This is a genomic window from Rhizobium sp. FY34, assembly GCF_005222845.1.
In the GTDB taxonomy this organism is placed as follows: domain Bacteria; phylum Pseudomonadota; class Alphaproteobacteria; order Rhizobiales; family Rhizobiaceae; genus Neorhizobium.
The window spans coordinates 57672-114125 of sequence record NZ_STFZ01000016.1; the positions used below are offsets into that span (position 1 = coordinate 57672).

55 protein-coding genes (1 of these 55 cut by a window edge) are annotated in these 56454 nt (G+C 60.9%); 29 read left to right on the plus strand and 26 right to left on the minus strand.

Going from position 1 to position 56454, the window contains the following annotated elements; all coding sequences use genetic code 11:
• Nucleotides 1–104: 104 nt before the first annotated feature.
• The gene (locus E8M77_RS13755) at nt 105–1271 is read right to left on the minus strand and encodes a cysteine desulfurase family protein (RefSeq protein ID WP_137131216.1); all 1167 of its coding nucleotides are present in this window, start codon (nt 1269–1271) and stop codon (nt 105–107) included.
• 213 nt (nt 1272–1484) lie between these two features.
• Here E8M77_RS13755 and E8M77_RS13760 point away from each other — a divergent pair, with 213 nt between their 5' ends.
• Complete coding sequence (locus E8M77_RS13760) at nt 1485–2162, plus strand: alpha/beta hydrolase (RefSeq protein ID WP_137131217.1); 678 nt, start codon at nt 1485–1487, stop codon at nt 2160–2162.
• A 57-nt stretch (nt 2163–2219) separates the two neighbouring features.
• On the opposite strand, the gene E8M77_RS13765 is transcribed toward E8M77_RS13760, so the two are convergent.
• From E8M77_RS13765 to E8M77_RS13775, 3 genes are all read right to left on the minus strand, one after another.
• Nucleotides 2220–3395: a GGDEF domain-containing protein gene (locus tag E8M77_RS13765; RefSeq protein WP_137131218.1), complete on the minus strand. Its 1176-nt coding sequence runs from the start codon at nt 3393–3395 to the stop codon at nt 2220–2222.
• Nucleotides 3396–3503: 108 nt separating this feature from the next.
• Nucleotides 3504–3917, minus strand: a complete 414-nt coding sequence (locus E8M77_RS13770) for an XRE family transcriptional regulator (RefSeq protein WP_137131219.1) — start codon at nt 3915–3917, stop codon at nt 3504–3506.
• On the minus strand, nt 3910–4218 hold the full coding sequence (locus tag E8M77_RS13775; protein WP_137131220.1) for a type II toxin-antitoxin system HigB family toxin: 309 nt from the start codon (nt 4216–4218) through the stop codon (nt 3910–3912). The genes E8M77_RS13770 and E8M77_RS13775 overlap by 8 nt, the downstream gene beginning before the upstream one ends.
• A gap of 218 nt (nt 4219–4436) precedes the next feature.
• Between E8M77_RS13775 and tyrS the strand changes: the two genes are divergently transcribed.
• Complete coding sequence (gene tyrS / locus E8M77_RS13780; RefSeq protein ID WP_137131221.1) at nt 4437–5693, plus strand: tyrosine--tRNA ligase; 1257 nt, start codon at nt 4437–4439, stop codon at nt 5691–5693.
• A gap of 60 nt (nt 5694–5753) precedes the next feature.
• Here tyrS and E8M77_RS13785 read toward each other — a convergent pair whose 3' ends face one another.
• Nucleotides 5754–9170, minus strand: a complete 3417-nt coding sequence (locus tag E8M77_RS13785; protein WP_137131222.1) for a DUF3971 domain-containing protein — start codon at nt 9168–9170, stop codon at nt 5754–5756.
• 112 nt (nt 9171–9282) lie between these two features.
• Here E8M77_RS13785 and bcp point away from each other — a divergent pair, with 112 nt between their 5' ends.
• From bcp to E8M77_RS13810, 5 genes are all read left to right on the plus strand, one after another.
• Nucleotides 9283–9750, plus strand: coding sequence for a thioredoxin-dependent thiol peroxidase (bcp, locus tag E8M77_RS13790; protein ID WP_137131223.1), 468 nt, complete (start codon nt 9283–9285; stop codon nt 9748–9750).
• Between the two features lie 13 nt (nt 9751–9763).
• Entirely contained in the window at nt 9764–10606 is an 843-nt protein-coding gene (locus tag E8M77_RS13795) for a ferritin-like domain-containing protein (protein WP_137131224.1), read from the plus strand.
• A 91-nt stretch (nt 10607–10697) separates the two neighbouring features.
• Nucleotides 10698–11987: a M23 family metallopeptidase gene (locus E8M77_RS13800; protein ID WP_246659260.1), complete on the plus strand. Its 1290-nt coding sequence runs from the start codon at nt 10698–10700 to the stop codon at nt 11985–11987.
• Nucleotides 11988–12163: 176 nt separating this feature from the next.
• Nucleotides 12164–13687: a DEAD/DEAH box helicase gene (locus tag E8M77_RS13805; RefSeq protein WP_137131226.1), complete on the plus strand. Its 1524-nt coding sequence runs from the start codon at nt 12164–12166 to the stop codon at nt 13685–13687.
• Between the two features lie 7 nt (nt 13688–13694).
• Nucleotides 13695–14111 (plus strand): NUDIX domain-containing protein, encoded by a 417-nt coding sequence (locus tag E8M77_RS13810; protein WP_137131227.1) that lies wholly within the window; start codon nt 13695–13697, stop codon nt 14109–14111.
• Nucleotides 14112–14124: 13 nt separating this feature from the next.
• Here E8M77_RS13810 and E8M77_RS13815 read toward each other — a convergent pair whose 3' ends face one another.
• Genes E8M77_RS13815 through E8M77_RS13845 form a run of 7 tightly spaced genes read right to left on the minus strand, consistent with a single transcriptional unit; the run spans nt 14125 to nt 19803 of the window.
• The gene (locus tag E8M77_RS13815) at nt 14125–14448 is read right to left on the minus strand and encodes a TfoX/Sxy family protein (RefSeq protein ID WP_137131228.1); all 324 of its coding nucleotides are present in this window, start codon (nt 14446–14448) and stop codon (nt 14125–14127) included.
• Nucleotides 14449–14450: 2 nt separating this feature from the next.
• Nucleotides 14451–16091 (minus strand): molybdopterin-binding/glycosyltransferase family 2 protein, encoded by a 1641-nt coding sequence (locus tag E8M77_RS13820; RefSeq protein WP_137131229.1) that lies wholly within the window; start codon nt 16089–16091, stop codon nt 14451–14453.
• Nucleotides 16088–16801 carry an XdhC family protein gene (locus E8M77_RS13825; protein ID WP_137131230.1) on the minus strand — a complete coding sequence of 238 codons (714 nt, stop codon included), beginning with the start codon at nt 16799–16801 and terminating at the stop codon, nt 16088–16090. Before E8M77_RS13825 ends, E8M77_RS13820 begins: the two co-directional genes overlap by 4 nt.
• Entirely contained in the window at nt 16801–17121 is a 321-nt protein-coding gene (locus E8M77_RS13830; RefSeq protein ID WP_137131231.1) for an XdhC family protein, read from the minus strand. Before E8M77_RS13830 ends, E8M77_RS13825 begins: the two co-directional genes overlap by 1 nt.
• The gene (locus E8M77_RS13835) at nt 17118–18395 is read right to left on the minus strand and encodes a VWA domain-containing protein (protein ID WP_137131232.1); all 1278 of its coding nucleotides are present in this window, start codon (nt 18393–18395) and stop codon (nt 17118–17120) included. The genes E8M77_RS13830 and E8M77_RS13835 overlap by 4 nt, the downstream gene beginning before the upstream one ends.
• Before the next feature lie 4 nt (nt 18396–18399).
• Nucleotides 18400–19329 carry a MoxR family ATPase gene (locus E8M77_RS13840; protein WP_137131233.1) on the minus strand — a complete coding sequence of 310 codons (930 nt, stop codon included), beginning with the start codon at nt 19327–19329 and terminating at the stop codon, nt 18400–18402.
• 24 nt (nt 19330–19353) lie between these two features.
• On the minus strand, nt 19354–19803 hold the full coding sequence (locus E8M77_RS13845) for a flavin reductase (protein WP_137131300.1): 450 nt from the start codon (nt 19801–19803) through the stop codon (nt 19354–19356).
• 224 nt (nt 19804–20027) lie between these two features.
• Here E8M77_RS13845 and E8M77_RS13850 point away from each other — a divergent pair, with 224 nt between their 5' ends.
• The 4 genes from E8M77_RS13850 (at nt 20028) to purB (ending at nt 23789) form a co-directional block, all read left to right on the plus strand.
• Entirely contained in the window at nt 20028–21128 is a 1101-nt protein-coding gene (locus E8M77_RS13850; RefSeq protein ID WP_137131234.1) for a branched-chain amino acid ABC transporter substrate-binding protein, read from the plus strand.
• Between the two features lie 84 nt (nt 21129–21212).
• A complete protein-coding gene (gene rpe, locus E8M77_RS13855; protein ID WP_137131235.1) occupies nt 21213–21890 on the plus strand; it encodes a ribulose-phosphate 3-epimerase in 678 nt (225 codons plus the stop codon).
• Entirely contained in the window at nt 21890–22426 is a 537-nt protein-coding gene (locus E8M77_RS13860; RefSeq protein WP_137131236.1) for a hypothetical protein, read from the plus strand. The genes rpe and E8M77_RS13860 overlap by 1 nt, the downstream gene beginning before the upstream one ends.
• 61 nt (nt 22427–22487) lie before the next feature.
• A complete protein-coding gene (gene purB / locus E8M77_RS13865) occupies nt 22488–23789 on the plus strand; it encodes an adenylosuccinate lyase (RefSeq protein ID WP_137131237.1) in 1302 nt (433 codons plus the stop codon).
• Between the two features lie 107 nt (nt 23790–23896).
• Here purB and E8M77_RS13870 read toward each other — a convergent pair whose 3' ends face one another.
• On the minus strand, nt 23897–25546 hold the full coding sequence (locus E8M77_RS13870) for a tannase/feruloyl esterase family alpha/beta hydrolase (RefSeq protein ID WP_205910491.1): 1650 nt from the start codon (nt 25544–25546) through the stop codon (nt 23897–23899).
• 169 nt (nt 25547–25715) lie between these two features.
• Between E8M77_RS13870 and E8M77_RS13875 the strand changes: the two genes are divergently transcribed.
• Together E8M77_RS13875 and E8M77_RS13880 are read left to right on the plus strand one after the other, a co-directional pair.
• Nucleotides 25716–26273 (plus strand): alpha/beta hydrolase, encoded by a 558-nt coding sequence (locus E8M77_RS13875; RefSeq protein WP_137131238.1) that lies wholly within the window; start codon nt 25716–25718, stop codon nt 26271–26273.
• Between the two features lie 152 nt (nt 26274–26425).
• Complete coding sequence (locus E8M77_RS13880; protein ID WP_137131239.1) at nt 26426–28945, plus strand: EAL domain-containing protein; 2520 nt, start codon at nt 26426–26428, stop codon at nt 28943–28945.
• Nucleotides 28946–29007: 62 nt separating this feature from the next.
• On the opposite strand, the gene E8M77_RS13885 is transcribed toward E8M77_RS13880, so the two are convergent.
• Nucleotides 29008–29322, minus strand: coding sequence for a DUF1476 domain-containing protein (locus E8M77_RS13885; RefSeq protein WP_137131240.1), 315 nt, complete (start codon nt 29320–29322; stop codon nt 29008–29010).
• A 103-nt stretch (nt 29323–29425) separates the two neighbouring features.
• A complete protein-coding gene (locus E8M77_RS13890; RefSeq protein WP_137131241.1) occupies nt 29426–29740 on the minus strand; it encodes an ATPase inhibitor subunit zeta in 315 nt (104 codons plus the stop codon).
• Nucleotides 29741–29973: 233 nt separating this feature from the next.
• Between E8M77_RS13890 and purC the strand changes: the two genes are divergently transcribed.
• The 5 genes from purC to E8M77_RS13915 all read left to right on the plus strand — a co-directional run bounded on the left by purC (nt 29974) and on the right by E8M77_RS13915 (nt 32398).
• On the plus strand, nt 29974–30738 hold the full coding sequence (purC, locus tag E8M77_RS13895; protein ID WP_137131242.1) for a phosphoribosylaminoimidazolesuccinocarboxamide synthase: 765 nt from the start codon (nt 29974–29976) through the stop codon (nt 30736–30738).
• Between the two features lie 18 nt (nt 30739–30756).
• Nucleotides 30757–30999: a phosphoribosylformylglycinamidine synthase subunit PurS gene (purS, locus tag E8M77_RS13900; RefSeq protein ID WP_137131243.1), complete on the plus strand. Its 243-nt coding sequence runs from the start codon at nt 30757–30759 to the stop codon at nt 30997–30999.
• Between the two features lie 19 nt (nt 31000–31018).
• A complete protein-coding gene (locus E8M77_RS13905) occupies nt 31019–31276 on the plus strand; it encodes a hypothetical protein (protein WP_137131244.1) in 258 nt (85 codons plus the stop codon).
• Nucleotides 31273–31944, plus strand: a complete 672-nt coding sequence (gene purQ / locus E8M77_RS13910; protein ID WP_137131245.1) for a phosphoribosylformylglycinamidine synthase subunit PurQ — start codon at nt 31273–31275, stop codon at nt 31942–31944. The genes E8M77_RS13905 and purQ overlap by 4 nt, the downstream gene beginning before the upstream one ends.
• A gap of 64 nt (nt 31945–32008) precedes the next feature.
• Nucleotides 32009–32398 carry a hypothetical protein gene (locus E8M77_RS13915; protein ID WP_137131246.1) on the plus strand — a complete coding sequence of 130 codons (390 nt, stop codon included), beginning with the start codon at nt 32009–32011 and terminating at the stop codon, nt 32396–32398.
• Here the strand turns inward: E8M77_RS13915 and E8M77_RS13920 are convergent, their stop codons facing one another.
• Nucleotides 32399–32659: a DUF1127 domain-containing protein gene (locus E8M77_RS13920; RefSeq protein ID WP_246659261.1), complete on the minus strand. Its 261-nt coding sequence runs from the start codon at nt 32657–32659 to the stop codon at nt 32399–32401.
• A gap of 85 nt (nt 32660–32744) precedes the next feature.
• Between E8M77_RS13920 and E8M77_RS13925 the strand changes: the two genes are divergently transcribed.
• The 5 genes from E8M77_RS13925 to E8M77_RS13945 all read left to right on the plus strand — a co-directional run bounded on the left by E8M77_RS13925 (nt 32745) and on the right by E8M77_RS13945 (nt 38645).
• Entirely contained in the window at nt 32745–34163 is a 1419-nt protein-coding gene (locus tag E8M77_RS13925; protein WP_137131247.1) for a PLP-dependent aminotransferase family protein, read from the plus strand.
• A gap of 136 nt (nt 34164–34299) precedes the next feature.
• Nucleotides 34300–36507, plus strand: a complete 2208-nt coding sequence (gene purL, locus E8M77_RS13930) for a phosphoribosylformylglycinamidine synthase subunit PurL (protein ID WP_137131248.1) — start codon at nt 34300–34302, stop codon at nt 36505–36507.
• Between the two features lie 86 nt (nt 36508–36593).
• On the plus strand, nt 36594–36827 hold the full coding sequence (locus E8M77_RS13935; protein WP_137131249.1) for a BolA family transcriptional regulator: 234 nt from the start codon (nt 36594–36596) through the stop codon (nt 36825–36827).
• Between the two features lie 141 nt (nt 36828–36968).
• Entirely contained in the window at nt 36969–37304 is a 336-nt protein-coding gene (grxD, locus tag E8M77_RS13940) for a Grx4 family monothiol glutaredoxin (protein ID WP_137131250.1), read from the plus strand.
• A 135-nt stretch (nt 37305–37439) separates the two neighbouring features.
• Nucleotides 37440–38645, plus strand: a complete 1206-nt coding sequence (locus E8M77_RS13945) for a multidrug effflux MFS transporter (protein ID WP_137131303.1) — start codon at nt 37440–37442, stop codon at nt 38643–38645.
• 81 nt (nt 38646–38726) lie between these two features.
• Here the strand turns inward: E8M77_RS13945 and E8M77_RS13950 are convergent, their stop codons facing one another.
• From E8M77_RS13950 to E8M77_RS13970, 5 genes are all read right to left on the minus strand, one after another.
• Nucleotides 38727–39542 (minus strand): inositol monophosphatase, encoded by an 816-nt coding sequence (locus E8M77_RS13950; RefSeq protein WP_137131251.1) that lies wholly within the window; start codon nt 39540–39542, stop codon nt 38727–38729.
• A 9-nt stretch (nt 39543–39551) separates the two neighbouring features.
• On the minus strand, nt 39552–40424 hold the full coding sequence (gene ttcA, locus E8M77_RS13955; protein WP_170975877.1) for a tRNA 2-thiocytidine(32) synthetase TtcA: 873 nt from the start codon (nt 40422–40424) through the stop codon (nt 39552–39554).
• Between the two features lie 61 nt (nt 40425–40485).
• Nucleotides 40486–43146, minus strand: a complete 2661-nt coding sequence (gene alaS, locus E8M77_RS13960; protein ID WP_137131252.1) for an alanine--tRNA ligase — start codon at nt 43144–43146, stop codon at nt 40486–40488.
• 158 nt (nt 43147–43304) lie between these two features.
• Complete coding sequence (recA, locus tag E8M77_RS13965) at nt 43305–44393, minus strand: recombinase RecA (RefSeq protein WP_137131253.1); 1089 nt, start codon at nt 44391–44393, stop codon at nt 43305–43307.
• 205 nt (nt 44394–44598) lie between these two features.
• Entirely contained in the window at nt 44599–47208 is a 2610-nt protein-coding gene (locus E8M77_RS13970) for a PAS domain-containing sensor histidine kinase (protein ID WP_137131254.1), read from the minus strand.
• 301 nt (nt 47209–47509) lie between these two features.
• Between E8M77_RS13970 and E8M77_RS13975 the strand changes: the two genes are divergently transcribed.
• A complete protein-coding gene (locus E8M77_RS13975; protein WP_137131255.1) occupies nt 47510–48598 on the plus strand; it encodes a flagellar biosynthetic protein FliO in 1089 nt (362 codons plus the stop codon).
• A 147-nt stretch (nt 48599–48745) separates the two neighbouring features.
• Here E8M77_RS13975 and dksA read toward each other — a convergent pair whose 3' ends face one another.
• Nucleotides 48746–49165, minus strand: coding sequence for an RNA polymerase-binding protein DksA (gene dksA / locus E8M77_RS13980; protein ID WP_137131256.1), 420 nt, complete (start codon nt 49163–49165; stop codon nt 48746–48748).
• A gap of 273 nt (nt 49166–49438) precedes the next feature.
• Here dksA and E8M77_RS13985 point away from each other — a divergent pair, with 273 nt between their 5' ends.
• From E8M77_RS13985 to E8M77_RS14000, 4 genes are all read left to right on the plus strand, one after another.
• A complete protein-coding gene (locus tag E8M77_RS13985) occupies nt 49439–49948 on the plus strand; it encodes a histidine phosphatase family protein (RefSeq protein ID WP_137131257.1) in 510 nt (169 codons plus the stop codon).
• Between the two features lie 162 nt (nt 49949–50110).
• The gene (locus E8M77_RS13990; RefSeq protein ID WP_137131258.1) at nt 50111–51586 is read left to right on the plus strand and encodes a YcjX family protein; all 1476 of its coding nucleotides are present in this window, start codon (nt 50111–50113) and stop codon (nt 51584–51586) included.
• Complete coding sequence (locus tag E8M77_RS13995; RefSeq protein WP_137131259.1) at nt 51583–52635, plus strand: TIGR01620 family protein; 1053 nt, start codon at nt 51583–51585, stop codon at nt 52633–52635. Before E8M77_RS13990 ends, E8M77_RS13995 begins: the two co-directional genes overlap by 4 nt.
• Before the next feature lie 99 nt (nt 52636–52734).
• Nucleotides 52735–53289: a hypothetical protein gene (locus tag E8M77_RS14000; protein WP_137131260.1), complete on the plus strand. Its 555-nt coding sequence runs from the start codon at nt 52735–52737 to the stop codon at nt 53287–53289.
• On the opposite strand, the gene folK is transcribed toward E8M77_RS14000, so the two are convergent.
• The 3 genes from folK to folP are packed head-to-tail and all read right to left on the minus strand — an operon-like array spanning nt 53290 to nt 54975.
• Nucleotides 53290–53805, minus strand: coding sequence for a 2-amino-4-hydroxy-6-hydroxymethyldihydropteridine diphosphokinase (gene folK, locus E8M77_RS14005; protein ID WP_137131305.1), 516 nt, complete (start codon nt 53803–53805; stop codon nt 53290–53292).
• A gap of 10 nt (nt 53806–53815) precedes the next feature.
• Nucleotides 53816–54181 carry a dihydroneopterin aldolase gene (gene folB, locus E8M77_RS14010; RefSeq protein WP_137131261.1) on the minus strand — a complete coding sequence of 122 codons (366 nt, stop codon included), beginning with the start codon at nt 54179–54181 and terminating at the stop codon, nt 53816–53818.
• Nucleotides 54178–54975 (minus strand): dihydropteroate synthase, encoded by a 798-nt coding sequence (gene folP, locus E8M77_RS14015; protein ID WP_137131262.1) that lies wholly within the window; start codon nt 54973–54975, stop codon nt 54178–54180. Before folP ends, folB begins: the two co-directional genes overlap by 4 nt.
• Nucleotides 54976–55156: 181 nt before the next feature.
• Here folP and E8M77_RS14020 point away from each other — a divergent pair, with 181 nt between their 5' ends.
• On the plus strand, nt 55157–55774 hold the full coding sequence (locus tag E8M77_RS14020; protein WP_170975878.1) for a DUF922 domain-containing protein: 618 nt from the start codon (nt 55157–55159) through the stop codon (nt 55772–55774).
• A gap of 490 nt (nt 55775–56264) precedes the next feature.
• Here the strand turns inward: E8M77_RS14020 and E8M77_RS14025 are convergent, their stop codons facing one another.
• Nucleotides 56265–56454 carry the 3' portion of a 2Fe-2S iron-sulfur cluster-binding protein gene (locus E8M77_RS14025; RefSeq protein ID WP_137131264.1) on the minus strand. Its footprint extends 131 nt past the window's final position, so only the last 190 of its 321 coding nucleotides appear in the window; its start codon lies beyond the right edge, outside the window — the gene reads right to left on this strand; it ends in the stop codon at nt 56265–56267.

The following is a 56454-nucleotide window of genomic DNA, read 5'->3' on the forward strand; positions in this document are numbered from 1 at the left end:
GCAGCTTGTCAGTATTGGGCGGGTTAGCCCACATGTGGTGGCCAAAAGGCGATTTTCCCACCTCTTGGCAAGTAGATTCTTGTCTTTTCGCAGATCCGGACCGCTTATGCGGCCTGGCCTGCCGGTCTTCGCCGTCCGGCAACCTTGCCAAAGGCGACAAGTGCCGCATCGATGTCGGTGTCTGTCGTGTCTGGCCCCAGCGATATACGCAGAGCCCCGAGGCCCGGATCGCAGCCCATCGCCGCCAGAACATGGCTTTCGCCCACCTTGCCGGAGGCGCAGGCAGCACCGGCCGATAGCGCCACGCCTTCCAGATCAAAGGCGATCTGCCCGGTTTCCGATTTCAATCCCGGCAGGGTGAAAAACGTCGTATTGGCCACGCGTTCGACATCCGCACCATGCACGATCAGGTCAGCAGCCAGGGCGCGCATGCCAGCCTCGAGCCTGAAGCGCAGACCGCCGATCCGCACCGAGCGCTCGCCAAGAAGCGCCAACGCCTCTTCAGCGGCCGCACCAAAGCCGATAATGCCCGGAAAATTCTCGGTGCCCGAACGATGGCCTTTTTCCTGGCCACCGCCGCGAATGAGCGGCAGCGGCATCATCACCTCGCCGCGCGCCACCAAGGCGCCAACGCCCTTCGGGCCGCCGATCTTGTGCGAGGATATGATCAGGAAATCCGCACCCAGTTCTGCCATATCGACAGGGATACGTCCGACGGCCTGTACCGCATCCACCACCAGCAGACCGCCCTTGGCATGGAGAAGTCGTGCGGCGTCCGCAACCGGCTGGATGACACCCGTCTCATTGTTGACGAGCATCAGGGCCAGCATCGGCAGGCCAAGGTTCGAATCATGGGCTTCAAGCGCATTGGTCAGCGCATCCAGATCCAGAAGCCCAGTGCGGGTCACAGGGATTTCACTCACTGAATCGGGAGCAAACCGCCCGCCTTCGCGCAATGCTGGATGCTCGATGGCCGAAACATAGAGATGCCCGACGGCAAGCGGCGCACGACCCATGCGAAACTGCGGTGTCAGCACCATATTGGCCGCTTCGGTTGCGCCGCTGGTAAAAGTCACCGCCTGGGAATCGGCACCGACAAGCGCTGAAACCTGCGCCCTTGCGCGCGCCAAAGCGGCGCGCGCTGCACGGCCTTCGCCATGCACGGAAGAGGCATTGCCGGGCAGGTCATAGGCATCCATCATGGCCTGACGGGCAGCACGCGACAGCGGCGCCGTGGCATTCCAATCCAGATATGTGCGCGCAATTGCCATTGCCTGCTTCGGTTCCCGGTCTAGATCTTTGAGGCGCGACGCATTTTCCTTGAAATTTTCGCCGCGCATGCCGTATGAGACGACCAACTGGGCCGCCAGAGGCGGACCCAACTTTCGAATGGTTCTAAAGTGTTTTTAGAAAAGCTGAGCGTGTTCGTCAAGTCAACGCGCTTATCAAACACTTGGAAACATCAAAAATTGACCGGAGTACAGATGCCCGAAGTGATTTTCAACGGCCCCGCCGGCCGTCTCGAAGGACGCTACCAGCCTTCCAAGGAAAAGAGCGCCCCGATCGCCATCATTCTGCACCCGCATCCGCAGTTCGGTGGCACGATGAACAATCAGATCGTCTACCAGCTGTTCTACATGTTCCAGAAGCGCGGCTTCACCACGCTGCGGTTCAATTTCCGTGGCATTGGCCGCAGCCAGGGCGAATTCGACCATGGTGCCGGCGAATTGTCGGATGCCGCATCGGCGCTCGACTGGGTGCAGAGCCTGCATCCCGATTCAAAGAGCTGCTGGGTTGCCGGCTACTCCTTCGGCTCCTGGATCGGCATGCAGCTTCTGATGCGCCGCCCGGAAATCGAAGGTTTCATGTCGATCGCACCGCAGCCGAACACCTATGATTTCTCCTTCCTCGCCCCCTGCCCGTCTTCCGGCCTGATCATCAACGGCGATTCAGACAAGGTTGCGCCGGAAAAGGATGTCAACGGCCTCGTCGAGAAGCTGAAGACCCAGAAAGGCATTCTCATCACCCACCGTACGGTGGAAGGTGCAAACCATTTCTTCAATGGCAAGGTCGAGCACCTGATGGGCGAATGCGAGGACTATCTCGATCGTCGCCTGAATGGCGAACTGGTGCCGGAACCGGCCGCCAAGCGCATCCGCTAAAGACCACCAAGAGCAAGACATCAGAAACGGTCCTTCGGGGCCGTTTTTTTATGGGTATCAGTTGGACGCAAGCGCGATGGCCAGCGGCTCGCGATAGACCCGCACGCAATTGCGACCGGCAGCCTTGGCATCATAGAGCGCCGCATCGGCGCGACGCATGGCAGACGAAAGGTCGCCGCTGGAGGTAAGGGCCGCAAGGCCAAAGCTTGCGGTAACCCGGAAATTCTGCGGCAGGCCGGAGATCGTCTGCATGGCAATAGCGCCTCTCAGCGCCTGAGCAAGCATCAGCGCCGATTCCATCGTCACATCGGGCAGCATGACGCAAAACTCTTCGCCACCCAGACGCCCCACCACCGCCTCCGGCGGCGCACTGGATTGTAGGAGATCGGCAAAGCTGCGGATCACCAGATCGCCGCTGTAATGGCCATAGGTGTCATTGACCCTCTTGAAATGGTCGAGATCGCACAGGATCACCACATGGGAGGATATCTTTGCGCGCCTCAGCGCCATCTCGCAATGCGCATCGAAGCCGCGCCGGTTGAACACCTGGGACAGCGCATCGACCTGCGAATTGGTCCGCTCGTCTGCCATGATTTCCAGAACAAAGACCGACAGCAGCATCAGGCCGATGATGACGACGAAGACACCCGTCGAGCTCTGCGAAATCAGCGCATAGTTGGAATGAATATAGTCCTTTGGCCCCTTGCCGGCGCCGACCATAACGGACATCGCCGCCTTGGCCAAAAACTGTATGCCGGCCAGAATCAGCAGAACCATCATGACCCGGTCGATGGCGCTGCGGCGTGCCGAGATCAGCACCGCCAGCCCGCTGAGGAAAAGTGCGATGGCAAAGGGAGTCTGGTAGCTTATCGAATGCGTCCAGGTGCCGCGCGGCAGATCATAGATCAGAAAATCGACGACGATCGAAAAACAGAAGAACAGGCACAGCGCCTGCGGATGTGCCGGAACTCCGTAGAGCTTACCGATACCGACACGCATGAGCAGAAGCCCGCCAAGAACGGACGCAAAGGCGGCGATAGCAAAGATTTTCACCCAGTCGGTATAGGCAACCAGCAGTTCTGCGATCGTGGACAGGGATGCGACGGCATAGGCACAGGCAATCCAGCGGGCCGCCACACGCGACCGGCTCCTTGTCGAAACGATCATGAAGACCGTGGAGAATGAAAGGCTGACCAGCAGGTTCACAACCAGAAAGAAGTTAGCTCCGTTCATTCGCGTTCCGCATGCCATTACCCCCATTCTTCAGGAGTATGCTTTAGCATCCTCGTCAAAACGAAGGGTTAAGCACTTCACGTTGCGGAAGGCAAAGCACAGGACCCGTTACGCCGCGTCCCCGACCGGTACATCTGGCACGTCCTGTCTGTCGATGTGATAGGGCCGTATGAGTAAATCGGCAGGGATAATCCAGCTTGCTGCAATTTTCTGGATCATCGAAAGTGACAATGGCCTGATGCGTTCAAGCACTTCTGTCGCGCGGGCCTTGCTGCCAATGATGTCTGCCAGATCCCGGCGTTTGAGACCATGCTCCTGCATATAGGCGGCAATCACATCGATAGGATCCGCCTCTGGCAGCGGATGATGCTTGTTGTCATAGGCATCGATCAGATCGCAAAGAATATCGAAACGGTCCTGTTCCTGCGTATCAGGACCGGGCGGGCTGACAAAGTATTTTTCAACTTCGCAAACCGCCCAATCGTAATCCTCAAGCGTCCTCAGAGGTCTGATATCATTCATTCGGGTTCACCGTTCTGGCATCGATCTTGTCATAGTGTGCGTGCGTTCCCACAAATTTGATTAGCACGCGGTAATGGGGTGCGAAGCTGACGCGCGCGACAATCCGATACTTGTTGCCACCAATATCAAACACGACGCGACCATCACCGACAAAATCCGCGGCATTGAAATCCTGACGCAGTTGAGCAAAGTTCTCCCAACGCGCAGCCTCCACTGTTTTCCACCACAGGAGCATCGCACCGTTTGCGGCGGGATGCCGGGCGCAGAACTCGGTGATCGGTCGCTTCGCAATAATCCTCATCGCGCCTCGAAAGTTCCCTCCACGGGAACTTTAGTAGAAATGACATGCGGCCCCGCTACTGTCAACAATCCGTCGTCTGGTCGCGGCAGGCTCTGCATCCACCACGACCGTCCATATTCCGGACGACCTGTTCATCTCTTTTTTAAAGTGATTCCGCCGGAAAACAGTGTTAGACGCCCGACTGCACCTTCCAGCCAACACCTGCCAGAGAATAGATCATGTCCAGGTTCAAGTCCGACTTCCTCCGCACGCTCGATGAACGCGGTTTCATCCACCAGGTTTCCGATGAAACGGGCCTTGATGAACTGCTGACCAAGGAGACGGTGACGGCCTATATCGGCTATGATCCGACGGCACCCTCGTTGCACGCCGGCAGCCTGATCCAGATCATGATGCTGCACTGGTTCCAGGAAACCGGCCACCAGCCGATCTCGCTGATGGGCGGCGGCACCGGCATGGTCGGCGACCCTTCCTTCAAGGAGGAAGCCCGCAAGCTTATGACGGTGGACATGATCGAGGACAATATCGCCTCCATCAAGCGCGTTTTTGCCAGCTACCTCGATTACGACAAGGGGCCTAAGGGCGGCGCCCTGATGATCAACAATGCCGAATGGCTGCGCGACCTGAATTACCTCGAATTCCTGCGCGATGTCGGGCGGCATTTCTCGGTCAACCGCATGTTATCCTTCGATAGCGTCAAGACCCGGCTTGATCGCGAACAGTCGCTGTCCTTCCTCGAATTCAACTACATGATCCTGCAGGCCTATGATTTCGTCGAACTGAACCAGCGCTACGGCTGCCGGTTGCAGATGGGCGGCTCCGACCAATGGGGCAATATCATCAATGGTATCGATCTCGGCCACCGCATGGGCACGCCGCAGCTTTACGCGCTCACCTCGCCGCTTCTGACCACCTCGTCGGGTGCCAAAATGGGCAAGTCGGCGAACGGCGCCGTGTGGCTGAATGCCGACATGCTGTCGGTCTATGATTTCTGGCAGTATTGGCGCAACACCGAAGACGCGGATGTTGCCCGCTTCCTGAAGCTCTACACGAAGATGCCGATGGACGAGATCGCAAGGCTTGCGGCGCTTGGCGGCTCGGAGATCAACGAGGCCAAGAAGATCCTTGCCACCGAAGTCACCGCCATCCTGCATGGGAGCAAAGCCGCCGAAGAGGCCGCCGAAACGGCACGCAAGACCTTCGAAGAGGGCGCGCTTGCCGACAACCTGCCGTCGATCGAGGTCGCGAAAGCGGAACTGGAAGCCGGCATCGGCCTGCTGGCGCTGATCGTCAAGGCCGGCCTTGCCGCTTCCAATGGCGAAGCCCGCCGCCATGTCCAGGGCGGTGCCGTGCGCATCAACGATCAGCCGATTGCCGACGAGCGCACGCAGATCGGAACGGGTGAAATCACCGCAGACGGCGTGATCAAGCTGTCGCTCGGCAAGAAAAAACATATTCTGGTACGCCCTGTCTGACGGGCATACACAGAGCGGAACGATCACGAAGGCCCGGTTCACGCCGGGCCTATTTCGTCACTACTGGAATTCGAAGATCTGGCGAAACACGCCGGGCGCGATGATCGACAGCGGATTGATGGTCATCTTCGGCTGATCGAAGGATCCCGCCACCTTGAAGGTGATGCCCAGGAGGCCGCGGTCGCGCCCATTGCCCAGCAGCGTGCCGATGATCGGCAGTTCGGCAAACAGCCGGTTGAGACCATAGGCCGGCATGAATGTGCCCGTCATGTCCATATTGCCGGATGCATCGCGCAGCACGCCCTGAAAGGTCGCGCCGATCTGCTCGCCTCGCACCACACCATTTTCCACCGAAAACGCCCCTTGGCGATAAACAATGCGGGCAAATCCGCGCTGGAATCGGGCCGAACTGACGTCGATATCCTTCTTCACCGCTGAATTCAGGCTTTGCCCATCATCGCCGACGGGCGTGGAGACGATCGATTGCAAACGGCTTTCGTTCATCAGCGCAAATTTGCGTATGTCGATGGAGCCGCTCCAGTTATTGTCCTTTTCGTTGTCGAGCCGCAGGTTCAAAAGCCCACCCTGCAGGTGATCGTAGAGATTGGCAAACCGCGCCACGGAGCCGGCATCGCCACTGGTCAGCGTGATGGTTTCACCGCGCGCGCCGCTGGTGGTCTGTGCCACTACCGCCTGCCCGCTCTTGGTCACGCCCGAAAATTCCAGCCCGCGCATCTCGCCACTCCGAAGGGCGACTGAAAGATTGGTGTTGGACATGTTCTCGTCGTTGAAGCCAAACACCCGGTCGATCTTGGCACGCACCTGCGCATTGGTGTTGTCGGTCTGCGCATCGTTGCCGCTGCCGCCATTGCCGCCTGACCGCAGTTTGGCAAGGATCGGGCGAACATCGGCGGAACTGCCGGTCGCCGAAATATCGTAGCCGGCCTTGGAGCGCCGAACCGAGACGGCGAAATTGTCGGAAGCCGAGAGTTTCACTTGCGACAGATCGGCAGAGACCAGCCCGTCGCGCGTCAGGTTGAGATCGCCCTTGATGCCGAAACCATCGCCGGAAATATCGAGCTTGCGGATCGCCGTCGTTCCGTCGATATCCGAGACTTCCAGTGTCGCCTTGGCGGGAATGCCCGAACCTTTTGCCCAGCCCACCCAGGGCGCAGACAGCGTCGCGCGGCCAAGATCAAGTTTGATGGCCTGGCGCTTATCATCGATGCGGGACACTTCGGCCACCACATGACCCTGGACAATATCGGACAGACCCGGCGCAAGGATCTCGCGCTGCGCATCGTTGAGTGTTGCCGTGAGCGTCAGTTCACGCGCCACCGTCGATCCGGTTCCGATGGGCTCGACGAGCTTGATCTGCGCCGGGACCTTATCCACCGCCACGGATGCTGCCAATCGGGCCGAATTGGCGTCAACCTGCAGTGTGCCATCGACATTGCTGATCATGTGCCTGGAGATCGGCTTGGCGAGAGCCACGTCCTCAAGCGTGATATCGGCGTTGAAAACCGGCGCCGGCGGATGCTGATCGGCAATCAGGCCGAAGCTTGCCTTGACATTGCCTTTGGCCACGCCACTGAGATCCGCCGCGCCGAAATCAAGCCCGCGCAGGCCATTGACAGGTTTGAAGCTGACCAGTTCGGCAATGCTGTCTGCGCTGCCGGCAAGCGTCAGCGCCAGATCCGCCATCAGCGGCTTGGAATAGGTTGAGGCAATGGTAAAGCTGCCGCCTTCCGCCGTCACATTGCGCCCGGATGGAAAATAGGAATAGGCGCGCTTGATCTGCACATCCACCCGCTCGCCGATGAGCGACAGATGGCCTTCCAGATCACGCACCGGCGGCATCTCGCCAGGCAGGTTCAACCGCGTATTGGCCACATCAAAGCCGATGCGCAATTCGTCAGCGCCCAATTCCATCGGTATGCCCGGCCCTTTCATCCGCCCCGGAGGGATGAAGACGGAGATCGAGCCATTGGTCACCGTTCCGCCGAACATATTGGCCGACACCCAGTCACGCGGCTTGTGGGCCATCCAGAAGGGCCAAAGCTGCTTGACGGCGCCGACTTCCATCCGTGGCAGCGTCGCGCCAAAGCTGATTTCCGGCGAAACATTGCCGAGAAAGCGCACCTTCAGAGAACCTGCCATCTGGCCCATCGGGCTCGATACCAGCATATTGCTGAATTCGAGACTGCGATCGGCCGCCAGATATCGACCGCCGGCTTTCAGATCAAACAGCACGGGCTCCTCGCCGCCCGCCTTGCCTTGCGCCCGCCCGCCACTGATCAACAGATCAAGGCCGAAGCCAGGACGCTTGTCGGTGGGATCCAGACGGTCAAGGTCGACAATGGCGCCGGTCAGCGGCAGCACCGTCGGTCCAAAACGGAACTCCGAGGGCAGGATCTCTATGGCATTGCGGGCAAAATCGAAGGAGGCCCGCACCGTGGCGCCCGACAATTCCTGCTCCACTGCATCGAAGTAAACGAGGCCCGGCGAATGATGGATCTGGGCACTGATCTTCGGCAGCGTCTCCACGGTGTCGCGTGTTGCAGCAAGATCCAGATCGATCTTGCCCTGCAGGCCTTCGCGCGGCATGCCGTCCTGCGCCCTCTGCAGCAGGAAGGGTGTCAGATCGATGCCGGCAACGCGTGCCGTCAGCGCATGGGTGACGCCATTGACGGCAGTGGCATCCACCCGCAGATTGGCCTCGCGGCCATCCAGCCGCAGCAGGCCGGCAAGCGAGACCTGACCGCTTTCATTGAGCATCAGGTTGAGATTGTCGACGACAAGCGTGGAGACCTTGCCATCGCGGTCGGGCGGAAACTGAATGGTAATGCCGGAAATCTTGACCGAGGCGGTGCCAGTGCGCTCGATCAGGCCACGCGCCTCATCAAGACGCTGAAAAGCCTGCTCCATCACGGCCGGCAAGCGGTCGATACGCGTCTTGGACAGGTCCATCGGGTCGCCGGCCGGCAGAAGCGCCGTATCAAGGCTGATATCTGCGGCCTCCATCTTGCGGATCGATACCCGTCCGCTGACCAGCGCCAAGGGATCGATGGCCAGACGAACGGCACCGGTGCGCGTCAGATGAGCGCCGCTGGCCACTTCAACAATATCCACGTCGCGCGCTTCCAGCGCCAGCCGCAGATCGGAATCGAAGCGGATGACCGTCGAACCAACGGTTGCCTGGTAACGCGGCCCGATGGCGGAATTCAGAGCGCCCTGTGCGCGCGAATTCAGCGTGCCATCGACATACCCTCCTTCGATGGCCAGCATGGCGCTGCTGGTGGCCAGCGCCACGAGCACAATGAACAGCACGCAATATTTGAGGAAGCCATGGGTACGGCCTCTGGTCGGCGGGCAATGCACGATCATCGGATCATGCGCCTTCGCCGAGGGCAACTCATGCAGCGGCACCAGATCCTTCTGACGGAATCTGACCTTTTCCCCTCGAATCTCCGCCATGATCTCCCAATTCCAACCGTACCCGGTATTCGGGTGATCTGGACCCGCCGCGGCCCCGTCTATATCGGTTGGATAATAATTTCAGAAGATGCAGGCGAAAGAAAGGAAAACCATGTCGGATCTTGCAATCGGTTCCCCGGCCCCCGGCTTCACCCTCCCGCGCGATGGCGGCGCAACCATCTCGCTCTCGGATTATGCGGGAAGGCCGGTAGTCGTCTATTTCTACCCCAAGGATGATACCAGCGGCTGCACGACGGAAGCCATCGCCTTCACGGCCCTTGCCGAACAGTTTGCGGCAGCCGGGGCAACGGTCATCGGCATTTCACCCGATTCAGTCGCCAAGCACGATAAATTCGTGAAAAAACATGGGCTTTCCGTCGCACTCGGTGCCGATGAAGAGCAGGTGGTCGCCAATGCCTACGGCGTCTGGAAGCAGAAAAGCATGTATGGCAAGACCTATATGGGCATTGAACGCTCCACCTTTCTCGTGGCCGCTGATGGCACGATTGCCCGCATCTGGCCGAAAGTGAAGGTGCCAGGCCATGCGGAGGAAGTGCTTGAAGCGGTAAACGCCTTGTGACAGGAACGGGGCCATGACAGAGGCCCCGTCCACCCCGCTCCCCACCTTCGATTCGCTGCGCGCAGGCACGATACTGGCCATTTGCGCGGCAGATCTCGACGCAAAGACCACGCTTGCGCAGGCTGCGGCCACCCGCTGGTTCGAGCGCCGGCTTTCCCTGCGCTCGCCGCTCGACCCGAGCCTTCCCGACAGGCCGGGCCGCCCGGAAAAACCGCAGCTTGTGCCGCCGAAAGCCGTCGAAAAGCGCTCGCTGCATACGCTGAAGGGGCGCATCGCGCTTTTGCACTCCATCGCCCATATCGAGCTGAATGCCGTGGACCTGGCGCTGGATATCGTTGCCCGTTACGCGACCGAGCCGGTGCCACATTCTTTTTTCGATGGCTGGATGCAGGTGGCCTTCGAGGAGGCCAAGCATTTCCGTATGGTGCGCAACCGGCTTCGCGATCTGGGCGCCGATTATGGTGACATGCCGGCCCATGACGGATTGTGGCAGGCAGCCCATTCCACCCGCAACGACCTGACGGCGCGACTTGCCGTCGTGCCACTGATCCTGGAAGCCCGTGGTCTCGATGTCACACCCTCTCTGCAGGCCAAGATGCGCGAAACGGGCGATCTGGAAACGGCTGCCGTGCTCGATGTCATCTACAATGACGAGAAGGGCCATGTGGCGATCGGCGCCAAATGGTTCCGTTTTCTCTGCGCCCGCGAAAAGCGCGATCCGGCAGCCACGTTCAAGCAATTGGTGCGCGCCAATTTTCGCGGCGCGCTGAAACCGCCCTTCAATGATGTGGCGCGTGCCGAAGCCGGCCTCACGCCCTCGTTTTATCGCTCGATGACGGCCACCAGCAGCGCATAAGCAAAGCCGGATTAACTGCCCGTTAACCCTAACAATGTGTAGTCGCACCTCAAGCGGTGGGGTTTCAGCAGTCGAGATTCGGGAGAGACGTGTGACAGGGGCAGGCGGAAACCGCGTCTTTGGCAGGCAGGCTACGGAGCATGTGCTGATCCTCGCTTCCGGCGATCGCATACGCCATATGAAGGTGCGCCCCTGGATGATGGCCGCCGCATTCTCCTGTCTTGGCATTTTCAGCATTGGCTATCTCGCCGCCACCACTTATTTGGTTCTGCGTGACGATCTCGTCGGCGCCGCCATGGCGCGTCAGGCGCGCATGCAGCATGATTACGAAGACCGCATTTCCTCGCTGCGCGCCCAACTTGACCGTATCACCTCGCGCCAGCTGCTGGACCAGCAGGTGGTGGAGGACAAGGTGGAAAAGCTGCTGGAGCAGCAGGACGCCCTGTTTTCCCGCCATGGCAAGCTTGGCTCGCTGATGGAGCGCGCCGAAGAATCGGGTCTTTCGATGCCCGGTTCCGAGACACCCGCCTTCCTGCCGCCGAAAAGGGACAAGCAGGCCAGCATGACCGGCGGGCTCCAGGCAATCGACAGGCTTCTGGCATCCGACACGAAAAGCGCACCGCCCTCTTCCGCCTTGAGCTTTTCCTCACCGCGCGAAGGTGTCGCAGACCGGGCCGACCGCGTCTTCTCAAAGGTCACGCTTTCGCTGAAGACAATCGAACAGGATCAACTGGCGCGCATTCGCGGTCTGACACAGGATGCCGCCCGCACGGCAGATGCCATGACCGCCATCATGCGCCGCACCGGCATTGATGTCGCCGCAGCAGAACCCGTATCTGCCAGCCCTTCAGACATTGGTGGCCCGTTTGTGGAACCGGTCGGTCTTGATCGTTTCGATCTGTCGCTGAGCGACCTCGATGCGGCGCTGAACCGGCTGGAGACCGTGCGCGAGACCGCCATCACCCTGCCCTATGGCAATCCGGCCCCCGGACGCGACATCACCAGCCGCTTCGGCAACCGTATCGATCCCTTTCTCGGCCGGCTCGCCCTGCATGCCGGCGTCGATTTCCAGGCAGAGAGCGGAACCGGCGTCAAAGCTACCGGCGCAGGACGCGTCATTACCGCCGGCTATAATGGCAGCTATGGCAACATGGTGGAGATCGATCACGGCCAGGGCATCACCACCCGCTATGGCCACCTCTCCAGCATTTCCGTCTCGGTCGGCGAAAAGGTGGAAAGCGGCGAAACGATCGGCAAAGCCGGCTCGACGGGCCGTTCCACCGGCCCGCATGTGCATTACGAAGTGCGCCGCAGCGGCGAGGCTATCGATCCGATGCATTTCCTCAATGCAGGGATGAAGCTGACCACCTACTTGAAATGACACGTCAGACGGCCCGTTTCGATCAAGATTGCCGGCGGATTCACCAATCCGACGGCTCATCGGCTTGCATTTCTTGACTTTGACAGTCATTGCGCTTAAGTCGCGCCCATCGTCGGACGCAACGCGGTTCCGACTCACAGCGTTCTTCGTGAACCGGAACGGAAATAGTTTTCTCTTTGACAACATTTGCTGATCTTGGCCTGAGCCAGAAAGTCCTTTCTGCCGTTACCGACGCGGGTTACACCATACCCACGCCGATTCAGCTTGGCGCGATTCCGCCTGCGCTCCAGCGCCGCGATATCTGCGGCATCGCCCAGACGGGCACCGGCAAGACGGCCTCTTTCGTGCTGCCCATGCTCACCCTTCTGGAAAAGGGCCGCGCCCGCGCCCGCATGCCCCGCACACTCATTCTGGAACCGACGCGCGAACTCGCAGCGCAGGTTGCGGAAAATTTTGAGAAATATGGCAAGAACCACAAGCTGAACGTCGCCCTCCTCATCGGTGGCGTGTCCTTCGATGAACAGGACCGCAAGCTTGAGCGCGGCGCGGATGTTCTCATCTGCACGCCTGGTCGGCTTCTCGACCATTGCGAACGCGGCAAGCTGCTGATGACCGGCGTTGAAATTTTGGTTATCGACGAAGCCGACCGCATGCTGGACATGGGCTTCATCCCGGATATCGAACGCATCGCCAAGATGATCCCGTTCACCCGCCAGACCCTGTTCTTCTCGGCCACCATGCCGCCGGAAATCCAGAAACTGGCCGACCGCTTCCTGCAGAACCCGGAACGCATCGAAGTGGCAAAGCCCTCTTCGACAGCGCTGACAGTAACGCAGCGTCTGGTTGCCTCGCACAACAAGGATTACGAGAAGCGCGCCATCCTGCGCGATCTCATCCGCGCACAGGACGATCTGAAGAACGCCATCATCTTCTGCAACCGCAAGAAGGATGTGGCCGATCTCTTCCGTTCGCTGGAACGCCACGGCTTTTCGGTCGGCGCTCTGCATGGCGATATGGACCAGCGCTCGCGCACCAATATGCTGGCAGGCTTCAAGGATAACCAGATCACGCTTCTGGTTGCCTCCGACGTCGCCGCCCGCGGTCTCGATATTCCGGATGTCAGCCACGTGTTTAACTTCGACGTGCCGATCCATGCGGAAGACTATGTGCACCGCATTGGCCGCACCGGTCGCGCCGGACGCTCCGGCCGCGCGTTTACGCTGGTCACCAAGTCGGATACGAAATTCCTGGATGCCATCGAAAAGCTGATTGGCAACAAGATTGAATGGCATGACGGCGACATCGCGGCTCTTCCAGCCCCGATGGAAAGCCAGGAAAGCGACCGCCCCCGCTCCAAGGGCCGCGATCGCGACAAGGATCGGGACCGGGGGCGCGGTGGAAAGCGTTCCGTAGCCCCGAAGGCAGAGAGCCGCCAGCCAGAGGCTCACGCTGCACCCATCGAAGAAGCGATCACCATTGTAGCAAAGGCGGAGCCGAGCGTGAACACTGAAAGCCAGAAGGCTGACAATCGCAGACCCCAGCACGGTGCACGCAACAGCATGCGTCCGAACCCGGCTAACGATGACCAGCGCGAACGTCGCCAGCGTCATCATCGCGATCATGATGACGGCCCGACTCCGGTTGGTTTCGGCGATGACATCCCGGCTTTCATGCTGATCGTTGCCAACGCCAAGGGTTGATCTGCTGATGGGCGTTCCAGGAATAGATTTTCCTGGTTTTGGCGTCGGCTTGGTTATACGGCGCCAGGACGGCAAGATATTGCTCTACAAGCGTATGAAGGCTCCGGAAGCCGGCCACTGGAACATTGTGGGCGGCAAAGTGGACCTTATGGAGCATTCGTCAGAAGCAGCCATGCGAGAGGCCGAAGAAGAAACAGGGCTTTCTATAGGCTCCGTTCGTCTTCTTGGCATTACGGAACAGTGCATTGCTGCCGACCGCCAGCACTGGATCTCGGTTCTTTATCTTGCCGAGCAATTCACCGGCGAACCGAGCCTTACAGAGCCCGACAAGCTTTCGGATATGGGCTGGTTCTCAGCCGACGACCTTCCCTCTCCATTGTCTGTCTTCGCACAGGAAGCCGTTCGGCTTCTGGCCGTGGCTTGAAGAACTCGGCGCGTTACGCCTTTGCGCTGCGCACGCCGGCCTCATAGGCCAGAAGCGCCCATTTTCCCATCAGGTCGGGATCGTCGAGCGCCTCATCGGGTACTGTCCAATAGGGCATCAGCACAGGCTTGCCGCTCTTGCCCTCATAGCTCCATTGCCGGGCGCCGGCCTCGGCAAATTGCGGCGCAGTTTGGCTATCCGCCTTCAGCATGATCTCGTCGTGCAGGTCGATCGCAATGATCACGCCGTGATGGTAGATGCCCTTGCCGCCGAACATGCGCCTTATGCTGACTGGCCCGAGGGTCGCAAACATTTCCTCTATTGCCGCATTGTCCATCATCACCTCCGCAAAAGCCCGCCGGCGGCCTTCACCGCGTCTGGCGTATCGACATCGATATGCGCTGCTTTGCCGATCTCCACATCGATGATCGGCAGGCCGCAGGTCTCGATCACATGGCGGGCACCCACATCGCCTTGCAGCGCCATCAACTCGCTAAAGGTTGCACGCGGCAGGATAACCGGATTGCCACGCTTTCCGGCACTGACGGCCCGCACAATCGCCAGTCCCTGCGCCTCGCGGAAGGTGTGCGCCAGATCGTCGAGGTCGCGCACGGTCAAAGCCGGCATGTCGGCGAGCAGCACCATCACGCCGGCCACCTCGCTCAGTACCGCGCAGGAAAGCCCCGTTCGGATCGAGCCTGCCATGCCGCTGGGGTAATCCGGATTGTCCACCAGCGTCAGCGGCAGACCGTTGAGGGCAGCAGACACCGCTTCACTGCGGTAGCCGGTCACAGCCACCAGCGGCCCGGATACGGCGTCCAGCGCCCGCTCCGCCATCCGGCGCACCAGCGGCACGCCATCAAATTCCGCAAGAAGCTTGTGCCCCGCCTCGCCCATGCGGCTGGCGCGCCCCGCCGCCAGAAGAACGGTGCCGATCAGCAGTTGCTCCGCCTTCGGGCGACCTGCCTCGCGCGGCTGCGGCCGGCTCGCAATCTCCATCAGCAGTCCTCCGACGCCAAGCCCGGACAGGTCCGAGGCGCTCGGTATTTCGCCGGCTAATAATCTGCTCAGCACCCAGTCAAAACCGTTTTCCTTTGGCGAGCGGGCGCAGCCGGGCGCTGCGATCAAAGGCACTGCCCCGTGGTGGCCGAGCACGAGAAGATTACCCGGATCGACCGGAAGCCCGACCTGGTCCACAGCGCCGCCGGAAAGTCGCATGGCCTGCGGCAGAACATCAAAGGCATCACAGACGGCCGAGGCGCCAAACATCACCACGAGCCGGGGCGCCACCCCATCCTCCGCCAGGCCGGAGAGACAGTCCCGGATGGCATCGGCCACCGCCGCTTCATCATGCGCGACCCGGTGCTCGCGCACCAGAACGCTGCCGGAAGGCGCCAGCCTCTGGCGCAAAAGCGTAGCGGTCTTGTCGAGCACGGAGGATTTCAGCACCGGCAATTGCGTCTGGATGAGATAGACGGCATGCGGCAGATAGGCCTTGACCGTCACGGCAGTGGCCGCGCGCAACAGCGTGCAGGCGCGCTCCACCTTGTCGCCATCGACCGCCAGCGGAATGATCTTGATCGTCGCCACCATATCGCCCGCCGTCACCGAACTATAGTCGGCAAGGCAGGCAAGCGTAATGGCCGGATCGACGCGGTTGAAGCGATCGATGATATCGCGATCAGCGCGAAACAGGCCGTTCACCGTCGTATAGACATTCACTCTGCCGGTGCTGGCCGGCGAGAGGCGCAGATGAGTACCGCAGAGCGCCTGCGCCAGTCTTTCGGCGGCAACATCCTCGGCAAGGTCGCCCGGCTCCATCCGGGCCACCGTCACTGTCGTGATGCCTGCAGATTCCAGCATCTGCAGATCGGCCTGGGACAGACGGGTTCCCTTCGCCAACCGTCCGCCGGCATGGCCAAGACTATGCGCCAGCAGACAGCCTTCGGCTTCAGCCACCGGAACCGCGCCAAAGATCATTCGCCGGCTCCTGAAATTGCGCGCCGGCGAAAGGCCTGAACAATCTCGGCGACAATCGCGAGCGCGATTTCCTGCGGGCTTGCCGCACCTATGTCGAGACCGATCGGCGCGCGAATGCGGGCGATCTGCTCCGGGGTCAGCCCTTGCGCCTGCAGGCGTTCCACGCGCTTGGCGTGGGTCTTGCGGCTGCCAAGCGCACCGACATAGAAGCAGCCGCGCCGCAAGGCCTCAGCCAGCGCGAAATCATCAATCTTCGGGTCATGCGTCACGGCAGCCAGCGCCGTATAGGCATCGAGCGGGCGGGTGCGAAGCACATCCTCCGGCCAATCGGCCACCAGATCGGTGCCCTCGAAACGCTCCGGCGTGGCAAAGGCTGTGCGTGGATCGATGATGGTGAGATCATAGCCGATGATCGGCGCCAGTCGGGCGAGCGCCTGGCTGATATGCACCGCGCCAATCGCGACGATGCGCGGCGGCGGCAGGTGCACATTGAGAAACACCGCTTCGCCTTCGAAATCCGCGAGAGCGGATTTCCCTGAAGCAAACGCCGCCTGCACGTCGGGCAGGAGATGCGCTTCGGAGAGAAACCCTTGCGAGACGTCGCCTTCCACGATGACCTGCGCCGCGCCACCCTCGATCCGGGTTGCAAGGATCACGGCACGCCGCGCTGCACGGGCTTTGTTGACCTCTGCCAGATGATCGAGCCGCATCAGACGAGCTTCTCGACATAGACGCGGATGCGCCCGCCACAGGAAAGGCCGACGCGCCAGGCGGTCTCGTCAGCCACGCCGAATTCCAGAAGCCTCCCCGTGCCGGAAGAAATCACCTCCATCGCCTCGGTGATCACGGCCCCTTCGACACAGCCGCCGGAGACGGAACCTTCGAAATTGCCCTCGCCATCGATGACAAGATGGCTGCCGACAGGCCTTGGCGCCGATCCCCAGGTTTCCAGAACCGTTGCCACGGCAACAGCGCGGCCATCGCGCCTCCAGCGTTCGGCAGTCATCAGGGGATCGAGGAGGGCGCTCATGCGGCAGTCCTTTCAACAATGCGGTCCAGATAGCGGCGCGGATCGGCAGCTCTCGATGTAAACCCGGAGAGAGCGCCTGCAAGCTCTGCCAGCGAATTCAGATTGTGCACCTGTCGAAATTCGTCGACATGCGGCAGCATGGCCCGCACGCCGCGCGCCCGCGCCTCGAAGCCCTCGAAACGCAAAAGCGGATTGAGCCAGATCAGCCGCCGGCAGGATCGGTGCAGCCGGTCTATCTCGGCCTCCAACTCCTCCACGCCGTCGCGCTCCAGCCCATCGGTGATCAACAATACGACAGCCCCGCCGGACAGAACCCGCCGGCCCCAGAGCCGGTTGAACTCCTTCAGCGTCGCGCCGATGCGCGTGCCGCCGGACCAGTCGCGCACGCTGGCCGTGCAGGCGGCGAGCGCCTCGTCCGGGTCACGCTCTCGCAGCGCCCGCGTCACATTGGTCAGCCGCGTACCAAACAGGAAGACATGCGCACGCTTCCGGTTTTCCATCAGCGCATGGGCAAATTGCAGGAAAATGCGGCTATACTGGCTCATCGAGCCGGAAATATCGGCCAGCACCACCAAAGGCGGAGGACGGCGGCGCACGTGGCGGAATTTGGGCAGCAGGATATCGCCGCCGCTGCGCATGGCCTGGCGCAGGCTGGCGCGCGAATCGATCAGCGGTGGCCTGCGCGATGCGGCAAAGCGGCGGGTCTTCACCGTATCGAGCGGCAGCACCAGCCTTGCCATTTCGCGGCGCGCCAGCAGCAGTTCCGCCGCCGTCATCTGGGCAAAATCCGTGCGGCGCAGCACTTCCGAGCCGGACGCGGTAAAGCGGGCATCGGTCTCGATTTGCGGCGGGCCTTCGCGCTTTGGCGCTCGCGCCTGCTCATTGACCAGCGCATCATTCACCCGTGTTGAGGCCGGTTTCGGATTTTCCGCCTCGCGCTGATCGGAAATCTTCGGCGACATCATCTGGATCATCTTTTCGATGAGATCGCGCTTGCGGAAAAACAGCCGGAAGGCCTCGTCGAACACCGCCATGTCCTCGCGCCGCTTGACGAAAACGGAAGAGAGCGCCGCGTGAAACTCTTCGCGGCTGCCGATGCCGATTGCTTCGGCGGCCGCCACCGCATCCAGCGTGGCTTGCGGCGAGGTCTTTAGCCCGGCGCGGCGCAGCACCCGCGAAAAATAGACGATGTTTTCGGCAAGCCGCCCCTCGCCCGCCTCGCCCATGGTCGGCGGCGGCAAGACGGCGCCATCAGCAGCTCTACGGCTCTCCATCACCTCACCCCGTCGCCAGAAGGTCGGCCTTCACCGAAGACAGGATCGCCTCGCCCTCGCTGCCGCGAATGCGGGCGATATCGTCCTGATACTTCAGCAATGTGCCGAGCGTATCGGAAATGGTTTCCGGATCGAGTGCCAGTCGGTCGAGTTCGACCAGCGCCGTTGCCCAGTCGATGGTTTCGGCAATGCCTGGGTTTTTGAACAGATCGATCCGGCGCAGTTTCTGCACGTAGGCCACGACCTGTTGCGACAGCGCCTGCGAGGCCTGCGGCACTTTGGTGGTGAGGATCGCCAGTTCCTGGGCAGCATCCGGATAATCCACCCAGTGATACAGGCAGCGGCGCTTCAACGCATCATGGATTTCGCGCGTGCGGTTGGTGGTGATGATGACGATCGGCGGCTCAGATGCGCGGATCGTTCCCAGTTCGGGAATTGTCACCTGAAAATCGGAGAGCACTTCCAGCAGGAAGGCCTCAAACGCCTCGTCGGTACGGTCCAGTTCGTCGATGAGGAAAACCGGCGCCACCTCGCCATCTTGCGCCAGCGCCTGCAGCACAGGCCTGCGGATCAGATGGCGTTCGGAATAGAGATTGGCTTCCAGCCGTTCACGGTCACCGAGGCCAGACGCCTCCGACAGGCGGATATCGAGCATTTGCGCCGGATAATTCCACTCATAGACCGCCGAGGCAATATCCAGCCCCTCATAGCATTGCAGGCGGATCAGCGGACGGTTGAGGCCCTTGGACAGCGCCTTGGCAATCTCGGTCTTGCCGACACCCGCCTCGCCTTCCAGAAACAGCGGTCGCTTCATCTTCAGCGCCAGATAGATGACCGTCGCCAGCCCGCGTCCGGCAAGATAATCCTGTCCGGCCAAAAGCGCTACCGTCTCGTCAATCGAGGTTGGACTTGTGCCTATGCTGTGCGCGCCCATGGATCGCCTCCGTTGCCTGTGAGACTACAGCGCGTGAAATGCCCGGTCCAGATAAATGAGCGGTGGATTGTCCGGCCCAAAATGCATGGCAACCACCTGCCCGAACAGCACCATATGCGTTCCCATGCGCTTGATCTCCAAGAGCCTGCAATCAAAAGCCACCAGCGCATCGGCAAGCACCGGCGCACCGGTTGCAAGCTGCACCCAGTCCGCCAGAGCAAATCGCTGATCGACCGGCAGGCGCTCGAAACCGGCCAGCGCCTTGGCCAGCGCCTGATGGTGGCCGGCAAGCGCATTCAGCGCAAAGGATCCGCTCTGTTCGAAAATCGCATTCGCCTCATTGGAGGCATTGAGGCAGACGAGCACGGTCGCAGGATCGTCGGAAACGGAACAGGCTGCCGTGACGGTGACGCCGCGCCGCACGCCCTGCCACTGCGTTGTTGCCACCTGCACGTGGCCGGCATAACGCGCCATGCCATTGCGGTAAATCGCGGGATCGACAGCCGTCTGCACGGTTTCTTCGGATATCGTCAAAGCCTTCCCCCCGGAAATCAGCGTCGCGTCGAGCTGCTGCTTCGTTCAGCATATGGTGAAGAAGACAGCATTTGTCCACGCCGGCGGCATGCGCAAAGTCACTGGCTGGCCGGCTGGGACTAATTTCCTTTGACGCGACCGGCAGGCGGGCTAAATGTGAGCCCATGAGACAGATTTGTTTTCCTTCCGCTGCGTCCTGCCGCTCCGTGATCGTTTTTGCCGGCCTGTTGGCTGCTGCATCAGCACCGGCATCGGCGGCCGTCATCGGCGTGGTTTCGCCCCAGAGCGGGCCCTATGCGATTATCGGAGAACAGGTTCTGCGGGGCGCGCGGGCCGCCGCCGGGACTGGCGACCAGATCGTCGCCATTGATGAAAGCTGCGAACAGGGATCCGGCCAGGCTGTCGCCGAAAAGCTCGCGAAGGCCGGCGCCAGTGTCGCCATCGGCTTTCTCTGCGTCGAGACCCTGTCTGGCGCCTTGCCGAAGCTGAAGGAGGCCGGCATTGCCGCCATCACCGTTTCGGTGCGCTCGAAAATCCTGATGGAGGATGCGCAGCGCTATGGCTGGCCCTTCTTGCGCCTGGCGCCTGCCGATGGCGAAGAGGCCGAAAAGTTGGCGCAAACCATTCTCACCCGCTTCCAGAACCGGCCGATCGCCCTGGTGGACGATGGCACGATCTATGGCCGCGAACTGATGAGTGCCGTTCGCCAAAGGCTTGAAACCGGCGGCATCAAGCCGGTGTTTACCGATACATTCCGGCCTGGCCAGGAACAGCAGCTGGCGCTGGTGCGTCGTCTGGTCAAGGCCGGCGCCTCGCATGTCATCGTCGGTGGCGACCGCAGCGATGTGGCCATCATGGCGCGCGATGCGATAGCCGATACCACGCCGCTGACCTTTATCGGTGGCGATGTGATGCGCGCCGCAAACCGGCCGGTAGCGCTGACGGACGGGGTTCTGGCCGTGGCGCTGCCCAGCTATGGCGACCTTCCAGCCGCTGCGGCCGTAACCCAGCGCCTGCGGGCTGCGGGACAGGAGCCCGATGGCTATACCCTGCCCGCCTATGCAGCGATCGAACTGGTGCATGCCACCATCGCCAGGGCCACTGCCGGAAACATTCCGGTGCCGCAGGCACTTGCCGGCCTCAGCGCAGAGACGGTGATCGGCCCTGTGCGCTTCAGCGCAAGCCATGAACTGGCGGAAAACCCCTATCGCCTGCAGGAATGGCGGGGCAAGGGCTTCCGACTGCTCGAGGCTGAAACCGACTGACAACCACCTCTCCGGTGATTGTGCCGGCTTTATCGGAGTGTTAAGCGGACCCCGCGATTATCTGACCCGCTGGAGGACCCGCTTATGTCATCGCCCATCCGCATCGCCCCATCCATTCTCGCTGCCGATTTTTCAAAACTCGGCCAGGAAGTCCGCGATGTCGTCGAAGCCGGCGCCGACTGGGTGCATCTCGATGTGATGGACGGCCATTTCGTCCCCAATATCTCCTTTGGTCCGGATGTCATCAAGGCGCTGCGCCCACACACGAATGCCTTTTTCGATTGCCATTTGATGATCGCGCCGGCCGATCCCTATCTGGAAGCCTTTGCCAAGGCCGGCTGCGACAGCATCACTGTGCATGCGGAATCCGGCGCCCATCTGCATCGCTCGCTGCAGACCATTCGGGCGCTCGGCAAGAAGGTCGGCGTCACGCTCAATCCGGCAACCCCCTTGTCGGTGATTGAAAACGTGCTCGACGATGTCGATCTCATTCTCATCATGAGCGTCAATCCCGGCTTTGGCGGCCAAAAATTCATCCCCGCAATGTTTGACAAGATCCGCGCCACCCGCGCCATGATCGGCAGCCGGCCGATCGACATTGAGGTGGATGGCGGCATCACGGCAGAGACAATCGGTGCAGCAGCAGCGGCTGGCGCCAATGTGTTTGTCGCAGGCTCGGCCATCTACAAGGGCGATGGTATCGCAGCCTATCGGCAGAATGTCACAGCCTTGCGCGCAGCCGCCGAAGGCGCAATCGCCTGATGGAGACGGCCGGCGCCTCCTCCAGGCCAAGCGCTGGCCCCACTCGCAAGCCTTCGACCATCCTTGTCTCCCTTGTCTGCGGCGCGCTCCTCTGGGGGCTTGCCATGGGCGCCTGCATGGCGGCCAAGCTCTGGTTGCTCGGGCGCCTGGGCACCGTCCATGCACCTGCCCTGTTTCTGCTTTTTGCGGGCGGCGCAGCCATTGCCTGGGTCGCAACCGCGGCACTCAGCCTTCTGATATCGCGATGCCTGCCACGCCTCCTGCCACGGCGCGCACCGCTGCGTGCCGTGCTTCTGGCGCTCTGCCTTGGGTTTGCGACGGTGACGATCACCGCTGGTCTGTTTGCCGTCGATTACCGCGCCTTCTATGCCCGCTGGCATGCGGATGCCTTCACCCGCGACTGGATTCTGCAATTTCTCTTCACCTCAGCCTCCGCCGTCTACCAGTTCCTGGTGCTCGGCTTTTCGCTCTATCTGCCGCTTGGTCCGCTGCTGCTTGTGGCGGCCACGCCCATTCTTCTGCGCCACACGCGTTGAGCTTGCCGGGAGTTCTTGCTAAAGCGGGCCACGTTTTGACTGTACCCAAGGAAACCCTTCGATGATCCCGCGCTATTCCCGGCCCGAAATGGTCGCCATCTGGTCGCCCGAAACCAAGTTCCGCATCTGGTTCGAGATCGAGGCATATGCCTGCGATGCGCTTGCCGAGCTTGGCGTGATCCCGAAGGATGCCGCGAAGACCATCTGGGAAAAGGGTGGCGCTGCCGAATTCAACGTCGCGCGCATTGATGAGATCGAAGCCGTCACCAAGCATGACGTGATTGCCTTTCTGACGCATCTTGCCGAATTCGTCGGCCCCGACAGCCGCTTCGTCCACCAGGGCATGACCTCGTCGGATGTGCTGGATACCACGTTCAACATCCAGCTGGTGCGCGCCACCGATATCCTGATCGCCGGCATGGACCGCCTGCTCACCGCGCTGAAGACCCGCGCCTTCGAGCACAAGGACACGGTACGCATCGGCCGCAGCCACGGCATCCATGCCGAGCCGGTGACGATGGGCCTCACCTTCGCCCGCTTCTATGCCGAAATGGAGCGCAACCGCGCCCGTCTTCTCGCTGCCCGCACCGAAATCGCCACGGGCGCGATTTCCGGCGCTGTCGGCACCTTTGCCAATATCGATCCGCGCGTCGAGGAACATGTCTGCGAGAAGCTCGGCCTGACGCCCGAACCTGTGTCCACGCAGGTCATCCCGCGCGACCGCCATGCGATGTTCTTCGCGACGCTTGGCGTCATTGCTTCCTCGATCGAAAATGTCGCGATCGAAATTCGCCATATGCAGCGCACCGAAGTGCTGGAAGCCGAAGAGTTCTTCTCGCCGGGCCAGAAGGGCTCGTCTGCCATGCCGCACAAGCGTAACCCTGTACTGACCGAAAACCTCACCGGTCTTGCGCGCCTGGTGCGCATGTCGGTGGTGCCGGCCATGGAAAACGTGGCTCTCTGGCACGAACGCGACATCTCGCATTCGAGCGTCGAGCGCGCAATTGGCCCGGATACGACCGTGACGCTGGATTTCGCGCTCCATCGCCTGGCCGGCGTCATCGAGAAGCTGGTCATCTATCCTGAGAATATGATGAACAACCTCAACAAGTTCCGCGGACTTGTTCACTCGCAGCGCGTGCTTCTGGCGCTCACGCAAGCCGGCGTCTCGCGCGAGGATAGCTACCGCCTCGTGCAGCGCAATGCCATGAAGGTCTGGGAACAGGGCAAGGATTTCCTCGAGGAATTGCTCGCCGATGGTGAAGTGCGCGCCGCACTGTCCGAAGAGGCAATCCGCGAGAAGTTCGATCTTGGCTATCACACCAAGCATGTCGATACGATCTTCCGCCGCGTCTTTGGCTGATCGGTACCGGCAATCCCTTGTGAAGCTGCGGCGGATCCCTAGTCTTGAATGAAAATCAGCCGGCAGGTGTGAACCTGCCGGCTGATTGCATGTTCAGTATTCATGCATCACTGGCAGGTGAAGCGGGTCTCATCCTTGGCCGTGCCGCCATTGAAACGCGCCACTTGCGGATAGAGGCAGTAGAGGAACCGTGTTCCCGTCAGGCCTGCGCCTTCCTTATTGCCCGCCGTCACACCCGCCGCAACGGCCTTTGGCGCCTCGCTCTGTTCCACCCAGGCAACCAGTGCGGAGAAGAAGTCAAAGTCATCATAGTAGGGGCCGCCACCACCATGCGGCATGCCCGCAATGCGATAGAGCTTGACGAAGTCTCCGGCGGCACCGCCATTATTGGCGTCGAGCTTTTTGTACCAGTTGACGGTATCGAGGACCGAGAAGACCGGATCGGCATTGCCGTGGAATACGATCATCTTGTGGCCCGCGGCCTTGAAGCCCTTGAGATCGGGATTGTTCGAACCCGGCGGGATCATGAAATCGGTCGCCGCCTCGGTGAATGTCGCATCCTTGGCCGAGATTTTCGGTGCATCCCGGTCGAAGTCGAAGCCGAGAAGGAAGGCCTGCAAGTCATCCGGCTTGCCACCCACGGCCGTCGGCGGCGTGGTAAAGACCTGCGCCAGCGAAGCAGCACCCATCACGCCGATGATCGGCTTCTTGCCCCAGGCTTCATTGCCACTCTCCAGCTTCCAGCCGCGCCAATTGCCGGAGGCCATGCCGGGATCCCAGACCCATTCGCTGTAGAGCTGTTCGCCCTTGGCATTGCGGGGGCCCTGGACGCTTCTTGTGAGGGCCGCCACCTGGGATTCGGACAGGCAGCCCGTCTCGCCCGCAGTCTGACACTGCACGCTTTGCGGCTTGAATGCCGTCTGGCAGGCCTGTGCATCGGCCACAATTCCGTCGGCAAGCCCATCAAGGTCGTCGCAAGCGGCAAGAATGCCCTTGGCAAGTACCGCCATATCGTCACGGCTGAATGCCTTGGCGATATCCGGATTGACCTTGGTCCAGGCCTGGATGTCCCAGGCGTGCTGTATGGCAGCCTTCGGCAGGTTGAAGCCGGGATAGCCGGCAAGCAAGCCGTCGAACATGTCAGGCAGACGCGTCGCTGCCATCAGCGCATGGCGGCCGCCATTGGAACTGCCCATGCCATAACTGTAGGCAATCTGCTTTCCGTAATGGTTTTCGACCAGAGCCTCAGCCAGCGGATTAAGGGTCTGGACGGCCGTGTAGCCGTAGTCGCGCCGGGCCTGCGGATCAAGGCCGAAGGCCGCGCTACCGGCTATGCCCCTTTCCGGGTTGGCCTTGCCGTCATGGCCAGCATCGCTGGAAACCACGGCATAACCGCGTGACAGCGCCGTATCGGCCTTGTTTCCGCCCAGTGTCGGCCCGAGCGCCGGCACCACCGCGCCGTCATTGCCGCCGTTGAACTGGTGAACGAAGCGCCCGTTCCACACTTTTGGCAATCGCAGCTCGAAGCGTATGGCATAGGTCTTGCCGTCAATACCCTGACGCGGGACCGTGCTGCCATGCACAAGGCAATGGTCGATCGGAACCTCCGGCGTGGGCGCCGTCTCCACGGCCTCGCTCAATGTCACGCCAGCTGGTGCCGCCGCTTTCAGATCTGCACACGCCAAGGCTGCTTGGGCCACGACCGGCACCTGCAACAGGGCAAGCGCCGTCGCCCCCATTAAAAAGGTATATTTCATCAAGTCCTCCCTTGGTCACAACGCTGCCAAGACCTCCCCCTGCAGCGCGCAAGGTTGTATTTATCATCGCATTGACCGAAAAAATAGTATGTGTTGCCTCATGATTTTGTGCAGCCCTGCCACCGGGTTCCATCTTGACGATCGCCACAGCGCGCCGCAATTAGGGGACATGAAAGCTTCAGACGCAGATATCCTCATTATCCCCGGCTACACCAATTCCGGCCCCACCCACTGGCAGAGCCGCTGGGAATCGAAATTGCAGACGGCACGGCGTGTGGAACAGGCCGAATGGTCCAAGCCCGTGCGTGAAGACTGGGTCACGCGGTTGATGCAGGAGGTCAATGCCTCCACGCGCCCGGTTGTGCTTGTCGCTCATTCTCTTGGCGTGCCGACCGTCATTCATGCCATTCCACATTTCCGCAACAAGATCGCCGGTGCCTTTTTCGTTGCGCCGCCCGATGTCGCCAATCCCGCCATCCGTCCCAAGCACCTGATGACATTTGGACCCTATCCGCGCGATCCGCTGCCCTTTCCCTCGATAACGATTGCCAGCCGCAACGATCCCTTCGGCACCTATGACCATGCCGAGGATATCGCCAAAGCCTGGGGTTCTCTGCTGGTGGATGCCGGCGAGGCCGGACACATCAATGCCGAATCGGGCCATGGACCCTGGCCGGAAGGCACGATGGTCTTTGCGAAATTCCTGTCCGGCCTCAAAGCGGAATAGTCACGCCCAGCTGCCTATTGAGCGAAGTTCCGCCAAGCGCGCAACCCTTGCGTTACGTTAAGATCGGCTTAATCGGCTGGTGGTAACATGATATGTGTTTGTCAAGCGCGAGCGGAGCCAGACGGCCTGTGATACCCAAAAAGCACCAGACCATGCCGCGTCCGAGCGCGCTGGCGGCGCTGGCCATCAGTATCGATCTGATGCCGGTGGCAACAGCTGTGATCGAACCCGACACCGGCCGCTTCGTCTATGCAAATCGGCATTTTACCGAGGAATGGCTGACAAAATCGGCCCGTGATCTGTCTACCCTGATCCACAAGGATGATCGTCCGGGCATCACCGCCCTGCTGCATGCCGGGCTTGAGCGCCTGCTGCCGGCGGAAAACACGATGATCCGCGTGCCCTTGCAGGATGGCGCCGTGCGCTGGGCACAGTTGCACATCCAGTCCTTCCAGCCGGAGACGGCGCCGTCCACCCACCTCCTTGTGGTGCAATTGATTGATGTGACGGCCGACAAGCGGCGGCTGGATGATGTGATCGCCCGCGAGGTGCGCTGGAACAGCGCACTTGTCAGTTCGGTCTCGGGCGTCTGGGATCATCACTATGCGATAAACCGCAAATATTACTCGGCGATCTGGCGACAGATCCGCGGCATGGAGATCGATGACCCTCTGCCGTCCTCCAAGGAGGAATGGCTCTCGCTGCTGCATCCCGATGATGTGGAGCCGACCCTTCATGCCATGGCCCGCCAGGAGGATGGCGATCCCGCCTATCAGGTCTTCGAATACCGGGAGAGGCATAAGGACGGCCACTGGGTCTGGATCGAATGCCGCGGCGCCTGCATCGAACGGGCGCCGGATGGGCGTGCCCTGCGTGTCGTCGGCACCGATACCGATATTACCGAGCGCAAACTGGCTCAGCACAAGACGTTGCAGGTCTCGCGGCGGCTGGAAATGGCGCTTGCGATTTCCGGCGTCGGCGTTTTCGAGGCGGATCTGATCAGCGGTGCCGTCGATTGGGACGATCGCATGCACGAAATCTATGGCGTGCCGCAGGACGAGGCGATTCGAGTCGGGGAAACATGGGAAAATTTTCTGCATCCCGATGACAAACTGGTGGTTCTGCAAAATGTTGCTGGCAACACGCAACACAACCAGTGTTTTTCCGACCAGTATCGCATCGTCCTGCGTGACGGTCGCGAGCGGGTTGTGCGCTCCTGCAGCATGACATTTACCGATACCGATGGTCACCTGAAGCTGGTCGGCGCCAATTGGGACATTACCGAGGATGTGGCCCTGCAGCGTGAACTGGAGCGGGCAAAGTCCTTGGCCGAGGCCCGCAATGCGGATCTGGAATCCGCCCGCAGCCGCATCGAACACAATGCCCTGCATGACTACCTGACAACCCTGCCAAACCGCCGCTATCTCGACGAGAAGCTGGCACAGCTTGCCGAAACTTGCACCCAAAGCGGCGAAGCGCTTGGCGTGCTGCATCTCGATCTCGATCGTTTCAAGCAGATCAACGATACGCTCGGCCACAATGCCGGCGATGCGGTGCTGCGCCATGCGGCCAAGGTGCTGCGCGATATTGTGCGCAGCGATGATTTCGTCGCACGCATAGGCGGCGACGAATTCGTGCTTCTGTCGCGCTTCAATGGCAATCCGCGAAAGCTTGCCCAACTGGCAGACCGGATCATCAAGCAATTGCGCCAGCCCGTGATCTGCGAGGGACGCGACTGCCGCTTCGGCGCCTCCATCGGCATTGCCTGGGCGGCAGGCCAGCAGATCGACGCCAAACAAGTGCTTCTCAATGCCGATATTGCTCTTTACAGGGCCAAGAACAACGGTCGCAACCGCCACGAATTCTTCTCCGACGCCACGCATCGAGAAATCCTCGACAACAAGCGCCTGTCGGACGATATCTTACGCGCTCTGGAACGGGGCCAGTTTTTCCCGGTCTACCAGCTGCAATTCGATGCCCGCACACTTGATATCTGCGGTGTGGAAACACTTGCACGCTGGCGCCATCCCGAACATGGCATATTGAGCCCAGACCGGTTTATTCCGACCGCAGAAGAGATTGACGCCATGGCCATCATCGATGGCCTCATTCTCGAGCAGTCCCTGGTGGATTTCGACCATTGGCAGTCCGAGAATCTCCTGATTCCCAAACTCTCCGTCAATGTGTCCTACCGCCGCCTGCGTGATCCGGGCCTCATCAACAAGCTGCGCCGGCTGCCGATCAAGCCGGGCCAGCTGTCCTTCGAGCTGCTCGAATCGACCTTTCTCGACAATTGCGAAGACGGCGTGACGCAGACGCTGGAAAGCCTGAAAAAGCTCGGCATCGCGCTGGAGGTGGATGATTTCGGCACGGGCCACGCCTCCATCGTCAGCCTGATGCGGTTGAGCCCGCAGGTCCTGAAAATCGACCGCCAGCTGGTCAAGCATGTGCCGGATTCGAGCGAGCAGGCGAAACTGGTCGGTGCGATCGTCGAGATCGGCAAGGCGCTGGGCATCCGGGTCGTGGCGGAAGGCGTTGAAACGATGCAGCACGCGCATATCCTGCGCGATCTTGGCTGCGATGAACTGCAGGGCTATGCGCTTGCGCGACCGATGCCGGCGGCAGAGATACCGGCCTTTATACGCAAAGCCGCCTGGCGCAACGACCATTAGCCTGCATCGCGCATAGAAGGCCGCCCCGGCGAAAGCGGCGGCCGCATCCCTCTGCGTAATGATCAGCCGTTCTGGATCTGGATTGCGGCCTGCGCCATGCATTCCATCAGCTTGGCACGAATATCGTCGTCGGATACGGAAAGCCCCGCCGCCTTGAAATCGGCGCTCACCTTGCGCACGACATCCTCGTCACCTGCCTCCTCGAAATCGGCAGCGACAACATCCTGGACATAGGCATCCGGATCGGCCTTGCCCATCAGGCCGGCAGCCCAGGCACCCAGGAGCTTGTTCCGGCGCACTTCGGCGCGAAACCGCTGTTCGGCATCGAGCGCAAACTTGTTCTCATAGCCTTTTTCGCGATCGCTTAAGGTCGTCATTGTGTCTCTCTCCCCGTCAATAGTGACTGCGGGAGGCTAGTAGACGCGGGCCCTGCGCGCAATGCGCAAGCGCAGGTCCCAAGCAAATGTTATCCGGCGTGTCTTACCCGGCATGCATCTCGTTCAGGACATCAACCAGCACATCATGCATCCGGTTCGACAGGCCATCGAGATCGATATCGACGGCAGCGGCTGCAAAATCCTGCTGCAATCTCAGGATCAGACCTTCTTCGGACGGATGTTCGACCGCCCATTCGGCAAAACAGCGCGCATACTCATGCGGGTCTGACAGCCCAAGGCTCTCGCCTGCCCACAGACCGATCAATTTGTTGCGCCGCGACTGGGCCAGAAACAACCAGCTCTGTTCATAAGCAAACTTTGTTTCGAGCGCTGCTGCTCTATCACGCAATGATACCATATTACTTCCCCTGCTTAATGTGATTGACCATCTACACTTGGTGGCGCAACAAACATGCACGTAAATTCTTGCGGTCCGGTGTAGCGAAAAGGTGAATAAAAAATGTCGCCGAAAAACAGTCCACCACTTGGCACCCGTGGCGCATTGTGAAACCGGCTGTTTTCCGTTATGGGACCGCTCAAACTCAATTCACTTGCGTCCGCTGGACGTAGCAACACACGAGACATCAAGACATGAACCGTCGCCGCCGTATCTACGAAGGCAAGGCCAAGATCCTGTACGAGGGTCCTGAGCCAGGCACGCTCATCCAGTTTTTCAAGGACGATGCCACTGCTTTTAACAAGAAAAAGCATGACGTGATCGACGGGAAAGGCGTGCTGAACAATCGCATTTGCGAATATATCTTCACCCACCTGAACAAGATCGGCATTCCGACCCATTTCATCCGTCGCCTGAACATGCGCGAGCAATTGATCAAGGAAGTGGAAATCATTCCGCTCGAAATCATCGTGCGCAATGTCGCAGCCGGCTCGCTCTCGGAACGTCTCGGCATCGAGGAAGGCACCGTACTGCCGCGCTCGATCATCGAATTCTACTACAAGTCTGACCAGTTGAATGACCCGATGGTGTCGGAAGAGCACATTACCGCCTTTGGCTGGGCCAACCCCGCCGAACTCGACGACATCATGGCGCTCGCCATCCGCGTCAATGATTTCCTGACCGGGCTTTTTCTCGGCGTCGGCATCCAACTCGTCGATTTCAAGATCGAATGCGGCCGCCTGTTCGAAGGCGACATGATGCGCATTATCCTGGCCGACGAAATCTCGCCCGACAGCTGCCGCCTGTGGGATATCGAGACCAAGGAAAAGATGGACAAGGACCGTTTCCGCCGCGATCTGGGCGGGCTCGTCGAAGCCTATTCCGAGGTGGCACGCCGCCTGGGTATCATCAATGAAAACGAACCGATCCGTGGCACCGGCCCGGTTCTCGTACAGTAAGCCGTCAGGGAGCAGTCAGTGATCAAGGCACGCGTAACCGTCACGTTGAAGAACGGCGTTCTGGACCCGCAGGGCAAGGCCATCGAAGGCGCTCTGGGAAGCCTCGGCTTTGAAGGCGTCCACCAGGTCCGCCAGGGCAAGGTGTTCGATCTGGAGGTCGATACGCTTGACCGCGCCAAGGCCGAGGAACAGCTGAAGGCCATGTGCGAAAAGCTGCTGGCCAATACCGTCATCGAGAACTATTCTATCGCTCTCGTCTAACGGCTGCGGAGCGTGGGTGATGGCCGAAATCAGCAGTGAACTCATGTATGAGCTTCTGAAGCGCGTACATGCGGAAACTGCAGATGTGAAGCTTGGCCAGCGCGAGATAAGAGCAGAAATGAATGCGATGCGGGGAGCCATGGTTTCCCTGCATCAGGATATTAATAACATCCATACGACCTTGGCGAGGCATGATATCCGCCTCGAACGCATAGAAAATCGTCTCGAACTCCGAGAACTGGCAGAAACACAAGCAAGGTTTGAGCCACACCCATGAAGTCCGCCGTCGTCCAGCTCCCCGGCCTTAACCGTGACCGGGACATGATTGCCGCCCTCACCCGCATTTCCGGCCAGGCGCCGGTCACCGTCTGGCAGACGGAAACGGAAATCCCGGATGTCGATCTGATCGTTATCCCCGGCGGCTTTTCCTATGGCGATTACCTGCGCTGCGGTGCGATTGCCGCCCGTATGCCGGTCATGCAGGCCATCCGCGAAAAGGCCGCGCAGGGCGTGAAGGTTCTCGGCGTCTGCAACGGCTTCCAGATCCTCGTCGAGGCAGGCATGCTGCCCGGCGCCCTGATGCGCAATGCCTCGCTGAAATTCGTGTGCAAGGAAGTCCGCCTGGAAGTGGTGAATGCCGATACGGATTTCACCCGCGCCTATGCGCAGGGCCAGATCATCCGCTGCCCGGTCGCCCATCATGACGGCAATTATTTCGTCGAGGCAGAAACGCTGAAAAGTATGGAAGACAAGGGCCAGATCGTCTTCCGCTATGCCGAGGGAACAAATCCGAACGGCTCGATGATGGATATTGCAGGCGTGGTGAACGAGGCCGGCAATGTGCTGGGCATGATGCCGCATCCGGAAAACCTCATCGAAGCCGCCCATGGCGGCACCGATGGTCGCGGCATCTTCGCCTCGGCGCTGGATGTGATCGCCGCTTGAAGAAAAATTAAGCTTCGCTTAACCAGCAGAACGTAGGAAGACGGCAAATAGCTGAAAGAGTGCCATGCGCCGCCTTCCCCTTTCCCTCCTCCTGATCGCGTCCGCCACCCTTTCGGCCTGCCAGTCCGACGCGCCGCCGGCAGTCCCCGTGCGCAGCCAGTCGCCGCTCGATATCATGGAGCGCGTGGCGGTCGGCGCCAATCGCTGCTGGTTCAAATCCGGCGATCCCGCCTTCAGATCCTATTCGCTGGCCCCGGAACTCACCTCGTTTTCCGGTCGCCCGCGCATCCTTCTGGTCCGCAAGGGCTCAAGCGACATCCGGCCCCTCCTCGTCGTGCAGGCAGAAGGGCGTCCGGCAAAGCTCGACGCCTTCGGCCCGATGATGAGCGAACCACTTGCCCCACGCATCCGCAAGGACATCCTGCGCTGGGCAAACGGCGCCAAGGACTGCTGATCACATCGGCGGGAACTGCGGCCCATCAATCAGCAACAGTCGCGACCGCCTGACCTCGTATTCCGCCTGCCTGCGCGAAAGACCGACATCCTGCAATTGTTCGGGTGACAGATCCGCAAGCTGCTGACGCGTCCGGCGGTGGCGCTGCCAAAGCGAGACCCGCGCCATCAGTCCTGCCCAGACGGGAAAACGGGGAGACGTCTCGACCGCCTTCGGGGCGGGTGTCCGTGTTTCGTCCAGATTGATTGTCATCATTGTCATCGTGCTTGCCTTTCCCCATCAGCCTTTTGGGATGCAATCCGTATGCATTGACTGATAAACGGTGACAATATATGGAATTGTCATGATGACACACTGGCTCCCCACACTGACAAACGGCCACGGTCCGCTTTACATACGCATCGCGGACGAAGCGGAAAACGCAATCAAGTCAGGACAATTGCCGCAGGGCGCAAAGCTGCCACCGCAGCGCGATCTGGCCTACGACATTGGGGTGACAATAGGGACAATTTCCCGCGCCTATGCTCTGCTGCGCGAGCGCGGCCTCGTCACCGGCGAAGTCGGCCGGGGAACCTATGTGCAGGCCGATGCGACAGTCTCTAATGCCGGCCCGCGCGATGCGGCCGCACTCACCTATGGTGGCACGCGCTCGCTTATACCGCCCCCCGGCAAGCTTCGCTTTGATACCACAGCCGCCGTCGATATCGGCCAGGCGGAGATCGTCGGGCGCATCATGATGGATATCGCAACGGCCCATCCCGGTGAAATCTCCAGCTATACGCGCACGGTCTCGCCCGATTGGCAGGAGGCCGGTCGCCAGTGGCTGAGCCATGGCGGCTGGTCGCCGGATGCAGAGCAGATCCTGCCGCAGCTCGGCGTCCATGCGGGCATCAATGCCGTGATTGCAGCGGTGACCGGAACCGGAGACCGTGTGGTCTGCGAACATCTCACCTATTCGCAGGTCTCCCGCAGCGCCACATTGATGGGCCGGCAGATTGCGCTCGTTGATTCCGATGCCGACGGCATTCTGCCGGAGGATTTCGAGCGGGTCTGCGCCCGCGAACATCCAAAGGCCGCCTTCATCATGTCATCCGGCCAGAACCCGACGCTGGCTTGCCTTCCTCTGTCGCGGCGCAAGGATCTCATTGAGATCGCCCGCACCTACAATGTCTGGTTGATCGAGGATTATCTCTATGGCGGCATGGTCGGCGACGATATCCCGCTTCTGGCCGAACTTGCGCCGGACAGGACATTTCTGCTGAATGGCCTGTCGAAATCCGTTGCGGCCGGCGTGCGCGGTGGTTGGGTCGCCTGCCCGCCCCATATGAGCAACCGTGTCCGGGTCACCCAGAAAATGGTGAGCGGCGGGTTGCCGTTTCTCCTTGCGGAACTGTCGGCGCGACTGGTGCTCTCTGGCGCCGCCAGCGAGATCCGGGGCAAGGTTCTTGCGGAAATCACGGCGCGCGAAGCAATCGTGCGCGCACTGTTTGCCGGGCATGAATTCCGCTCGCATCCGAGATTGCCGTTCTTCTGGCTAAAACTGCCGGAACCCTGGCTGTCTGGAACATTCAAGCAGGCAGCCCTTGATGCCGATGTGCTGATCGACGACGAGGACGAGTTCAAGCCGGCGCGCTCGCCACGCGTCTATCACCATGTGCGTGTCGGCTTCAGCGAAGGGCGCGAACGCCAGCACTCGTCGGATGGGCTGGCCGTGGTCCGGCGCTTGCTGGACCAGAGCCCGCTCGGCACCAGTGCGATCATGTAAGGATCGACGCATCACCGGATCAAACCGCCGGAAAGGCGATGGAAACGGCTTTGCTTCCGCATTTTCCAGTCGCGCCACACGCAGGCTTGCGTTATAGCCTGCCTCGAAACCGATCTCCCATTGCCCTGAGAGCCAGATGACCGTTTCCAACTCCCGCCCCATCACCCCGGACCTGATCGCCAGCCATGGCCTTAAGCCTGACGAATACGATCGTATCCTGAACCTGATCGGACGCGAGCCGAGCTTTACCGAACTTGGCATCTTCTCGGCCATGTGGAACGAGCACTGCTCCTACAAGTCCTCCAAGAAATGGCTGCGCACTCTGCCCACCAAGGGCCCGCGCGTCATTCAGGGACCGGGCGAAAACGCCGGCGTCGTCGATATCGATGATGGCGATGTCGTGGTTTTCAAGATGGAGAGCCACAACCACCCCTCCTATATCGAGCCCTATCAGGGCGCCGCCACTGGCGTCGGCGGTATCCTGCGCGATGTCTTCACCATGGGTGCGCGTCCCATCGCAGCGATGAATGCGCTTCGCTTCGGCGCGCCGGATCACCCCAAGACCCGGCATCTCGTCTCGGGCGTTGTGGCCGGCGTTGGCGGCTATGGCAATGCCTTCGGCGTGCCGACAGTTGGCGGCGAGGTCGAGTTCGATCCGCGCTACAACGGCAATATTCTCGTCAATGCCTTTGCGGCAGGGCTTGCCAAGTCCGACGGCATTTTCCTGTCGGAAGCCAAGGGCGTTGGCCTGCCCGTCGTCTATCTGGGCGCAAAGACCGGGCGCGATGGCGTTGGTGGCGCCACCATGGCCTCTGCCGAATTCGACGAATCCATCGAGGAAAAGCGCCCGACCGTACAGGTCGGTGACCCCTTTACCGAAAAATGCCTGCTGGAAGCCTGCCTTGAGCTGATGGCAACCGGTGCAGTCATCGCCATCCAGGATATGGGGGCCGCCGGCCTTACCTGTTCGGCTGTCGAAATGGGCGCCAAGGGCGATCTCGGCATCGAACTTGAACTGGACAAGGTGCCGGTGCGCGAAGAGCGCATGACGGCCTATGAGATGATGCTATCGGAAAGCCAGGAGCGCATGCTCATGGTGCTGGAGCCCTCCAAGGAAGAAATCGCCAAGGCGATCTTCGTCAAATGGGGTCTGGATTTTGCCATTGTCGGTAAGACCACCGACGACCTGCGTTTCCGCGTCATCCACCAGGGCGAGGAAGTGGCAAACCTGCCGATCAAGGAACTGGGCGACGAGGCACCGGAATATGACCGGCCTTGGCGCGCATCCGAGAAGCGGGCCGCTCTGCCGGCCGAACAGGTGGCTGCCCCCGACGATTACAATGCCGCCCTTCTGACGCTTGTCGGCTCGCCCAACCAGTCCAGCCGTCGCTGGGTCTATGAACAATATGACACGCTGATCCAGGGCAATTCGCTGCAGCTGCCGGGCGGCGATGCAGGCGTCGTGCGCATCGAAGGCCATGCAACAAAGGCGCTGGCCTTCTCCTCCGATGTCACACCGCGCTATGTCGAGGCCGATCCGGTCGAAGGCGGCAAGCAGGCGGTTGCCGAGTGCTGGCGCAACATGACCGCGACCGGCGCCGAGCCGCTGGCGGCCACCGACAACCTCAATTTCGGCAATCCGGAAAAGCCTGAGATCATGGGCCAGCTGGTCGGCGCAATCCAGGGCATCGGCGAGGCCTGCCGTGCGCTGGATTTCCCGATCGTGTCGGGCAATGTCTCGCTCTATAACGAGACGAACGGCGTGGCTATCCTGCCGACGCCCACCATTGCCGGCGTCGGTCTTCTGCCCGACTGGTCGAAAATGGCCCGGATCGGCACGGCCAGGGACGGCGATGTGCTGGTGATGATCGGTGTCGATGGCAGCCATCTCGGCTCGTCTGTCTATCTGCGCGACGTGCTGGGATCGATCGAAGGTCCGGCCCCGGTTGTTGACCTTTCAGCCGAGCGTCGCCACGGCGATTTCGTGCGCGGCATTATCCGCAATGGTCAGGTCACCGCCTGCCACGATATCTCGTCTGGTGGCCTTGGTGTGGCACTGGCGGAAATGGCCATGGCCTCTTCAAAGGGCGCCCGCATCTCGCTGAGCGATTGCCGCGGCCTTGCCCATGCGCTGCTGTTTGGGGAAGATCAGGCGCGCTATGTGGTGGCCCTGCCCGCCGATCTCGCCAATTTCGTGCGCGCCAACGCCGAATCGGCCGGCGTGCCTTTCCGCACGCTGGGCACAGTTGGTGGCGAGGCGCTGGTGATCGATGATCTGATCCATCTTCCCGTCTCTACGCTAGTGAATGCCCATGAAAGCTGGTTCCCCGGCTTCATGGCGTGATACCAAGCCGAAGGCTTTGACAATCCGGTCGTTTTTGGCACTCTTGCTGGAAACGGCCGCCTGAAAGACAAGGAAGGAACGACCTGATGCCCATGCGCCCCGGCGAAATCGAAGACATGATCAAGGCCGGAATTCCGGGAGCCAAGGTGACCATCCGCGATCTGGCCGGCGATGGCGATCACTATGCCGCCGAAGTGGTGGCGGAAGCCTTTCGCGGCAAGAACCGCGTGCAGCAACACCAGATGGTCTATGAAGCGCTGAAGGGAAATATGGGCGGCGTGCTGCATGCCCTTGCCCTGCAAACCTCGGCCCCCGAATGATCCTATCCCCGTTGCGCTGGCTGACCATCAGCACAATTGATGGCAGTTATGACGTGCGACGGCTGGAAATTGACAAAACCCGTGTTATTTATTGAGCCAAAGAGGTCCGGACCTTGACCCGGACAGACAAGGACAAAGACCATGAGCGGAATTACAGATCTGATTGACAGCGAAGTGAAGGGCAATGATGTCGTTCTCTTCATGAAGGGCACGCCGCAATTCCCGCAATGTGGGTTCTCCGGTCAGGTGGTGCAGATGCTCGATTATCTCGGTGTCGATTACAAGGGCATCAATGTGCTTGCCGACCAGGAAATCCGCCAGGGCATCAAGGACTATTCCAACTGGCCGACCATTCCGCAGCTTTACATCAAGGGCGAATTCGTTGGCGGTTGCGATATCGTGCGTGAAATGTTCCAATCCGGCGAATTGCAATCCCATTTCCATGAACAGGGTGTCGCCGTTCGCGGCGCTGCCTGATGGCCCTCCGGTCGGGTTTTCCCGGCCATGTTCGATCCAATCGAGGCGCCGCGATCCCCCGCGGCGCCTTCGTATTTTCAGGATTATTCAATCGTGACCACCCCAAATACTTTAGCGCCCGCCCGGCTGAACGGCATGGGCAAAGGCGAGTTCATTGCCATGATGGCCATGCTGATGGCCCTCAATGCACTGGCCATCGATATCATGCTGCCGGCACTGCAACAGATCGGCTCTGCCCTCCAGGTGGATGACGAGAACGCCCGCCAGTATATCGTCTCCTCCTACCTGTTCGGCTTTGGCTTTGCCCAGCTGATCTACGGCCCGCTTTCGGATCGGTTCGGGCGTCGTGCCCCGATGGTTGGTGGTTTGCTCGTCTACATCATTTGCTCGTTTGCCATTGTTGCCGTTCCAAGCTTTGCCGGCCTTCTCATTCTGCGCTTCATCCAGGGGGCAGGCGCTGCGGCCACTCGTGTCATCACTGTCTCCATCGTGCGCGACGTGTTTGGCGGGCGTGCCATGGCGGAAGTCATGTCGCTCATCATGATGGTCTTCATGATCGTGCCGATCATCGCGCCGGGCACCGGCCAGTTGATCATGCTGGGCGGCGACTGGCACATGATCTTCCTGTTCATCGCAATCATGGGCATCATGCTGCTGGCCTGGATGATGCTGCGCCTGCCGGAAACCCTGGCGAAGGAAGACGTGCGCGCCCTGACATTCGTGTCGGTCGTCGCGGGCTTCCGCATCGTGCTCACCAACCGCATTGCGCTCTGCTACACGATTTCGGCAACCTTCATCTTTGGTGCGCTATTCGGCTTCATCAACTCGGCCCAGCAGGTCTATGTTGGCATTTACGGCCTTGGCGTCTGGTTCCCGGTGGCCTTTGCCGCCGTCGCAGCCTTCATGTCGCTCGCATCCTTCATCAATGCCAAGCTTGTCGGACGCTACGGCATGCGGCGCCTGTCGCATGCTTCGCTGCTCGCCTTCATCCTCATCAATTTCGTCTGGATGCTGGTACAGATTTTTGGCCCGCAACCCATGCCCTTTGTGCTGTTCCTCGGCTTCTTTGCGCTTGCCATGTTTATGTTCGGCTGGATTGGCGCCAATTTCAATTCGCTGGCCATGGAACCGCTCGGCCATGTTGCAGGCACGGCGTCTTCGGTGCTGGGCTTCATGAGCACGGTTGGCGGTGCAGCCATCGGCGCCGTCATCGGCCAGGCCTTCAATGGCACGGCCCTGCCCATGGTCATCGGCTTCTGCGCCGTCGGCGTGATCGGGCTCGGTTTCGTGCTGCTCGCTGAAAAAGGCAAGCTCTTCCAGTCGCACAACCCGCAGGTCTGAACGGCCATAAACGCAAAAAGCCCCGGTGCTCAGTGCAAACATGAGCGCCGGGGCTTTTCAATATCAGGAATGTGCAGATGATCAGCCGATGATCTGAGCGCGCAATTCCTGCCAGCTATCCGGATTGGTCGCCACCAGAAGCCCGCCCTCGAGATCCGTCGGACGATAGGGACTGCCATCAAAGCGTGCGACATGGCCGCCGGCTTCCATCGCAATCAGGCTGCCTGCCAGATGATCCCAGGGCATCAGCTTGTTATAGAGCGCAAAATCCACATGGCCGCCAGCAAGCGCGCGATATTCCTGCGCCGCACAGCGATAGCAGGCAAACATCCGCACCTTGGCCAGATTGGTCAGAATCTTCGCACGCTGCTCGCCAAAGAAATAGCCAGTAGACGCCATGCCGATCATCGCATCGATCGGCTTGGCACCGGCCACGGAAAGCCGCACGGTCTCGCCATCCAGGCGGCGCAGAAAGGCGCCGGAACCCTTTTCCGCAAGAACCCAGTCGTCGCCCATCGGGTCATAGATGATGCCGGCCACCGTCTCGCCTTTGTAGACGACCGAGGCCATGACGCCGAAGGCGGGAACGCCCGAGGCAAAATTGAACGTGCCATCCACCGGATCGACGATGACCACCAGTTCATTGTCACCGATCCGCGACAAAAGTGCAGGATCGGCCGCAACCGATTCCTCGCCGATGAACAGCGCCTGCGGCGCAAGCTTTTCCACCTCAGCCCGGATCAGCCGCTCTGCATTCACATCCGCTTCGGTAACGAGATCGGTCGCTTCGGATTTGGCACGCACATCACTGGCGCCGAGCCTGCGAAAGCGCGGCAGGATTTCCACTTTCGCCGCATGCCGCAGGATCTCTGCCAGCGCCAGTACATCAATCTGCATATCAGAACCTCAAGCTTTGGGAGAGGAAACAAGACCCGCGAAATCAAAGAGATTGGGATCAAGAAGGTGAGACGGGTTTACGTGGGAGAGCGCGCGCAGCATCCGATCCTTGCGGCCGGGCATCTGGGTCTCCATGGTCGACAGCATCTGCTTCATCGCATTGCGCTGCAAACCGTCCTGCGAGCCGCAAAGGTCACACGGGATGATCGGGAACTGCATGGCGCTCGAAAATTTCGCCAGATCCTCTTCGGCGCAATAGGCAAGCGGGCGCAGCACGAAGAGATCGCTCTCATCATTGAGGAGCTTGGCCGGCATGGCGGCCAATCGCCCGCCATGAAACAGGTTCATGAAGAAGGTTTCCAGAATATCGTCGCGGTGATGGCCAAGCAGCAACGCATCGCAGCCTTCCTCGCGCGCCACGCGGTAAAGATTGCCGCGCCGAAGCCGCGAACAGAGCGCGCAATAGGTCGCACCTTCCGGCACCTTTTCCTTCACCACCGAATAGGTGTCGCGATATTCGATCCGGTGCGCAACACCGATCGAGGACAGATAGTCGGGCAGGACATGCTTTGGAAAATTCGGCTGGCCCTGATCGAGATTGCAGGCAATGAGTTCCACAGGCAAAAGCCCACGCCATTGCAGGTCAAGCAGCAGCGCCAGAAGCGAATAGCTGTCCTTGCCGCCCGATAGACCAACCAGCCAGCGCTTCTGGTCCCTCAGCATGCCGAAATCATCAAGGGCCTGGCGCAGCTGGCGCAACAGCCGCTTGCGCAGCTTGTTGAATGCCGTCGTCTGCGGCGCATGCGCATAGACACCCTTGAGGAAACCGTCCGCATCAGCCGGCCCATCGTCCATCTCGTCGATCACAGCCGCCAGCGTCACGTCATTCTCCCGTCCAAAAAAGAACGGCCGCCACTGGCGACCGTTGCATTCGAAAAGCTGATCAGCCAGCCAGCACCGCAGCAACCGCCTTGATGGCCTCGTCAGATTTTGCGCCATCCGGGCCACCGGCCTGCGCCATGTCCGCACGGCCACCGCCACCCTTGCCGCCGAGCGCCACCGAGGCGACACGCACCAGATCGACTGCGCTGAAACGCTCCGTCAGATCTGCCGTGACGCCGACCACAGCGCTCGCCTTGTCATCAGCGCCAACCGCGATCAACAGCACGACGCCCGACCCCATACCGGTCTTGGCCTCATCGACCAGACCCTTCAGGTCCTTGGCATCGACGCCTGTCACGGTCTTGCCGAGATAGGCAATGCCGCCAACCTCCTGAACTTCCGTTGCAGACCCACCCTGCCCGCCGCCCATGGCGAGCTTGCGGCGTGCATCTGCCACTTCCTTCTCAAGCTTCTTGCGCTCATCCATCAGCGCTTCGACGCGCGACAGAACATCGCCGGCCTGCACCTTCATCAGCGCTGCAAGCGCTTTCACGCGCTCGTCCTGCTCGGCCAGATAGGCGCGCGCGCCCTCCGCCGTCACCGCCTCCAGACGTCGCACGCCGGAGCCGACGGCACTTTCGCCCAGAATGCGCACGAGACCGATATCGCCGGTGGACCTGACATGCGTTCCGCCGCACAGTTCAACAGAATAGGCTCGGCCGGCCTTGGCGCCTTCAATACCGGTGCCCATCGACACGACGCGCACTTCATCGCCGTATTTCTCGCCAAACAGTGCCATGGCACCTTCGGCAATCGCATCATCGACGCTCATCAGCCGGGTCGTGACCGGCGCATTCTGCATGATGATGGCATTGGCCATGTCTTCGACCGTCTGCAGTTCCGCAGCCGACATGGGCTTCGGGTGCGAGACGTCAAAGCGCAGGCGATCGGGCGAAACAAGCGAACCCTTCTGCGCCACATGCGTGCCCAAAACCTCGCGCAGCGCCTCATGCAACAGATGCGTGGCCGAATGGTTGGCGCGCAGTTTCGAGCGGCGGGCATGATCGACCTGCAGGAGAACGGCATCGCCCGCTTTCAGCACGCCTTCCGAAACCGTGGCGATATGCACGAAAAGCCCTTCGCCCTTCTTCAGCGTATCGGTGACGGTCAACCTGGCCTGATCGGTGGAGATCACGCCGGTATCGCCCATCTGGCCACCGGATTCGCCATAAAACGGCGTCTGGCTGACAACGATCTGCACCGCATCGCCGCTGACAGCCGTATCGACAACGGCGCCATCGCGCACGATCGCCTGCACCACGCCTTCGGCACTTTCCGTGTCGTAGCCGAGGAATTCGCTGGCGCCGAACTTTTCCTTCAGCTCGAACCAGACGGTTTCGGTTGCCTTGTCGCCGGAGCCAGACCAGCTGGCGCGGGCCTCGGTCTTCTGGCGCTGCATGGCATCGTTAAAGCCGGTGAGGTCAACGCCGATGCCGCGGGCGCGCAGCGCATCCTGCGTCAGGTCGAGCGGGAAACCATAGGTATCGTAAAGCTTGAAGGCGGTCTCACCGTCGAGCGAATCCCCCTTGCTGAGCGTGTCCGTCGCATCGGAAAGAAGCGTCAGGCCACGCGCCAGCGTGGCGCGGAACTTGGTTTCCTCAAGCTTCAGCGTCTCGGAAATCAGGCTTTCGGCACGCAGCAATTCCGGATAGGCGCGGCCCATCTCGCCGACCAGGGCCGGCAGAAGCGACCACATCATCGGCTCGCGGGCACCGAGCAACTGCATGTGGCGCATGGCACGACGCATGATACGGCGCAGGACATAGCCACGGCCTTCATTCGACGGCAGGACACCATCGGCAATCAGGAAGGCCGACGAGCGCAGATGGTCGGCAATCACGCGGAAGCTTGCGGCCACCTCGCCCTCGGCCTTGGCGCCGACAACCTCTTCGGTTGCGGCAATCAGCGTGCGGAACAGATCGGTCTCAAAGACGCTGCCAACCCCTTGCAGGATACAGGCCATGCGCTCCAGCCCCATGCCCGTATCGATCGAGGGACGCGGCAAAGCTGTGCGCTCGCCCGGCGCCGTCTGGTCGAACTGCATGAAAACCAGGTTCCAGAATTCCAGGAACCGGTCGCCATCCTCTTCCGGCGTGCCCGGAGGGCCACCCCAGATATGTTCACCCTGGTCGATGAAGATTTCCGAACAGGGACCGCAGGGACCGGTATCACCCATCTGCCAGAAATTGTCAGAGGTCGGGATACGAATGATCTTGTCATCGGAAAAACCGGCGATCTTCTTCCACAGCATCGCCGCTTCATCGTCATCGGCATAGACGGTGACCAGAAGGCGATCCTTGGGCAGACCAAAACCCTTGTTGACGAGGTTCCAGGCCAGTTCGATGGCATTTTCCTTGAAATAGTCGCCAAACGAGAAGTTGCCGAGCATTTCAAAGAAGGTCAGGTGGCGGGCCGTATAGCCGACATTGTCCAGGTCATTGTGCTTGCCGCCGGCGCGCACGCATTTCTGCGAGGTCGTGGCCGTCGAATAGGGGCGCGATTCCAGACCGGTAAAGACATTCTTGAACTGCACCATGCCGGCATTGGTAAACATCAATGTCGGGTCATTGCGCGGCACAAGCGGGCTCGAGGAGACGATCTCGTGACCGTTCTTCTTGAAATAGTCGAGGAAGGTCGACCGGATCTCATTCACGCCACTCATGCCATGCCCTTCTAAGCCGCCCCAAGCGGACTTTTATCCCAAAAACCATTGGCTTTTAACGTCCAAGCCCCAGCCTGTCCAGCACGACGAAAAACCGGCCGCACATCATTACATCGATGCACGACCGGTCCCATCACAACCACGCTTTCGAGTGCCCGTCAGCCTTCCGGATCGCCATCCCCATCATTGGCCTCCGGACCGCCATTTTCCAGGAAGCGTTCGGCAATCAGGCCGGCATTCTGGCGCAAGGACAGTTCGATCTCGCGCGCCAGTTCCGGATTGTCGCGCAGAAACGACTTGGCATTTTCACGCCCCTGGCCCAGACGCTGGCTATTGTAGGAGAACCAGGCGCCGGATTTCTCCACAATGCCAGCCTTGACGCCGAGATCGACCAGTTCCCCGGTCTTCGATACGCCCTCGCCATACATGATGTCGAATTCCACCTGCTTGAAGGGCGGCGCCATCTTGTTCTTCACCACTTTCACGCGGGTCTGGTTGCCCACAACCTCTTCGCGCTCCTTGACAGCACCGATGCGGCGAATGTCGAGACGCACGGAGGCGTAGAATTTCAGCGCATTGCCGCCGGTCGTGGTTTCCGGCGAACCGAACATCACACCGATCTTCATGCGGATCTGGTTGATGAAGATGACCATGCATTTCGAGCGCGAAATCGATGCCGTCAGCTTGCGCAGCGCCTGGCTCATCAGACGCGCCTGAAGACCCGGCAGGCTATCGCCCATTTCACCCTCGATTTCGGCGCGCGGCGTCAGAGCCGCCACCGAATCGACGACCAGCACGTCGACCGCACCGGAGCGCACCAGCGTATCGGTGATTTCCAGCGCCTGCTCGCCGGTATCCGGCTGCGAAATCAGAAGGTTCTGCAGATCAACGCCCAGCTTGCGGGCATAGACCGGATCAAGCGCATGTTCGGCATCGACGAAGGCGCAGATACCGCCCTTCTTCTGCGCTTCGGCAATCGTCTGCAATGCAAGCGTCGTCTTGCCCGAGCTTTCCGGACCATAGATCTCAATGATACGGCCCCTCGGCAGGCCGCCAATTCCCAGTGCGATATCCAGGCTGAGCGACCCCGTCGATACCGTTTCGATCTCGACCACGCTCTCGTTTGCACCGAGCTTCATAATCGAACCCTTGCCGAAAGAGCGTTCGATCTGAGAGAGTGCCGCTTCCAGCGCCTTGCTTTTGTCCACCGATTTTTCCTCTACCAGCCGCAATGAATTCTGAGCCATCTGAACCACCTTTAGGTTATTGCAGCCGCGCAAGCAATCAGCAGCCGATGACCGTTATGTACACTTTTTGTTCTCGTTTTGCAAGAGGCTATCAACCTCTTGTTCTCCCTTGCTTTTCAAGAGAGTGTTGCCAAGACGTTCCGCCCAGTTGAAACCCGGAAAAACACAGCATCGCCGCCCGCCTTGCCTGACGAATTGTCAACCGTCAGTCCTTGCGGTCCAGCATTTCGCGCACGGCAACGGCCAGTTGCTTCAGCGAGAAGGGTTTGGGCAGGAAACCGAACTTGGCATCGGCCGGCAGGTTTCGTGCAAACGCATCTTCCGCATAGCCGGAGACGAAGATGAACTTGAGATCCGGATAGGTCTTGCGCAATTCGCGCAAGAGGCTCGGGCCATCCATTTCGGGCATGACCACGTCGGACACGACGATATCCACCTTGCCGTCAAGTTCCTCCATGATATCGAGTGCCTCGACGCCAGAGCCCGCCTCATGCACCGTATAACCGCGCGTTTCCAGCATGCGCTTGCCGCCACGCCGCACGGCCTCTTCGTCCTCAACCAGAAGCACGACGGCTGAATTTCCGGTGAGATCCACGTCCGGCACCTGTTCGGGCGTGCGGGCAATGGCCTGCGGCTCGGGCGGTGCGCCGGCATCGCCGGCCACTTCAAGCACGGGTTTTACCTCGGGAATATGGCGCGGCAGGAAGACGCGGAAAGTCGTGCCCTTGCCGACTTCCGATTCGGGGTAGATATAGCCGCCAGACTGCTTGACGATGCCATAGACCATCGACAGGCCAAGGCCGGTGCCCTTGCCCACTTCCTTAGTGGTGAAGAAGGGCTCGAAAATCTTGTCCATGATCGCGGGGGCGATACCTGTGCCGCTATCGGCCACTTCCACCATGACGAAATCATCGGCGGGCAGGCGTGCGCCAGCAAAGTTTACGGCTTCCTGCGCGCTCACATTGCGGGTGCGCACGCGGATATGCCCGCCCTGCGGCATGGCATCGCGTGCATTGACGCAGAGATTGATCAGAACCTGTTCAAACTGCGAAAGATCGGTGCGCACCGGCCAGAGATCACGCCCGTAATCCACCTCCAGCTTGACATTCGTGCCGGAAATCAGCCGATCAACCAGCATGCGCAGATCACCCACCACATCGGTGAGGTTGAGCACGGCCGGTCGCATGGTCTGCTTGCGCGAGAAGGCCAGCAGCTGGCGCACCAGCACGGCGGCGCGGTTGGCATTGCGCTTGATCTCCATCAGGTCGGCAAAGCTTGCATCCGAGGGACGCGCCTGCAGCAGAAGATGGTCGGATGACAGGAGGATTGCCGTCAGCACATTGTTGAAATCATGCGCGATGCCGCCTGCAAGCGTGCCCACGGCATTCATCTTCTGGGTCTGCGCCATCTGCGTCTCGAGCGCCTTCTGCTCGGTCGTCTCGACAGCATAGACAATGGCCACCTCTTCCGGCGCCTCGTCGCTCTCGTCGATCACGGCATTGACGTAGAAGCGCACATGGCGGCCCTCATCGCCCGGATGCCGGCAATCGATCGGCGCGATATCGCCCTGGCGGTCCTTGGCGGCTGCCAGCGCCCGCTCCAGATCACTGCGGGCACTCTCATGCACGATGGCATCCAGCGTCGCTCCGCTTTCCACGTCATCGCGGGTCACCACGCCGGCAAACAGGCGCAGGAAGGGCGCATTGATGCGCAGGATCTTGCCGCCGCCACCAATCGAGGCAATCGCCATCGGCGTATTGTTGAAGAAGCGCGTAAAGCGCATGGCAGAGGCCGATTGATCGGCGCCCTCGCCCTTGGGCCGGCCAAGCACGATGGTGCGGCTTTCGCCCGGTGCGCCGTCGCGCATGGAAGAAACCGAATGCACCAGCCGCACCGGCAGGCTCTGGCCATTGGCGCGGCGCAGATCAAGATCCAGCGTCTCGGTGCGCTTCTGGCCCGGCCCCGCCTGCACGGATTGGATCAGCGCCATGCCCTCGCCGGCCACCATATCGGCAATCGTCATGGAACCGGGTGAAAACTTGGTAAGATCAAGCCCCAGCCATTCGGCCAGCGTCGCATTGAGATAGAAGATCTCGCCCTTCTTGCCGGCGGAAAAGAAACCGGCAGGCGCATGGTCGAGGTAATCGATAGCGTTTTGCAGCTCGCGGAAAAAGCGCTCCTGGTCTTCGCGCTCAGAAGTGATATCGGCAATCTGCCAGACATCGAAAGGATGGTTGCGCGTACCTTGTGCACTAAGAATACGGGCCTTCAACCGATACCAATGGGCGCCGGAACCATTGCCGGAGGCACGTCCAAGCGGCTTCAGCAGGCGAAATTCCTCATGGCTTTCGCGGCCTTCGCGAAGGGCCGCCGTCAACCGGTAGAGCGCCTCGGTCGCCTCGCGGTTTTTCGACAGCAGTGCTTCCAGCGATTGCGCATTGGTCGCCTTAGTGGCGCCGGTCAGGCGGCCATAGGCGGCATTGGCATAGAGAATGCGGCCACGCTCATCGGTAATCAGGATGCCATCCGGGTGGCTGGCGAGATAGCTTGCGGCAAAGGCGTCGGAACGCGATTGCGGCATGACTTCGACCAGGCCAATGATCGAAGAGACGATGAAGAAAATGCCGACCATGGCCAGCACGCCCAGAACTCCGAGCACCAGCTCATTGTCCATGGAATTCTTGAAGAAAACGAAGGCGATGGACACGCCGACAAGCACGAGTGCGAGCAAAAGCAGCCGGAAGACGGTGCCGCCCCGGTTGCCTCGGTCCACCAACGGCGCATCGTAACTGCCGGCCGGCTGCGACTTCGTCATCATACCTCGCATTTCGACCCGTCATTCATTGACGGCCATGGAATCGGTCCATTGGTCTTCCATAGCAAGTTGCAGCGCCTCCAAAAAGCGCCAGACCACAGAAAGCCGTTGAAGACATTCATATTCCTATTGCCGCAGCGCATACAGCATCCATATCTGTTGAGCCGGGCGCATCGACACTATCTGGCCGATGTCGCACTCTCGCCGGGCTCTCTCGGCAGATGGTATGGAAAGACTGGCTTGCCGCAGGCTTGCGACTTGCCTACCCTGGATGATGAATGGAACAGAAGGAGCGTAAGGCATGGTCGAGGAATTGATGAGCGACTATGGCGGCCGCCTCTTCATTGCGGTTTTCGGCGTCGGGCTCGGGCTCCTCTGCCTTGTCGGTGTACTGCTGATCCTGCGTCGACGCACAGGTCCCGCCCCCTTCTTGCGCGGCGGCAAGAACCGTCAACCGCGCCTGCAGGTGCTGGATGCGGCCGCCGTCGATGCCAGACGACGCATTGTGCTCGTGCGCCGCGACAATGTCGAGCATCTCGTGATGATCGGCGGACCGACCGATATCGTCATTGAAAGCGGCATACAGAGCGCATCGCAGATTTCCGCTCTTCAGCCTCTGGCAACGGAACCGGATGTGCTTTCGCTCCAGGCCCCGCCCACAGAGCCGCGCCTTCAAGCACCGGCCAGACAACAGCAGCTGGCCGCGCCGCAGAAAGAGCGCGAAGCGTCCCCGGCCATGCCGGCGGAAACGACCCGCCGGGAACCACGCCGGCCTGTCGTGCCGGACCGCGCACCCGTCGCGGCAGAGACGCCCATCGAGCCGCCGCTGCGGACACCGGTTGCAGCACCGCCTGCTACAGCGACGCGCACGGAACCACCTGCGGCGATTGCGGAAGCAGCGGCGCCCGCCGCGGCAATGGTCGCCGCCATGCGTCCGCCCGAAACGGATGTTCCAGCCATCGCCCCTGCCCCAAAGCTCACAGAAGTAGCCCCGGATTCCGATATCGGTGCTGCAGCCGATGCGCTGGATGCGGCCCGCCGCCGCGTCTTCCAGCCAGCGCTCGACCGCACGCCAACGCCCGCCCTAGCGGTGCCGGCCACGGCAACGCTGGCACCAGAGCCGGATTCTAGAGACGAGGCCGCGGCCCCCGAACCCACGGCCCGCTCACTTGGCAGCGATTTCGATCGCATCCTGGAAGAGGAAATGGCCAATAATCTGGCCATTGAACAAGCAGCAACGGCGCCCTCTGTCGCAGCCGCATCCACGCCATCCATGCCGCGCCGCGATCCGGCAAGCCCGCGCGTCACCGGTGCCACGCCGGAACCCTCGCTGCAAAACGAGATCGCCCGCATTTTTGGCGAAATGTCCGTGACCCGCGACCAGCGATAGACCGGCTCTCATCTGTTCGTTCAGCCGCACGCGACGTCAAAACACGTCTGCGGCTCCGTACGGTTGTTACAAAACTTTGCCATAAAAAAAGGCACGCGACCCGCGTGCCTGGAAATTTCTGAGAGGGAAAAAATCTGCGGGAAGAGATTATTCGTCCCGGTAGACCTTTTCCCGACGCTCGTGGCGCTCTTGCGCCTCGATCGACAGCGTTGCGATGGGCCTTGCATCAAGGCGCTTCAGCCCGATCGGTTCGCCGGTTTCCTCGCAATAGCCGTAGGTGCCGTCATCAATGCGTGCAAGCGCCGCGTCGATCTTGGAGATCAACTTTCTCTGGCGGTCACGGGCGCGCAATTCAATGGCCCTGTCGGTTTCGGAGGAGGCCCGGTCGGCGAGATCGGGGTGGTTGGCGCTTTCTTCAGCGAGATGGCCAAGGGTCTCGCGCGCTTCTCTCAGGATGTCGTTTTTCCAGGCTACCAGCTTGGCTCGGAAGTATGCCTTCTGACTGGCATTCATGAATTCATCATCTTCCGAGAGGACGTAGCTGCTAAGGTCGATCTTCTCACTCAACGCAATTCTCCTGAAGAACAGCTCTCACGCCGCGCTCTATACTCCATTCCCATGTGCTGATTCAAGCCTTACCCGCCGCGTAAACACATTTTTAAAACTGTCACATAAATCAGCTAAATGGCTAGAAATTATGCGTTTTCGCAAAATCCACACCCTGCCGGCCCACGACCCATGGCAGCATGCCCTTTGCCACACGCACGCAACGGGAGTGTTGACGCAAGGCCCGGTAGCGCGCTAATCGACTTGGAACACGACACGCAACGCGGAGCCTCAATGATCATCGTCGATCCACCGCCCTTCCGCGTTTATCTCATGCGTCACGCCCGTTCCACCTGGGCAGAGCCCGGAGGGCGCGATTTTGACCGGTCTCTCGACGATCATGGCTATGCCGAGGCCGAACTGGTAAGCGCAAGGGCCGCAGACCGGATGCAAAGGCCTGATCTCGTCCTGTCATCGACGGCAAGGCGTTGCCGCCAGACGGCAGAAGCCGTGCAGCGCGCCTTTGGCGAAGATACCGAGATGCTGTTTGTCGATGAACTGTATAATGGCTCGCTCGAAACCTATCTCGCGGTACTTGCCGGCCAGAAGCAGGCCGGCGCCCTGATGCTGATCGGCCATAATCCGACGCTTGAGGAAGTGCTGGAATCGATGATCGGCCCCGACAGGCTGGCCGCCACCATACCGTCCGGCTATCCAACGGCAGGGCTCGCAGCGCTGGAGCATGGTGGCACGGTGATGGCCGCGTCCGGCACATGGCTGCTGAAGGATTTCCTCACCGCCTGAACGAAGGTTTTGCCAACCGTCAGACGGGCCGCGATCTTGCCCCGGCTGTCGGCGCCCTGCGCAGCCTTGTCCTGCAGCGGATCGGAGAGAGCACCGACAGCACCCTTTATCCGGCGGCGCCAGTCTCTATATAGGGGTGAACACGCATCGACAGGTTCCCCCTTGCCGCCATCACTCACCACCTTCACCGACGACGCCCTGATCGCCTTCGATAATCTCGCGGATCGGGCCACGGGCCTTGTCAACCCGACGATAAGACTTGGCGTCACCGGCCTGTCGCGCGCCGGCAAAACGGTGTTCATCTCCTCTCTCGTCCATAACCTACTGCATGGCGGACGCCTGCCGCTGTTTGAGGCCATGCGTTCGGGCCGCGTCTCGTCCGTGCGACTGGAGCCCCAGCCGGATGATGCCATTCCTCGCTTCCAGTATGAGGATCATATCGAGGCGCTGGTGCGAGACCGCATCTGGCCAGAATCGACCCGCGCCATATCGGAGCTGCGCCTGACACTGGACTATCAGAGCGCCAGTGGCTGGGGCCGGTTCTTTTCGCCGGGCAGGCTCACCATAGACATTGTCGATTATCCAGGCGAATGGCTGCTCGACCTGCCGCTTCTCGCGCAGGATTACCGCACCTTCAGCAACAATACCGTGGCGCTGGCGCAGACCGGCATCCGCCGTGATCTGGCGCGCGACTGGCTGGCGCTGGCGACAAGCCTTGACCCACATGCGGCTGCCGACGAGATGACCGCCCGCCGGCTGTCGGAAAGTTTTGCCGCCTATCTCAAGGCCTGCAAATCCGACGAGCGGTCGCTGTCGACCCTGCCGCCCGGCCGCTTCCTCATGCCGGGGGATCTGGAAGGCTCGCCGGCGCTCACCTTTGCGCCGCTGCCGAACCTGCCCGAGGCACGCTTTGAAAAAGGCACGCTCGGCGCCATGATGGAGCGCCGTTTCGAGGCCTATAAATCGGTCGTCGTGCGCCCCTTCTTCCGCGAGCATTTCGCTCGCATCGATCGGCAGATCGTTCTCATAGACGCGCTTCAGGCGCTCAACCGCGGCACGGAAGCCGTGCAGGACCTAGAGCGCGCGCTTTCCGATGTTCTGGCCTGCTTCCGCCCCGGCACCAATTCGCTTCTCTCCTCGCTGCTTGGCCGGCGCATCGACAAGGTTCTGGTGGCAGCAACCAAGGCCGATCACCTGCACCATGAAAGCCATGACCGGCTGGAGGCGATCACCCGCCGCCTTGTTGACCGGGCGATCGAGCGCATCGGCATGTCGGGCGCAGGCATTGATGTCATGGCCATGGCCTCGGTGCGCGCCACCCGCGAAGCAACCGTCCGGCAGAATGGCACGCTCCTGCCAGTCATCACCGGCACGCCTATGGCAGGCGAGGAGATCGGCGGCGAAATCTTCGATGGAAATCGCAAAACTGCTATATTTCCCGGTGACTTGCCGGACAAAACGGATTCATTGTTTGAAGCACCGGATTCAAAACCTGAAGCAGGCCTCGTTCCGCATTTGAATATCGTGCGTTTTCGCCCGCCAGACCTCGATGAAACGCAAAAAGGCATCAAGCTTTCGGTGCCGCATATCCGCCTCGACCGCGCCTTGCAGTTCCTGTTCGGAGATCGACTGGCATGACATCCCCGCATGACCCATCCGCACCTCGGCGTCCCGGTGTCTTCTCGCTGGACGAGGAGGCAAAGACAGTGGCACCACCCCGGCCACCGCGTGCCTTCGATGACGGCTTCACGCTGACGCCCGACGAGGACGACCCTTTCCTCACGCCGCCTGAACTCGCCGAGACCGCCATTGCCACACCGCGCAAGCGCGGCTTTCCCTTCGGCAGGCTTGCGCTTGGCGCGCTTAGCGCCTTCCTGTCGCTAGCCTTCTGGCTCTGGGCGGATGGGGTAGTGCGCGATCTCTTTGCCCGTGCCGACTGGCTGGGCTATGCCGCCATTGCCGTTTTGTCGATCGCCTTGCTGTCGCTTGCCATTGTCATCGCCCTCGAGGTTCTGGGCCTGATGCGGCTTGGTGCCGTGCAGTCGCTGAAGGAAGAGGCGCAGGCGGTCGGCCCGCGTGCCGGCCAGAAGGCCGCCCGTGCCATTGTCGAGCGGCTCACCGCGCTGATTGCCCACCGTGCCGAAACCGCCAAGGGGCGCGCAGCGCTCGATGCCACACGCGATGATATCATCGACGGGCCGCAGCTTCTGGATCTGGCCGAACGCGAACTGCTCGGGCCGCTTGATGCCCGTGCCCGCGCCCTCATCCTGGGTTCTGCCAAGCGCACTTCCGTCGTCACCGCCATCAGCCCGCGCGCCGTCGTCGATCTCGCCTATGTGCTGTTTGAAGTTACCCGTCTGGTGCGCGCCATGGCCGAACTTTATGGCGGAAGGCCGGGCACACTCGGGCTTTTGCGCCTGCTGCGCGATGTCGTGGCCCACCTGGCTGTCACCGGCACGATTGCGGTCGGCGACAGCCTTGCCCAGCAACTGCTCGGCCATGGCATTGCCGCCAAGCTCTCCACAAGGCTCGGCGAAGGCGTCATCAACGGTCTTCTGACGGCGCGAATCGGCATTGCCGCCATGGATCTCTGCCGGCCATTGCCATTTCGGGCGATGAAGCGGCCGGGAATTGGTGACTTCGTATCGGATATTGCCGGGACCGCTATAAACGCACCGCGCGGATAGCCTGTCGCCCCCTCCAGACAGCCGAAGTAAACGCGACATTAACCATTCGGGACGTATTGTCAGCCCTCGACACGATGCTGCTCGCCCAAGGAAAGTTAAATGGTCTCGCGCTTCTTTTCGCTGAAAGGCGGGCTTTTTGCCGCCACGTCCATCGCCGTTGCCGCGATTCTGCCGCAGGCGGAAGCTGCCTCGCGCGACAAGGTGTTTTTCGACAATGCCGCCGGCGCCTGGAAAGGTCCGGGTGAAATCGTCGCGGGCAAATACAAGGGCACCAAGTTCACCTGCAACCTGATCGGCGAGCCGGCCCCCGATGCCGAAGCCGGCATCAAGCTGGATGGCATCTGCCGCGTCGGCGTATTCAAACAGCCGATGTCGGCTGTCATCACCCAGGTCGGCGGCACCTATAAGGGCAAGTTCCTCGATGGCGCCGAAGGCAAGGGTCTCGATGTCGTGTCTGGCGCAGTCAACGGCGACAAGATGGTTGTCGGCATCAATCGCGCCAAGCTGAACGGGGCCATGGTGGCGCGCATGCAGAACAACAATGTCATGAATGTCACGATTTCGGTCAAGGTCGAGGAAGACATGGTTCCGGTGATTGGCCTGGCGCTGACCCGCGACACGGACCCGATTGCCGTCGGCTCGATCGATCCCTGATCAACGCTCGCTCAGGCGCCACCAGTCGCGGCCTTCATCGGCCACCGCAATGCCCGTGACATCGGCCTGGCACAGCCAGGCCGAAACTGTTTTGCCCAACACGACCAGATCCGGTGCGATATCGTTGAGCGGCATCAGAACGAAACCACGCTCCACCATGCGCGGATGCGGCACGTCCAGCCCCTCCTCGTGGACGTGCCGGTCGCCATAGGTCAGCACATCGATATCGATCGTACGCGGCCCCCACCGCTCGATACGCACCCGCTTCATGCCCCGCTCGATCGACAGGCAGAGATCGAGCAGTTGCTTGGGCGAAAGCGAGGTCTTCAGCACCGCGCAGGCATTGAAGAAATCCGCCTGGTCCGTCTTGCCCCAGGGCGGCGTGCGATAAAGCCGCGAAACACCCGTGACAACACAGTCATCGCGCTGGTCAAGACTGCGCAAGGCCTCCGCCATGGACCGGCCGGGATCGCCGATATTGCCGCCAAGCCCGATCGATGCCTCGACAAACTCCATGGCCGATGGTTCAGGGCCGGTGCTCAACACGCACCTCCACATAATCGAGAATGCCGGGGATCGGCACGCTCGGCTTGCGCACGGTGATCGCCGCGCAGCTGATGATTGGGAAACGCGCGCAGAGCGCCAGCGCCACGTCATGGGCCAAAGCCTCGATCAGCGCCCGGCGGGTTTTCGTTACCACATCCTCGATCACACCAAAGGCATGGCCATAATGCAGGGTCGCCTCAAGATCATCCTGTGTCAGCGCCGCATTCGCCGGCACATCAAGCTCGGCATCGACAAAGAAGCGCTGGCCGAGAACCTCTTCCTCCGGCAAGGCACCGTGGCGCGCAAAGAAGGCGCAATTTTTCAGCGTAATCCTATAGGTGCTCAAAGGCCTGTCTCCTTGCCGGCCGGCAGTGCAGCCAGCATGGCATCGGCAATGCGCAGCGCATCGCGGTTGGTGGCAATGTCATGGACGCGAAAAACATGGGCGCCGGCCATGCGCAAAAGCGCCGTGGTCGCCGCCGTTCCCACATCGCGGGCGGATGCCGGGTCACGACCGGTTGCCGCACCGATGAAACGCTTGCGCGATGTGCCCGCCAGAAGCGGCAGGTTGAGCGCCTGCAAGTGCTCAAACCGCGCCATCAGCGCCAGATCCTCCTCGGCCGTCTTGGCAAAGCCGAATCCGGGATCGAGAAGAATGCAGCCGCGCTCAATGCCGGCTGCGTCGGAAAGCTGAAGCGACGCGGCAAAGAAGGCCATCTGGTCCTCGATCACGTCGTCGAGTTTCTCCGCTTCGCGGCCGCGTCCCGTATGCATCATTACCAGCCCGGCGCCGGCCTCTGCCACCACGCCCGCCATGTCCGGGTCAAAGCGCAGGCCATAGACATCGTTGACGATATGCGCACCGGCCTCAAGCGCTGCACGCGCGGTGTCTGCCCGGTAGGTATCGATGGAAATCAGCGCATCCGTCTGCCCTGCAAGCGCCTCGATTACCGGCAGGACACGGTCCTGTTCTTCCTTGGGACTCACCGGCATTGCGCCGGGCCGGGTCGATTCGCCGCCGATGTCGAGGATCGATGCCCCTTCCGCCACGCAGGAGAGTGCATGGGAAACGGCCGCATCCCGGCCCGCATGCCGTCCGCCATCGGAAAAGGAATCCGGCGTCACATTGATGATGGCCATCAGATGGCCGGAAGCCCCAAGCTTAAGGCGCCTGCCCCTGCCGACCTTCCAGCTGCTGTTGCCGGGGAATATCACTTCGGCCTCAATCTTTTTGGAATCACGAAGAATTTCGAAACGCTGTGTTGCGATGCTAAGCGCTATGCCCCAAGCTTTGACCAGTTTCAATCTTTCAAGGACCAGAATGTCCCTTCCCCGCCGTCGCCTTGCGCTTTTCGGCGCCACACTGCTTGTGTGGATGCTGCCCGGTGCGCCCTATGCCGATCCGGTGATCAGCAAATCCTATTCCTATTTCTCGATTGGCGGACGAACGGCGGAAGATCTCGATGCCGAACTGGAACGCCGCGGGCCCTTGACCCGCCAGACCGGTTTTCGCCATCCCGGCGCCACGGAAATCCGTTTCGGCGGCGAAGTGACCTACCTGGAAAGCGAAGGCAGATGCGCCATCGGCGGTGCCAGGGTCACACTGACCACGCGCATCATCCTGCCGCGCTGGACCAACCGCAAACGCGCGCCCGATACACTGGGCCTGATCTGGGATACGCTGTCGGCCGATATCAAGCGGCATGAGGAGCGCCATGCGGAAATCGCCCGCAACCATGCCCGCCAGTTGGAACGGGCGCTTCTCAATCTGTCCCCGGCACGCACATGCAATGCCATGGAAGCGCGGGTGGGCGAGATCACCAAGGACATGATCCAGGCACATGACACCGAACAGCTGCGCTTCGACATGGTCGAATCGAAAAATTTCGATGCCCGTATGATGCGCCTGCTGAAGTATCGCGCCGGCGCCACCGACTGAAATCTCGCCCTTCGCCTGCCTGACGTTACGGACACAAGGCCGGACGCACGGCAACCCTTGCGCGAATCTTGCGCCAGGCTGATGTCACCTGCGGGGATTGACTGGTGATTTCTTCCAATGGCGTGCGTGAAGGAATGCTTATATATTCGAAACCACTGAAGGAGCACATGAAAATGCTGCTCTGGAAGAGAGGGTTCCGATGCTGCTAGCGAGGCGGCGCAGGCGGCATCGGCACCTCTTCTTCACCGGCATCTCTCTTGCGCCGACATGACAAGTGCTCCAATCGAGCCCGAACCGCAGTTCGCATATGGCAAACTTCCGTGTTCCACCCGTTTCCCGCGTGTTTCCGATGTTCTCCCGGCGTATTCTCAAAGCCCCAGGTGTTTCCTCCCTCGCCTGCCGGTGATACGCCCACCTTGGCCTCGCTTGACGCACTTGCGCAGCGAGGCCTTTTTCTTTGTTTGACACTCTCTGCGCAACGGCGCCCAGATCAGCCTTGGCGTTCCGGCACATGGACCACAAGCCCGTCAAGCTCGGGGGTGATCTTGATCTGACAGGAAAGCCGCGACGCAGGGCGCACGTCGAAGGCGAAATCCAACATGTCTTCCTCCATCGGCGCCGGTCCGCCGACAGCCGTCGCCCAGGCGTCATCGACATAGACATGACAGGTGGCACAGGCA

What these genes read in the sequence shown, in the direction of transcription:
- E8M77_RS13755 (WP_137131216.1), bottom strand. Translation starts at nt 1,271, where the DNA reads ATGGCAATTGCGCGCACATATCTGGATTGGAATGCCACGGCGCCGCTG.
- E8M77_RS13760 (WP_137131217.1), top strand. Translation starts at nt 1,485, where the DNA reads ATGCCCGAAGTGATTTTCAACGGCCCCGCCGGCCGTCTCGAAGGACGC.
- E8M77_RS13765 (WP_137131218.1), bottom strand. Translation starts at nt 3,395, where the DNA reads ATGAACGGAGCTAACTTCTTTCTGGTTGTGAACCTGCTGGTCAGCCTT.
- E8M77_RS13770 (WP_137131219.1), bottom strand. Translation starts at nt 3,917, where the DNA reads ATGAATGATATCAGACCTCTGAGGACGCTTGAGGATTACGATTGGGCG.
- E8M77_RS13775 (WP_137131220.1), bottom strand. Translation starts at nt 4,218, where the DNA reads ATGAGGATTATTGCGAAGCGACCGATCACCGAGTTCTGCGCCCGGCAT.
- tyrS (WP_137131221.1), top strand. Translation starts at nt 4,437, where the DNA reads ATGTCCAGGTTCAAGTCCGACTTCCTCCGCACGCTCGATGAACGCGGT.
- E8M77_RS13785 (WP_137131222.1), bottom strand. Translation starts at nt 9,170, where the DNA reads ATGGCGGAGATTCGAGGGGAAAAGGTCAGATTCCGTCAGAAGGATCTG.
- bcp (WP_137131223.1), top strand. Translation starts at nt 9,283, where the DNA reads ATGTCGGATCTTGCAATCGGTTCCCCGGCCCCCGGCTTCACCCTCCCG.
- E8M77_RS13795 (WP_137131224.1), top strand. Translation starts at nt 9,764, where the DNA reads ATGACAGAGGCCCCGTCCACCCCGCTCCCCACCTTCGATTCGCTGCGC.
- E8M77_RS13810 (WP_137131227.1), top strand. Translation starts at nt 13,695, where the DNA reads ATGGGCGTTCCAGGAATAGATTTTCCTGGTTTTGGCGTCGGCTTGGTT.
- E8M77_RS13815 (WP_137131228.1), bottom strand. Translation starts at nt 14,448, where the DNA reads ATGGACAATGCGGCAATAGAGGAAATGTTTGCGACCCTCGGGCCAGTC.
- E8M77_RS13820 (WP_137131229.1), bottom strand. Translation starts at nt 16,091, where the DNA reads ATGATCTTTGGCGCGGTTCCGGTGGCTGAAGCCGAAGGCTGTCTGCTG.
- E8M77_RS13825 (WP_137131230.1), bottom strand. Translation starts at nt 16,801, where the DNA reads ATGCGGCTCGATCATCTGGCAGAGGTCAACAAAGCCCGTGCAGCGCGG.
- E8M77_RS13830 (WP_137131231.1), bottom strand. Translation starts at nt 17,121, where the DNA reads ATGAGCGCCCTCCTCGATCCCCTGATGACTGCCGAACGCTGGAGGCGC.
- E8M77_RS13835 (WP_137131232.1), bottom strand. Translation starts at nt 18,395, where the DNA reads ATGGAGAGCCGTAGAGCTGCTGATGGCGCCGTCTTGCCGCCGCCGACC.
- E8M77_RS13840 (WP_137131233.1), bottom strand. Translation starts at nt 19,329, where the DNA reads ATGGGCGCGCACAGCATAGGCACAAGTCCAACCTCGATTGACGAGACG.
- E8M77_RS13845 (WP_137131300.1), bottom strand. Translation starts at nt 19,803, where the DNA reads ATGGCGCGTTATGCCGGCCACGTGCAGGTGGCAACAACGCAGTGGCAG.
- E8M77_RS13850 (WP_137131234.1), top strand. Translation starts at nt 20,028, where the DNA reads ATGAGACAGATTTGTTTTCCTTCCGCTGCGTCCTGCCGCTCCGTGATC.
- rpe (WP_137131235.1), top strand. Translation starts at nt 21,213, where the DNA reads ATGTCATCGCCCATCCGCATCGCCCCATCCATTCTCGCTGCCGATTTT.
- E8M77_RS13860 (WP_137131236.1), top strand. Translation starts at nt 21,890, where the DNA reads ATGGAGACGGCCGGCGCCTCCTCCAGGCCAAGCGCTGGCCCCACTCGC.
- purB (WP_137131237.1), top strand. Translation starts at nt 22,488, where the DNA reads ATGATCCCGCGCTATTCCCGGCCCGAAATGGTCGCCATCTGGTCGCCC.
- E8M77_RS13870 (WP_205910491.1), bottom strand. Translation starts at nt 25,546, where the DNA reads ATGAAATATACCTTTTTAATGGGGGCGACGGCGCTTGCCCTGTTGCAG.
- E8M77_RS13875 (WP_137131238.1), top strand. Translation starts at nt 25,716, where the DNA reads ATGAAAGCTTCAGACGCAGATATCCTCATTATCCCCGGCTACACCAAT.
- E8M77_RS13880 (WP_137131239.1), top strand. Translation starts at nt 26,426, where the DNA reads ATGCCGCGTCCGAGCGCGCTGGCGGCGCTGGCCATCAGTATCGATCTG.
- E8M77_RS13885 (WP_137131240.1), bottom strand. Translation starts at nt 29,322, where the DNA reads ATGACGACCTTAAGCGATCGCGAAAAAGGCTATGAGAACAAGTTTGCG.
- E8M77_RS13890 (WP_137131241.1), bottom strand. Translation starts at nt 29,740, where the DNA reads ATGGTATCATTGCGTGATAGAGCAGCAGCGCTCGAAACAAAGTTTGCT.
- purC (WP_137131242.1), top strand. Translation starts at nt 29,974, where the DNA reads ATGAACCGTCGCCGCCGTATCTACGAAGGCAAGGCCAAGATCCTGTAC.
- E8M77_RS13905 (WP_137131244.1), top strand. Translation starts at nt 31,019, where the DNA reads ATGGCCGAAATCAGCAGTGAACTCATGTATGAGCTTCTGAAGCGCGTA.
- purQ (WP_137131245.1), top strand. Translation starts at nt 31,273, where the DNA reads ATGAAGTCCGCCGTCGTCCAGCTCCCCGGCCTTAACCGTGACCGGGAC.
- E8M77_RS13915 (WP_137131246.1), top strand. Translation starts at nt 32,009, where the DNA reads ATGCGCCGCCTTCCCCTTTCCCTCCTCCTGATCGCGTCCGCCACCCTT.
- E8M77_RS13920 (WP_246659261.1), bottom strand. Translation starts at nt 32,659, where the DNA reads ATGACAATGATGACAATCAATCTGGACGAAACACGGACACCCGCCCCG.
- E8M77_RS13925 (WP_137131247.1), top strand. Translation starts at nt 32,745, where the DNA reads ATGACACACTGGCTCCCCACACTGACAAACGGCCACGGTCCGCTTTAC.
- purL (WP_137131248.1), top strand. Translation starts at nt 34,300, where the DNA reads ATGACCGTTTCCAACTCCCGCCCCATCACCCCGGACCTGATCGCCAGC.
- E8M77_RS13935 (WP_137131249.1), top strand. Translation starts at nt 36,594, where the DNA reads ATGCCCATGCGCCCCGGCGAAATCGAAGACATGATCAAGGCCGGAATT.
- grxD (WP_137131250.1), top strand. Translation starts at nt 36,969, where the DNA reads ATGAGCGGAATTACAGATCTGATTGACAGCGAAGTGAAGGGCAATGAT.
- E8M77_RS13945 (WP_137131303.1), top strand. Translation starts at nt 37,440, where the DNA reads ATGGGCAAAGGCGAGTTCATTGCCATGATGGCCATGCTGATGGCCCTC.
- E8M77_RS13950 (WP_137131251.1), bottom strand. Translation starts at nt 39,542, where the DNA reads ATGCAGATTGATGTACTGGCGCTGGCAGAGATCCTGCGGCATGCGGCG.
- alaS (WP_137131252.1), bottom strand. Translation starts at nt 43,146, where the DNA reads ATGAGTGGCGTGAATGAGATCCGGTCGACCTTCCTCGACTATTTCAAG.
- recA (WP_137131253.1), bottom strand. Translation starts at nt 44,393, where the DNA reads ATGGCTCAGAATTCATTGCGGCTGGTAGAGGAAAAATCGGTGGACAAA.
- E8M77_RS13970 (WP_137131254.1), bottom strand. Translation starts at nt 47,208, where the DNA reads ATGACGAAGTCGCAGCCGGCCGGCAGTTACGATGCGCCGTTGGTGGAC.
- E8M77_RS13975 (WP_137131255.1), top strand. Translation starts at nt 47,510, where the DNA reads ATGGTCGAGGAATTGATGAGCGACTATGGCGGCCGCCTCTTCATTGCG.
- E8M77_RS13985 (WP_137131257.1), top strand. Translation starts at nt 49,439, where the DNA reads ATGATCATCGTCGATCCACCGCCCTTCCGCGTTTATCTCATGCGTCAC.
- E8M77_RS13995 (WP_137131259.1), top strand. Translation starts at nt 51,583, where the DNA reads ATGACATCCCCGCATGACCCATCCGCACCTCGGCGTCCCGGTGTCTTC.
- E8M77_RS14000 (WP_137131260.1), top strand. Translation starts at nt 52,735, where the DNA reads ATGGTCTCGCGCTTCTTTTCGCTGAAAGGCGGGCTTTTTGCCGCCACG.
- folK (WP_137131305.1), bottom strand. Translation starts at nt 53,805, where the DNA reads ATGGAGTTTGTCGAGGCATCGATCGGGCTTGGCGGCAATATCGGCGAT.
- folP (WP_137131262.1), bottom strand. Translation starts at nt 54,975, where the DNA reads ATGGCCATCATCAATGTGACGCCGGATTCCTTTTCCGATGGCGGACGG.
- E8M77_RS14020 (WP_170975878.1), top strand. Translation starts at nt 55,157, where the DNA reads ATGTCCCTTCCCCGCCGTCGCCTTGCGCTTTTCGGCGCCACACTGCTT.